At 38.0% G+C, this 57,671-nt stretch carries 51 protein-coding genes, 1 pseudogene, 1 riboswitch and 1 other annotated feature (1 of these 54 running past the window's edge); of the genes and pseudogenes, 34 read left to right on the forward strand and 18 right to left on the reverse strand.

What is annotated here, in order from left to right:
• Positions 1-1,338 precede the first annotated feature (1,338 nt).
• Complete coding sequence (locus PZE06_RS11665; protein WP_225315186.1) at positions 1,339-2,559, forward strand: D-alanyl-D-alanine carboxypeptidase family protein; 1,221 nt, start codon at positions 1,339-1,341, stop codon at positions 2,557-2,559.
• Between the two features lie 205 nt (positions 2,560-2,764).
• Here the strand turns inward: PZE06_RS11665 and PZE06_RS11670 are convergent, their stop codons facing one another.
• Positions 2,765-3,325, reverse strand: coding sequence for a VTT domain-containing protein (locus PZE06_RS11670; RefSeq protein ID WP_275791688.1), 561 nt, complete (start codon positions 3,323-3,325; stop codon positions 2,765-2,767).
• A 220-nt stretch (positions 3,326-3,545) separates the two neighbouring features.
• A complete protein-coding gene (locus tag PZE06_RS11675; protein WP_150915803.1) occupies positions 3,546-4,727 on the reverse strand; it encodes an MFS transporter in 1,182 nt (393 codons plus the stop codon).
• 307 nt (positions 4,728-5,034) lie between these two features.
• Here PZE06_RS11675 and PZE06_RS11680 point away from each other — a divergent pair, with 307 nt between their 5' ends.
• Positions 5,035-5,370: a hypothetical protein gene (locus PZE06_RS11680; protein ID WP_150915804.1), complete on the forward strand. Its 336-nt coding sequence runs from the start codon at positions 5,035-5,037 to the stop codon at positions 5,368-5,370.
• 199 nt (positions 5,371-5,569) lie between these two features.
• On the opposite strand, the gene PZE06_RS11685 is transcribed toward PZE06_RS11680, so the two are convergent.
• From PZE06_RS11685 to PZE06_RS11695, 3 genes are read right to left on the reverse strand one after another with little or no spacing between them, the layout of a single operon-like run.
• Entirely contained in the window at positions 5,570-6,220 is a 651-nt protein-coding gene (locus PZE06_RS11685; protein WP_150915805.1) for an ABC-2 transporter permease, read from the reverse strand.
• A gap of 2 nt (positions 6,221-6,222) precedes the next feature.
• On the reverse strand, positions 6,223-7,077 hold the full coding sequence (locus PZE06_RS11690) for an ABC transporter ATP-binding protein (RefSeq protein WP_150915806.1): 855 nt from the start codon (positions 7,075-7,077) through the stop codon (positions 6,223-6,225).
• On the reverse strand, positions 7,077-7,457 hold the full coding sequence (locus PZE06_RS11695; RefSeq protein ID WP_150915807.1) for a GntR family transcriptional regulator: 381 nt from the start codon (positions 7,455-7,457) through the stop codon (positions 7,077-7,079). The genes PZE06_RS11690 and PZE06_RS11695 overlap by 1 nt, the downstream gene beginning before the upstream one ends.
• Before the next feature lie 160 nt (positions 7,458-7,617).
• Here PZE06_RS11695 and PZE06_RS11700 point away from each other — a divergent pair.
• From PZE06_RS11700 to PZE06_RS11710, 3 genes and pseudogenes are all read left to right on the forward strand, one after another.
• Positions 7,618-8,107, forward strand: a pseudogene (locus PZE06_RS11700) (GNAT family N-acetyltransferase); the annotation flags it as partial.
• A gap of 36 nt (positions 8,108-8,143) precedes the next feature.
• Positions 8,144-9,433 (forward strand): collagenase, encoded by a 1,290-nt coding sequence (locus PZE06_RS11705; RefSeq protein ID WP_150915808.1) that lies wholly within the window; start codon positions 8,144-8,146, stop codon positions 9,431-9,433.
• Between the two features lie 470 nt (positions 9,434-9,903).
• Positions 9,904-10,437, forward strand: a complete 534-nt coding sequence (locus tag PZE06_RS11710) for a DUF4269 domain-containing protein (RefSeq protein WP_150915809.1) — start codon at positions 9,904-9,906, stop codon at positions 10,435-10,437.
• Positions 10,438-10,463: 26 nt separating this feature from the next.
• Here the strand turns inward: PZE06_RS11710 and PZE06_RS11715 are convergent, their stop codons facing one another.
• Entirely contained in the window at positions 10,464-11,273 is an 810-nt protein-coding gene (locus tag PZE06_RS11715; protein WP_150915810.1) for a sulfite exporter TauE/SafE family protein, read from the reverse strand.
• Positions 11,274-11,535: 262 nt separating this feature from the next.
• On the opposite strand from PZE06_RS11715, the gene PZE06_RS11720 reads away from it, so the two are divergent.
• Entirely contained in the window at positions 11,536-12,420 is an 885-nt protein-coding gene (locus PZE06_RS11720; protein WP_095310786.1) for a LysR family transcriptional regulator, read from the forward strand.
• Between the two features lie 325 nt (positions 12,421-12,745).
• Here the strand turns inward: PZE06_RS11720 and PZE06_RS11725 are convergent, their stop codons facing one another.
• Entirely contained in the window at positions 12,746-14,329 is a 1,584-nt protein-coding gene (locus PZE06_RS11725) for an alpha/beta hydrolase (protein ID WP_150915811.1), read from the reverse strand.
• A gap of 428 nt (positions 14,330-14,757) precedes the next feature.
• On the opposite strand from PZE06_RS11725, the gene PZE06_RS11730 reads away from it, so the two are divergent.
• The 4 genes from PZE06_RS11730 (at position 14,758) to PZE06_RS11745 (ending at position 20,955) form a co-directional block, all read left to right on the forward strand.
• Positions 14,758-18,444, forward strand: a complete 3,687-nt coding sequence (locus tag PZE06_RS11730) for an S-layer homology domain-containing protein (protein WP_150915812.1) — start codon at positions 14,758-14,760, stop codon at positions 18,442-18,444.
• A gap of 447 nt (positions 18,445-18,891) precedes the next feature.
• Positions 18,892-19,722 carry a glycerophosphodiester phosphodiesterase gene (locus PZE06_RS11735; protein ID WP_150915813.1) on the forward strand — a complete coding sequence of 277 codons (831 nt, stop codon included), beginning with the start codon at positions 18,892-18,894 and terminating at the stop codon, positions 19,720-19,722.
• Positions 19,723-19,883: 161 nt separating this feature from the next.
• Entirely contained in the window at positions 19,884-20,264 is a 381-nt protein-coding gene (locus tag PZE06_RS11740; protein ID WP_306421191.1) for an iron chaperone, read from the forward strand.
• Between the two features lie 43 nt (positions 20,265-20,307).
• Positions 20,308-20,955, forward strand: coding sequence for a YdeI/OmpD-associated family protein (locus tag PZE06_RS11745; RefSeq protein WP_150915814.1), 648 nt, complete (start codon positions 20,308-20,310; stop codon positions 20,953-20,955).
• Positions 20,956-21,083: 128 nt separating this feature from the next.
• On the opposite strand, the gene PZE06_RS11750 is transcribed toward PZE06_RS11745, so the two are convergent.
• Both PZE06_RS11750 and PZE06_RS11755 read right to left on the reverse strand, forming a co-directional pair.
• Complete coding sequence (locus tag PZE06_RS11750; RefSeq protein ID WP_150915815.1) at positions 21,084-22,406, reverse strand: TrkH family potassium uptake protein; 1,323 nt, start codon at positions 22,404-22,406, stop codon at positions 21,084-21,086.
• Between the two features lie 2 nt (positions 22,407-22,408).
• Positions 22,409-23,068, reverse strand: coding sequence for a potassium channel family protein (locus tag PZE06_RS11755; protein WP_150915816.1), 660 nt, complete (start codon positions 23,066-23,068; stop codon positions 22,409-22,411).
• Between the two features lie 88 nt (positions 23,069-23,156).
• Positions 23,157-23,299: riboswitch (cyclic di-AMP (ydaO/yuaA leader) on the reverse strand.
• A 520-nt stretch (positions 23,300-23,819) separates the two neighbouring features.
• Here PZE06_RS11755 and PZE06_RS11760 point away from each other — a divergent pair.
• The 6 genes from PZE06_RS11760 to PZE06_RS11785 all read left to right on the forward strand — a co-directional run bounded on the left by PZE06_RS11760 (position 23,820) and on the right by PZE06_RS11785 (position 29,347).
• Positions 23,820-24,356, forward strand: a complete 537-nt coding sequence (locus tag PZE06_RS11760; RefSeq protein WP_150915817.1) for a PadR family transcriptional regulator — start codon at positions 23,820-23,822, stop codon at positions 24,354-24,356.
• A 68-nt stretch (positions 24,357-24,424) separates the two neighbouring features.
• Positions 24,425-24,952, forward strand: a complete 528-nt coding sequence (locus tag PZE06_RS11765) for an ABC transporter ATP-binding protein (RefSeq protein ID WP_225315187.1) — start codon at positions 24,425-24,427, stop codon at positions 24,950-24,952.
• A gap of 175 nt (positions 24,953-25,127) precedes the next feature.
• Positions 25,128-25,838 carry an ABC transporter permease gene (locus PZE06_RS11770; protein ID WP_095310772.1) on the forward strand — a complete coding sequence of 237 codons (711 nt, stop codon included), beginning with the start codon at positions 25,128-25,130 and terminating at the stop codon, positions 25,836-25,838.
• Between the two features lie 96 nt (positions 25,839-25,934).
• Positions 25,935-26,144, forward strand: a binding site (T-box leader).
• Between the two features lie 53 nt (positions 26,145-26,197).
• A complete protein-coding gene (gene proS / locus PZE06_RS11775) occupies positions 26,198-27,634 on the forward strand; it encodes a proline--tRNA ligase (RefSeq protein ID WP_150915818.1) in 1,437 nt (478 codons plus the stop codon).
• Positions 27,635-27,929: 295 nt separating this feature from the next.
• Positions 27,930-28,820, forward strand: coding sequence for a putative RNA methyltransferase (locus PZE06_RS11780; RefSeq protein WP_225315188.1), 891 nt, complete (start codon positions 27,930-27,932; stop codon positions 28,818-28,820).
• Between the two features lie 92 nt (positions 28,821-28,912).
• On the forward strand, positions 28,913-29,347 hold the full coding sequence (locus PZE06_RS11785; RefSeq protein WP_150915819.1) for an SRPBCC family protein: 435 nt from the start codon (positions 28,913-28,915) through the stop codon (positions 29,345-29,347).
• 160 nt (positions 29,348-29,507) lie between these two features.
• Here PZE06_RS11785 and glpK read toward each other — a convergent pair whose 3' ends face one another.
• Genes glpK through PZE06_RS11805 form a run of 4 tightly spaced genes read right to left on the reverse strand, consistent with a single transcriptional unit; the run spans position 29,508 to position 34,235 of the window.
• The gene (gene glpK / locus PZE06_RS11790) at positions 29,508-31,010 is read right to left on the reverse strand and encodes a glycerol kinase GlpK (RefSeq protein ID WP_150915820.1); all 1,503 of its coding nucleotides are present in this window, start codon (positions 31,008-31,010) and stop codon (positions 29,508-29,510) included.
• 3 nt (positions 31,011-31,013) lie between these two features.
• Positions 31,014-31,955 (reverse strand): transketolase family protein, encoded by a 942-nt coding sequence (locus tag PZE06_RS11795; RefSeq protein ID WP_137743904.1) that lies wholly within the window; start codon positions 31,953-31,955, stop codon positions 31,014-31,016.
• Positions 31,948-32,799 carry a transketolase gene (locus tag PZE06_RS11800; protein WP_150915853.1) on the reverse strand — a complete coding sequence of 284 codons (852 nt, stop codon included), beginning with the start codon at positions 32,797-32,799 and terminating at the stop codon, positions 31,948-31,950. Before PZE06_RS11800 ends, PZE06_RS11795 begins: the two co-directional genes overlap by 8 nt.
• Complete coding sequence (locus PZE06_RS11805; RefSeq protein WP_150915821.1) at positions 32,799-34,235, reverse strand: L-fucose/L-arabinose isomerase family protein; 1,437 nt, start codon at positions 34,233-34,235, stop codon at positions 32,799-32,801. The genes PZE06_RS11800 and PZE06_RS11805 overlap by 1 nt, the downstream gene beginning before the upstream one ends.
• A 726-nt stretch (positions 34,236-34,961) precedes the next feature.
• On the opposite strand from PZE06_RS11805, the gene PZE06_RS11810 reads away from it, so the two are divergent.
• The 8 genes from PZE06_RS11810 to PZE06_RS11845 all read left to right on the forward strand — a co-directional run bounded on the left by PZE06_RS11810 (position 34,962) and on the right by PZE06_RS11845 (position 43,311).
• Complete coding sequence (locus tag PZE06_RS11810) at positions 34,962-36,008, forward strand: substrate-binding domain-containing protein (protein WP_095310758.1); 1,047 nt, start codon at positions 34,962-34,964, stop codon at positions 36,006-36,008.
• 336 nt (positions 36,009-36,344) lie between these two features.
• Positions 36,345-37,343: a LacI family DNA-binding transcriptional regulator gene (locus tag PZE06_RS11815; RefSeq protein WP_150915822.1), complete on the forward strand. Its 999-nt coding sequence runs from the start codon at positions 36,345-36,347 to the stop codon at positions 37,341-37,343.
• A gap of 2 nt (positions 37,344-37,345) precedes the next feature.
• Positions 37,346-38,830 carry a sugar ABC transporter ATP-binding protein gene (locus tag PZE06_RS11820; RefSeq protein ID WP_150915823.1) on the forward strand — a complete coding sequence of 495 codons (1,485 nt, stop codon included), beginning with the start codon at positions 37,346-37,348 and terminating at the stop codon, positions 38,828-38,830.
• A 2-nt stretch (positions 38,831-38,832) separates the two neighbouring features.
• Positions 38,833-39,771 carry an ABC transporter permease gene (locus PZE06_RS11825; protein ID WP_150915824.1) on the forward strand — a complete coding sequence of 313 codons (939 nt, stop codon included), beginning with the start codon at positions 38,833-38,835 and terminating at the stop codon, positions 39,769-39,771.
• A 29-nt stretch (positions 39,772-39,800) separates the two neighbouring features.
• On the forward strand, positions 39,801-40,757 hold the full coding sequence (locus PZE06_RS11830; RefSeq protein ID WP_095310750.1) for a sugar ABC transporter substrate-binding protein: 957 nt from the start codon (positions 39,801-39,803) through the stop codon (positions 40,755-40,757).
• An 86-nt stretch (positions 40,758-40,843) separates the two neighbouring features.
• Positions 40,844-41,725 (forward strand): ribokinase, encoded by an 882-nt coding sequence (rbsK, locus tag PZE06_RS11835; protein WP_150915825.1) that lies wholly within the window; start codon positions 40,844-40,846, stop codon positions 41,723-41,725.
• A gap of 211 nt (positions 41,726-41,936) precedes the next feature.
• Complete coding sequence (gene coaA / locus PZE06_RS11840) at positions 41,937-42,881, forward strand: type I pantothenate kinase (RefSeq protein WP_095310746.1); 945 nt, start codon at positions 41,937-41,939, stop codon at positions 42,879-42,881.
• 40 nt (positions 42,882-42,921) lie between these two features.
• A complete protein-coding gene (locus tag PZE06_RS11845) occupies positions 42,922-43,311 on the forward strand; it encodes an SLAP domain-containing protein (protein ID WP_095310745.1) in 390 nt (129 codons plus the stop codon).
• Between the two features lie 31 nt (positions 43,312-43,342).
• Here the strand turns inward: PZE06_RS11845 and PZE06_RS11850 are convergent, their stop codons facing one another.
• Positions 43,343-44,080 carry an SDR family oxidoreductase gene (locus PZE06_RS11850; protein ID WP_095310743.1) on the reverse strand — a complete coding sequence of 246 codons (738 nt, stop codon included), beginning with the start codon at positions 44,078-44,080 and terminating at the stop codon, positions 43,343-43,345.
• Between the two features lie 164 nt (positions 44,081-44,244).
• Here PZE06_RS11850 and PZE06_RS11855 point away from each other — a divergent pair, with 164 nt between their 5' ends.
• The 3 genes from PZE06_RS11855 (at position 44,245) to PZE06_RS11865 (ending at position 46,885) form a co-directional block, all read left to right on the forward strand.
• Positions 44,245-45,156 (forward strand): AraC family transcriptional regulator, encoded by a 912-nt coding sequence (locus PZE06_RS11855; RefSeq protein ID WP_150915826.1) that lies wholly within the window; start codon positions 44,245-44,247, stop codon positions 45,154-45,156.
• Positions 45,157-45,479: 323 nt separating this feature from the next.
• Complete coding sequence (locus PZE06_RS11860; RefSeq protein ID WP_150915827.1) at positions 45,480-46,301, forward strand: pentapeptide repeat-containing protein; 822 nt, start codon at positions 45,480-45,482, stop codon at positions 46,299-46,301.
• Between the two features lie 23 nt (positions 46,302-46,324).
• A complete protein-coding gene (locus PZE06_RS11865; RefSeq protein WP_095310738.1) occupies positions 46,325-46,885 on the forward strand; it encodes an MOSC domain-containing protein in 561 nt (186 codons plus the stop codon).
• Positions 46,886-47,049: 164 nt separating this feature from the next.
• On the opposite strand, the gene PZE06_RS11870 is transcribed toward PZE06_RS11865, so the two are convergent.
• Both PZE06_RS11870 and PZE06_RS11875 read right to left on the reverse strand, forming a co-directional pair.
• The gene (locus PZE06_RS11870; protein WP_225315189.1) at positions 47,050-47,208 is read right to left on the reverse strand and encodes a hypothetical protein; all 159 of its coding nucleotides are present in this window, start codon (positions 47,206-47,208) and stop codon (positions 47,050-47,052) included.
• Positions 47,209-47,306: 98 nt separating this feature from the next.
• Positions 47,307-47,528 carry a helix-turn-helix domain-containing protein gene (locus tag PZE06_RS11875; RefSeq protein WP_306421192.1) on the reverse strand — a complete coding sequence of 74 codons (222 nt, stop codon included), beginning with the start codon at positions 47,526-47,528 and terminating at the stop codon, positions 47,307-47,309.
• Between the two features lie 373 nt (positions 47,529-47,901).
• Here PZE06_RS11875 and PZE06_RS11880 point away from each other — a divergent pair, with 373 nt between their 5' ends.
• Positions 47,902-48,873: an MBL fold metallo-hydrolase gene (locus PZE06_RS11880; protein ID WP_150915828.1), complete on the forward strand. Its 972-nt coding sequence runs from the start codon at positions 47,902-47,904 to the stop codon at positions 48,871-48,873.
• A gap of 324 nt (positions 48,874-49,197) precedes the next feature.
• Here the strand turns inward: PZE06_RS11880 and PZE06_RS11885 are convergent, their stop codons facing one another.
• Together PZE06_RS11885 and PZE06_RS11890 are read right to left on the reverse strand one after the other, a co-directional pair.
• Positions 49,198-50,070: a DMT family transporter gene (locus PZE06_RS11885; protein WP_150915829.1), complete on the reverse strand. Its 873-nt coding sequence runs from the start codon at positions 50,068-50,070 to the stop codon at positions 49,198-49,200.
• Positions 50,071-50,558: 488 nt separating this feature from the next.
• Entirely contained in the window at positions 50,559-51,794 is a 1,236-nt protein-coding gene (locus PZE06_RS11890) for a SpoIID/LytB domain-containing protein (protein ID WP_225315191.1), read from the reverse strand.
• 142 nt (positions 51,795-51,936) lie between these two features.
• Between PZE06_RS11890 and PZE06_RS11895 the strand changes: the two genes are divergently transcribed.
• The 6 genes from PZE06_RS11895 to PZE06_RS11920 all read left to right on the forward strand — a co-directional run.
• Positions 51,937-52,452 carry a DUF3189 family protein gene (locus tag PZE06_RS11895; protein ID WP_095310732.1) on the forward strand — a complete coding sequence of 172 codons (516 nt, stop codon included), beginning with the start codon at positions 51,937-51,939 and terminating at the stop codon, positions 52,450-52,452.
• Positions 52,453-52,573: 121 nt separating this feature from the next.
• The gene (locus PZE06_RS11900; protein WP_150915831.1) at positions 52,574-53,539 is read left to right on the forward strand and encodes an XdhC family protein; all 966 of its coding nucleotides are present in this window, start codon (positions 52,574-52,576) and stop codon (positions 53,537-53,539) included.
• On the forward strand, positions 53,526-54,137 hold the full coding sequence (locus PZE06_RS11905; protein ID WP_150915832.1) for an NTP transferase domain-containing protein: 612 nt from the start codon (positions 53,526-53,528) through the stop codon (positions 54,135-54,137). The genes PZE06_RS11900 and PZE06_RS11905 overlap by 14 nt, the downstream gene beginning before the upstream one ends.
• Positions 54,138-54,151: 14 nt before the next feature.
• On the forward strand, positions 54,152-56,470 hold the full coding sequence (locus PZE06_RS11910) for a xanthine dehydrogenase family protein molybdopterin-binding subunit (protein ID WP_150915833.1): 2,319 nt from the start codon (positions 54,152-54,154) through the stop codon (positions 56,468-56,470).
• A gap of 2 nt (positions 56,471-56,472) precedes the next feature.
• Positions 56,473-57,309, forward strand: a complete 837-nt coding sequence (locus PZE06_RS11915; RefSeq protein ID WP_095310882.1) for an FAD binding domain-containing protein — start codon at positions 56,473-56,475, stop codon at positions 57,307-57,309.
• On the forward strand, positions 57,306-57,671 hold the 5' portion of the coding sequence (locus PZE06_RS11920) for a (2Fe-2S)-binding protein (RefSeq protein ID WP_095310724.1). Its footprint extends 111 nt past the window's final position; the window shows 366 of its 477 coding nt (coding positions 1-366); the start codon lies at positions 57,306-57,308; its stop codon lies off the right edge, out of view. Before PZE06_RS11915 ends, PZE06_RS11920 begins: the two co-directional genes overlap by 4 nt.

Raw genomic sequence — 57,671 nt, forward strand, 5'->3', positions numbered from 1 at the left:
AAATCAATCGCTGCCTCCATTTTTCGGACTAAATGATTTTCAGGCACCAACTGGTCTAAAGCGACCATTTCTACTTGATCACGTTGAATGGAATTATGTTTCGAAAGCATCTTCATCACTCCAAGTAAGTATTGTTTCTACCTTTATTCTAAAACAAAAAAGACTGTAGGAAAACTCGATTTTCATCGAGTTTGTCTACAGTCTGAGCTGAGGTAGATACCTCAGCTTTTACGATTACAAGGGAAAAGTAAAATACATAAAATAAAACTATCAATTGGATAGTTCAAATTATGAAATTACGCGCTTGTTTTTAAAGTAGGGTAGGTATCTTCATAGGCGGAAATAAGGCCAAAACAAAATAAGGGCAGATCCCCCGTTATTAAAACTTCCTTATTTCCTTTAATTTTTTATCCTATTTAGAAACTACCGCACTCACAAAACGCACCTCTTATAATATGAATGATATGCTCATTGAAATCGAGTTTATAGAATTGATTATAATCTGTGGAGCTGGAAATGTAAAGGCTGACATGTATTTAGTTCACCCTGAAACGCAAGAAGGTCTCATGAAGACAAAGACCACCAAAAAGGAGTAACTCGTGTCCACAAGAAGGTCTCATGAGGACAAAGAGCGTGCAAAAAGAGCCCCCCATGTCCGCAAGAAGGTCTTATGAGCTTGTTTTGCAATTCTTTAAAGTGGAGTATTAACAATGGAATTTGTCTTTAGAGCCAACGGGGAGCGTTTTGGTCAAACTTCCCTTGGGCTAAGAGGCAAACTTTCACATCATTTCCGGATTACTAAATAATAGGCTTTTTTATTATCTGCTTTTTCAATAGTTATATTGTTATAAAAATATCATGAAAATTTAATATCTTTGAAATCGCTATTAAGGGTACAATGTGAATAGAGCGTTTTATTTAAAGACTTGTTAAATGCGGTGTTGATTTTTGGCTCATTTTCTTTCTGAATTTCATGAAGTGATAGGGAAGACTTGTTTTTTCATATCGTAACCCTTCATGGAAACAGAAAATCTTAAAGGCTTGTGGTTTCAAACGAAATGAGCCAAGAATCGTTTAATCAACAATATTGTTTAACAAAGCTTAGCTAAAAGAAAGTTACATGGAAGTGTTAAAGTTAATATAATGGAAGCGATTAGTAAATCGTATTGGTTTCGAATTTAATGAGTCTTTTATCATATGAAATATGATAATATAGGTCATAGGTAATGATCGTAGAAAAATGAATTCTTCTAATTCTGGATAAAATAAGATTTGTGTCTGATGATTTTGCACAAATTTCTTTGTGCTGATTTAAATTACTACATGGGGAATGGAAGTATGAATAAAAAACTAAAACATTTAAAAAAATTTAATCAGTTTAGTAAAATAACGTTAATGATTTTAACCATTGTTTTATGTGTAAATCTGCTTTCAAATTCTACTGCTTTTGCAAATGAATCACTGGATGAGCCAACAATTGCAAGCGAAGCGGCAATTTTAATAGAAGAGGGCAGCGGTAGAGTCTTATATGCCAAAAATCCGGATGCACTTATGTATCCTGCTAGTTTAACAAAGGTGGCAACTGCCATATATGCGATAGAAAACGGGGACTTAGAGGCCATTGCTACAACTAGTGAAAAGGCTAGACAAGTTGATGGTACTAGAGTGTACTTAGAGGTAGGAGAAAGAGTCTCATTAAAAAAGCTTATTCAAGGTTTGCTGATCAATTCTGGCAATGATGCTGGTGTAGCGATTGCGGAGCATTTGCATGGGTCTGAGGAGAAATTTGCCCGCGAATTAAATGCCTACTTAAAAGAGATTGGTTTAACGGATACGAATTTTATCAATTCCCATGGCTTATTTGATCCTGAACATACGACTACAGCTAGGGACTTGGCATTACTTACCCAGTATGCTATGAAAAATGAAGTGTTTCGCGAAGTTTTTGGAACGAGAGAATTAAAGTGGGATGGTGAAGGCTGGGATACGACGATCTACACGCATCACCGCTTGTTGTTAGGGCGACCATATGAAGGAGTTACTGGCGGAAAAAATGGTTATGTGAATCAATCAGGACAAACGTTAATAACGACGGCAAAAAGAGGGGATATGTCTGTAATTGCTGTCGTATTAAAGGGAGCCACGCAAACCGAAATTTATAATGATACAGTAGAATTACTTGATTATGCTTTTGCCAACTATCACTTTGCTTCTATCCCTAAAGGGGAAGAATTTACTTTAGGTGAGCGAATCTTTGTCACAAGAGAAGAATATAAATTTCCACTTGTACAAAATGAAGAGTTTAAAGAAGAAATGACAACGGAAGGTCTTTTAAGAATTAAGAATCAATATGGAGATGAAATTGCAGTATATCCGATTCATGAAATAGAAATACCTGAAATACAAACAACAACAGTGGATGAATCAGAGCTAGTTGAAAAAAAGGACGATTCCAAGAAATTAAATGCTTTTATGGTTATTTCGATTATGATGATTTTAGCTGGTATTGCAGTCCTAAAAAATCGAAATCGCAAACGTCACCACTTGAAGAAGCTTTGAGCTTAAATATCGAGAAAGGATTGGTATTAAGGGACCAATCCTTTCATGTTTTAAAGGGATGTGAATAAGAGCCATAGCATCCACTTGCCTTATTTAAACTAAAGCTTTTATTAGTTTGAAATCAAACGTCTCTTTTTTTAATGGAGAGCTTATGGAACATGCGCTTTCTATACTAGTGAAGATTGAATAATGCTCCCATTCGCAGTCAGCAGCTTTTTCTAAATGATTTTTTAAAGGTTAAATAGATGAGATAGATTAATAAGATAATAACCCCGATCAAAATTTGCCATTCTATCCCGAGGGTTAAAAAATAGACAATGGAGTATGCTTCTATCATAATAGCGGGAATTTTGCCAGCTGTACTGGCGATAGAGAAAGGCAATACCTTCAATTTACTTATGGCTGCAGTAAGTGTGACAATGCCAGAAGGTACGAAGGGAAGCACTCTTAGGAAGATAACAATAAAGAAAGCTTGAGCTCCATCTGACTCCTTTAATTTGCTTAAATAGCGATTTTCTAGTTTGTTGAAGCGAGGAAATGCAGATAATTTTTGCAGTCCTTTTCTGTATAGAGTGAAGCTAATAATGGCACCAGCTGCTTCACCAATGATTAATATGATGATAGCGAGATTTAAGTTTAAAGCACTAACTGTTCCAAGCGTTACGAAAGTGCTAGGCAGTATCCCTGCTATCGCAATAATGATATTAAGAAGGATGCTTATTATACTTATTATAATTGGATATGGTGTAAACAGATCAAACATCATGTTTTCTCCCAAGCTAAGTGTCTAGTTCATGATCACTAAGAGTGCTGAGCAGTCATGCTCAAGCGAAAATGAATTTTTTCGTTTACTTTATGTAGAAGTGCAGTTCGGCATGCTAGTTTTCGTGACCTTCGTTGAGTTCTTATAATAAATGCCACTAAACTTTCGGGGAAAGGGTAGCCCAGGCTACTTCTCTTGCCTGGGCTCCTTAAAGGTTGTTCTTCTAAGTCACTTTTCTCAGTGACCATAAAAAATACAATGTGGGAATAATCAAGAGCGTGGAAGAAGCCATTCCAACTTGCACAGATGTATAAAGGGCAACGATTCCCACTAAGGGCCCTCCAGCTACTTGCCCTAGTGCATCAAGTTGACCAAACATTGATAGTGCCGTAGCTCTTCCTTGAGACGGTAATCGTTTATTAATCATCACGCTCATTAATGGTGAGTTAACATTCCGTAGCGACGCAATTGCCCAGTATAATAATACAGCTATAAAAAAGTTGTTCGTAAAGGCGAAAAGGAGGATGGCCATCGTTAATACACTGTTAAAGAGAAATAACACAAGCGCGTAGCTTCCTTTTACGTAGAACTCGACTATTTTTAACATAGCTAAATTTAATAAAAATGCAATGGCATAAAAAGCGCCAAACCAGTAAATAGAGTCTTCCTCTGTGAGATGAAAACCTGCAATAAAATGGGCTCCCCATAAACGGTCGAAACCTTCGCTTGCAAGTCCCCATAATAGTGTGATGAAAGCAATACCGACTAGAACCTTATTTCCCTTAATATGTGATACGCCACCTTTTAGCGCAAGCGTCATCTGGCCTAGGCCCGTAAAACCATTGTCGGCAGCAGAAATAAATTTAGTTTCTGGAACCAGCATTGAGAGCAGAGACAATAGAAGTAATAAGCCTCCAGCAGTCAAAATAGTTGCTTGAACTGAAAATAAAGCGGCAAGCAGAACGCTGGCAATGATGCCACTAAACCTTCCAATCGAACTGTATTGTGCCCCTTTTAGGAAAACCCGCTCCAATTCCTTGCTTTCCAATTCGTCAGAAATCCATGCCTCTTCTGCTCCGCTAATAAACGTCCAAACTAGTCCCCATAAAATAGCCCCAATAGCAATTGCCCAAAATTCTGGAAAACTCCCTTCAAGTAGATGGGCAGCTCCTAAAATGAACGTCCCGACGACTAAGGATTTTTTTCTTCCGAAAAAGTCAGCCACTAGTCCCGTGGGCATTTCAAATAGTAAAATGGATAATTCCATAATAGTTCCGACTAGCACTAGCTGAAGTGGATTTAACTCAGCCTGAGTTACATAGTAAATAGCATTCAATGTAAATACCATTTGGATCATAAATGCACGTGAACTAGTAACTAAATAATAGATATTTTTGATATTCAATGTTTTCCTCCGATTTATGAGATATGGATACTCAAATCGGAGAATAAGTTTTCAAAAATAGATTTTAAGCTAACATACTCTCCGATTTGCTTGTGAAAGTAAGTGTTATGCTTTTCATATTCATCGCTCCTTTATAAAGTTATATTAAGTATAATGAATGTTATTTGAATTGTCATTGCAAAAAGGGAGTATCGTATAAGTAGAAGAAGGTTGCTCTTTTTAGAAAGCCTGAAACAAAATGTTCAAAAACACTTTGGATTATTATGGTAATATGGAGGGGTGCTATTTAAAAAGGAGGGAAGCTGTAATGGAAATTCCAATTGGAAATGGAGCTCTTATGCTACCACCGTTACATATTACGATTGTCGGACTTATTATCTTATTTTTCTTAATACGGTGGAGTAAGCAATTAGAGACTGGACGTTATAAAGTTTTCTTATATTTTCTAATTGGTACTTATGCTGCGCCTATTTATTCTCAAAGTACGGAAAAAGGTCAATTTCAACTATGGATTCCGCTAGGATTTATCATTCTTTTTTTGTATTTGTATCGCAGTAAAAGCAATCATCCTTCAAAAATGAAAGCAAGTCTACTAGGACTTTCTATCGCAATCTATCAGATTATTCAATTTTATAGTAGTTGAATATTATGGAAAAACAGGAATTTAAGAATTTTGAGATGAACATATTTGGTACCCATGAAGTACACTTACCAACAATAATTTCAAAACTCTCCCAATGATAAAAGGTTGGTTGATACGTTTGTGAGTATCTTTACTTCATAAGGAACATAAACCTTAGAAAAGCCTAGAATGCTTTTAATTTGTTACACTAGTACTAGGATTATAAGTTTTGTTTAGCGAAAATTCGAATGGAGATTAGCATTGAAGCACCTCCTATTAAAAACGCGATTACAAAAGGTATCCAAGCTTTCATTGCCTGAGATACTGGTAGTTCGAAATGAACCTGAATGCCTGTAGATAGAACCAATTCTATAATTGCTGGTAGGGTAAAAGGCGTCAAAAAAATGAGTATAAAAAAGATATATTTTGTTTTTTCATATCCAAATCTTGTTTGAATAGGGATTAATATGCCAAAAAAAACAGCAATAATTAGAAGTGAAATCCCGATATTGTAAATACTTAACTTCGACATTCCGGAAGTTGTACCAATGGCAACTGCAAGATTATATAAAAGAAAGCTAGCAATAAAAATAACCAATATAAATAAGTACTTTGCTTGAATTACACTGTTTCTTGTATGTGGTGTAGTACAGAGCAACGCTGAACCTTTATATTTGTCTTCATGCATGGAAACCATATTAAATAAAATATATTCAATAAACAAAACCGTAATAAGAAAACTAGCAAAGCTACCGCTAGCAAATCCTAATCTATTATATATAAATAGTGGACCTAAAACAGCAAAAATAAGCATAAATAATAGGTATCTTTTAGCGAGAATTAAATCTTTTTTGACAAGATGAAGTAACAAGATTATCTCTCCTTTACATATGCTAACATAACTTGTTCAATAGAAGGCTTTTCAACGATGATATCGTTCATTTGTTCATAAAGAATGTCGGCCTTATCTGTAATACCTTCAAAGCCATAATCAGTTTGATGTAAACTTAAAAATAGTTTTTTTGTATGTTCATTAATCGCATGGTTAGCTCCTTTAACTAAAGCATGCTTCTCTAATAGTTCATCCTTATTTTTATTAAAAATAATTTTACCCTTGTTAATTAATAGAAGCATATCAGCAACTTTATCTAAATCAGAGGTAATGTGTGTTGAAAAAAATACACTTTTACCTTCATCTTTGACAAAATCTAATAGTATTTCCATCAATTCATCCCGAATAAGTGGATCAAGACCGCTTGTTGGTTCGTCCATGATAAGTAAGTCTGCATGGTGGGAGAGGGCGATTGCAATTGAAAATTTCATCCGCATTCCTTTAGATAATGTAGAAATTTTTTGATTCGCATTTAGATCGAACTGCCGGAGATAGTTTGAAAATTTGGATTCATCCCAGTTGGAATATGCTGGGGCAATGATACTTTTCATCTCTCTTAAAGTCATTTCTTCATAAAAATAACCTTCATCTAAGACTACACCGAGTCGATTTTTGATCGCATATTCATTTCTTTCGATGTCTCTTCCAAAAAATGAAATAGCTCCTTCGTCTTTTGGATAAAGTCCAAGTAGTGTTTTAATAGTGGTCGTCTTTCCAGAACCATTCACGCCAATAAATCCGGTAATACACCCTTCGTTAAGTGAAAAATTTAATCTGTCTAAGCTGAAATTATGTAATTTCTTTTTTAAGTTTTTCACTTCGATAACCGCTTTCACTATTCATCATCCTCTTCGAAAATGATATCCATCATCATATAGAGTTCTTCTTTGCTTATTCCAAGATTTTTCACCATGATCCATATTTCTATAAGCTTTTGCTCTATCAAATATCTTTTAGATTCTGATAATATTTCCATGTTTTCAGAGGCAACAAAGGAGCCCTTGCCCACGATCGAAATAATAAATCCTTCTTTTTCTAGTTCCTCATATACTCTTTTCGTTGTTAGAACACTGACATGTAAATCACTTGCTAAGGAACGAATAGAGGGGAGTTTTTCGCCTCCTTTTACTTCTTGTCGTAATATTGCTTCTTTAATTTGTTCCTTAATTTGTTGATATAACGGTTGTTCAGAACGATTTTTAATAGTTATTTTCATAGAAATACCTCTAAAAGTGTATATGTATTTGATACACACTATTTACATAATATACACTCGAATCATACTGTAAAATATTTCAAACAACAAGATTCTTCACGAAATTGTCAAAAAACATTATAGTAAACATAGATAATCATCAGGCTCAGATGCAACTTCTCGAAATTTAAAGTCCTGGAATCAAAAGGTATACACGTTATCAAAAACTACTGATAAGGAAAAATCGTATTCAATCGAACCAGGCTATACCGTGACAAAAATCAGCTCTTAACTTTTAAAGGATTCTTCCATAAAAAATATGGATTTTTTACGTTTGAAAATTTCTGAATTTTGGACTTCTTCTGATTATTTTTTTGAATAATGGTAAAGGTTACTGTGTGTTATTCAATAATATAATTGTTAGTATTTGTCTTTCAGGATTTGTCGTTGAAAACATTCACTGCATCGCAATTGAAACCCTCCAAGGGCATAGAGGCAGAAAACTAGCGCAAGTGATTGCCCATTATTTTGTAAAAGATTGCTTAGAGAATGGTAATATTCCTTATTGGGATTGCATGGAAGAGAACTGGCCGTCTGTAGCGATTGCGGAGAATTTGGGATTTGAGAATGTGTTTAATTATAAGGGATACTATTTCAAACTAAGAGATTAGGAAACCATTATTTTTTAAAAAAGGAGAAAGTTGAAATTGAAAAATGTTCTTAAAATCCTAACGGTTGTGTTTATTTTTCTTGTCCTGTTTAGTGTATATGCTATACATGAGGTGAAAACTGTATTTAATGAATTCGTTCACAATTTAGTTAACGAAAGAACATTAAATCCCATAAATATGGAACTATTTACTGAGAATATAGAAGGTCTGGAGATTAAGTTTGAAAAAGAAGACAGGACATCGGTGGAAATGATAAAAGCGATATATCCAAAAGCAAAAGCGGAGTTAAATAAATTATATGGCAGTCATTCTGATGCACTGACTGTTATCGTGTATGCTAATGAAGAGGCTTTTCATGCTGCCTCTTCCTCTGAAAAATCAGGTGGATATTACCTTCCATTAAATGAATCTATCCACCTTAAGAGTGAAATTATGGTATCAGGCTCTCAATTCGAGAATTTATTTCATCATGAGTATGCCCATTACAGAACGGATCGATTTTTAGAGGAGCATGGGATCTCTGGTGAAAGCATACCTACTTGGTTTAACGAAGGAATAGCCGAATTAATGAGATACAGGAATACTGAGGTTGATATCAACCAGATAGAAAAAGTGGATTTTGAAGAATTAATGACGAACACATCCTTTTATAAGGAAAGAGATGGGAATGCTGATCCATATCTCCAAAGCTACTTTGCTGTAAAAGAGCTCGTCGATCAATTTGGAATGGCGGCTATCCCTGAGATTTTAATAGCTTTAAAGGATATGGATTTAGAACAAGCTCTTAGTAAAATAGTAGGGATGAATAGTGAACAATTATTGAGTAGCTATTTAGAAAGGAGAGAAAGTATTAACAAATTAATCGCTCAAGCCGAGGAGTACCAAGTTAAGGGAGATTATAGGTTGACTCAGAATATTTATGAAGAGGTGCTTCGATTAGAGCCAAATAACTTTTTTGTAAGTAGATCTATGCCTCATGTATTGGTTAAGCAATCGCAGTTTTTCGAGGCAAAAGCGATGTTAAAGAAGAGAGAAGATTTAGAAGGATATGAGCTTGAATTGTTGGCTGAACTTTCGCTACTGAGTGATTTGAATGAGTCTCTAAAATATGCGGAAATGTTTGAAGAGAAGATCGGAACGAATATCGATGATCATCAGTTTACATCCCCTTTTGGAAATGCCATTCGGCAAAATATTGCTGAGCCGGTGAATGTTTATCTAAGATTAATAAACGGAAACCTAATAACTTACCAAGAAATTGCTGATCAATTAAAGATAAACATAAAGGAAATGTATCCAGATGATCCGCGTGTTCAAAGCTTGTAAATAAGAATGGGCAAAGCGTTTGGGAAATTTGGGATTAGAAACAAAACTGGCAAATCTTATGTTAGTGGGAACCCGTTGGCAGTAGGTGAATATATACTGTGGTTCATGTTTGGCTCATAAATCATAAAGGTGAACTCCTTTTAATGAATGGACATTCTATCCCAACTGGATCGATCTTAGAAGGTGAAAATAGTCTCGAGGGCGCATTAAGAGAAGGAAAGAAGGAATTGAAATCGGGATCACATTGATATCTTCCACTGGGGGGATCGCTATTGCGATTTTGATGATGTGTGGGTTTTTCGAAAGAATTTCGAAAAGATTGAAACGATCCTTCGAGCAGAGAAGGTTGTTGATATGAAGTGGGCAACAAGAGCTGAATTAGATAGGATGTTTCAAGCAGACTGCATTGTACCAATTTTAAGCTATATTTAAAAAAGGAGAGAAGAATTTTGCTATCTAGGAGAGTGATGATGTTCAACAACATAAACTATTTGAAAAAAGGGAATGAAAAACAAAAGAGAGCTTATGAGGCAATTGAAGTTTTAGGAGTTATGGAACAACTCTCTGAGTATGATCCTACTCTTTGTGGGACGTTGCCGATTGAAATTGATATTGCAGATTCGGATTTAGATATCATTATGGAAGTTCATGATTTACAACAATTCGAGAAGGCGATAACGGAACTTTACCATGATAAAGAAAATTTTCAAATAAAAAGACGTATCATGAGAGGCATTCCGGTTGTGAAGGCTAATTTCCTTTTTTCCGGGTTCGAATTTGAATTATTTGGCCAACCGCAGCCAGTAGAAAAACAGAATGCCTACCTCCATATGCTAATAGAACATGCGCTTATAATGGAGTCCCCCCACGTAAAAGCAGATGTGATTACTCTTAAACAACAAGGCTTTAAGACAGAGGCTGCGTTTTGTAAAGTTCTTGGATTAGACTTTGAAGATCCTTATGAGAGTCTTTTAACGTACGGCAAAAAAAGAGGGTTCATTTAAAGGGATCTGTCCATACTTTACAGTCGTTATGCGAAAAACATTCGTAGACCAATAATAATCAATAGAATAGAGAGCATTTGCATAATCATTTTACTAGGAATTCGCTCGGATAACCGTATTCCAATCTGGGAACCGATCATCACCCCAATTCCTCCCCAAAGAACGGTCATCCACTCGATGTTGTTATAAACGAATTGTGCAGCAACACCAATTATGGAATAAAGAGCAAGCGCAAAAATGGAAGTAGCTGTTGCGTAATGTGTTGGAACTTTAAAAAAGTAGATTAAAACTGGCACAAGAAGCCAGCCTCCTCCGATCCCGAGGTAGCTAGACAATACTCCCATGATAAAACCAAGTGGCAGCAATCCCTTTAGTGGAAGGGGCCGTGCTTCTATCTCCAATGCACTATCGGCAGTGTCTGCCTCCATCTTAATACTAGTATCTCTTTGTTTCTGAAGAATTTTAAAAGGGGAATTTTTTGCAAACAAAAAAATCCCTAGCGCCACTAGAATGGTGGCGAAAATAATATAAAAGTAACTGGATGAATATAGCTGCAGCAACCAAACTCCAAGTATGGAGCCAGGAAATGCCCCGATGCCGATGAACATTCCCGTTCGATAGTTAATTTTATTTTGCTTGGCGTAGCCAACCACTGCGGATAGAGAGTTTATAAAAACAATGACAATGCCTGACGCAGATGCACTTACAGGATCGATATGCAATAAAAGAAGCAGTGCCGGTACAAATATAAATCCTCCGCCTGCGCCAACAATTGTTCCGTAGCCGCCAGCAATCATGCCTACTGCGAGAATTAGCAGTCCAGTTGCTATTTCCATGTTTTGTTCTCCTTTACCTCGGTTATCTTTAAATTATCAGATAGGAGAAGTGCTGCATATTGACAATATTTTATAGCCCATAAATAAATGTAATACCTGTTGAATCGAAGGACATACTTAGTGAAAAATGAAGTAATTGGCAAGGCTTCGACGATAGATAGAGTAGAGAAAAAAAGACAAAGCTTTCGTTTTAAATTAGTGGTACATTTTATTCATAGAAAACAAATAGTTTAGGGTAAAAAGCAAAGGTGGAATTTATACCATGAACCTTGATAGTTTAAAAATGTTCTGCGCTGTAGTTGAGGAAGGAAGTATCAGTAAAGCGGCGCGACTCAGCTTTGTTACACAGCCAGCGGTGACAAGACAAATACATCAATTGGAAGAACTCTATGGAACATTATTATTTGAACGAACAGATGGAAAGCTTGTACTCACTGAAGCGGGAAAAGCACTGTATCCTTTTGCAAAGGAAATGGTCGAATATATTAAAAGGTCACATGAAGCGATAAATGAGATCGTTGGAAATCAAGAAACCTCTCTACATGTAGGAGCCAGTCAAACGATTGGAGAATATTTATTACCTGGCATACTAGGAAGCTTTAGAAAACAACACCCAGCAATCAAATTAAATTTAACGATTGCCAACACACCGACGGTTTTAGAGAAATTAGACAATAATGAAATAGATATTGCTCTTGTAGAGGGAACAGTGAAGAATGGCCGTTTTAACATCGAGAAGTTTGCGGAAGATGAACTAATTTTAATCGTTCCTATTAATCATCACTGGAAAAATCGAAACATGATTGAAATTCATGAACTGCTCAACGAGAGAATGATTTTGAGAGAAGAAAATTCAGGCACGCGATTAATTGTTGAAGAGGCGCTAAGGGAAATGGGAATTCTAGAGGAAATTGAAATTTCACTGGAGCTTGGCAGTATGCAATCTATTAAAAGCGCTGTAGAAGCAGAACTTGGTATCACGATTCTTCCAAAGCTAACCGTTTTAAAAGAGTTGAAATATGGTACACTTCGTGAAGTGAAAATCGCTGATTACCAAATTACAAGGGAATTGTGGTTAGTGCAGAAAGAACATCGTTTTCAAAAAACAGGATTAAGGTATTTTATTGAATATATCCGAAAGAAGTAAGATTGGCCAACCGATTAAAATGACGATAGCAAAAAGAGGAACAGCTATTTAGAACCTTTTGCACAAAATTTGTGAATTATTTTATGAATATCATTTAATTTACCTTCTGCCAATTTCGTTTTGCTATGATTGAAGGCAATAAACTAAGAATAAGAGATATCAGCTAAATTATTTGATATCTCTTAAACTGTGGAGAAAGCATTAGAAAACGAGAAGTATAAAAATATCGACCACATATAAAATCTAATTTTTCAATACAGCGGCAAAAATTCATATACAAAGTATATGTTTTGTTAAATTCGTGAATAGATCATAATTTATGGAATTATAGTGATGCCCCAGAATCGGGATCTGATTCTACATCCCACCAATCTGCCATCTGCTTCCTCCATTCGTTTGCTTTTTGCTGGTTTCCTACTTTTTCATAGAGTGTTATGAGTGGTTGATATAGCTCGATGGCACCGATAGCAGAAATGGTTTTACTTAGTTGGTGAATAGCAATAGCGTACTCCCCTTTGCGTACAAGTTGTTCAGCATTCCAAAGAACAAGGTCCGCGATTCTTCCCTCAGTTTGTGTACGTAATTGAATAAACCATTCATCGTGATGTGTTTCGAGGAAATTTGTTGGTAATTGCTGAATAAGCTGATTTACTTTTTGTTCTTTTCGATCTGGAGATAATTCCTCTAAAGCATTTTCAACTTCCTTTAAAAAAGTTTTCGCATCGCATACTAGATTTCCTTTAATCATGACACGCTCTCGATCAACCACTAAGTATTCCTCACTCGCCAGCTGTTTGCGCAAATATGATAAGCATACACGTAGATTTGTTTTAGCTTTAGCAAGTGGTATTTCTGGCCAAAGGGTTTCACAAATTTGCTCTCTTGATACGGAACCGTTAAAAACAAGAAATAGTAGAAGGGACTTCGCAAAGCGCCTATTCCATCCAGTTGTAATCTCTTCCCCATTTATGAACACTTGAAACTGTTGTAATAAGTTCACTTTCAACTCATTTGAACGTTCAGAATTTTTCAGACTCTCTTCTTGAATTTTGGCAACATAGTCTAAAATTTGGTTGTCCATTGATTGAATAAAGGGGTCTTCTATCTGATTTTCGCTGCGAGACTCTTCAATAAAATCGAGAATCATTTCAGCTATTACGAGTGGCTGGTCCAACACAATTAAACTGGAAGCATTCAGAACGGTGATAAAACGGCAATGTCGCAAATGCAAGGTTTGGTGCTGTAAATAGTGGGATGGGAACAATGCGTCTTTCACACCAGATAGAATAAGAATAGGACAGCTTACTTTTTCAATATCTGAGATAGGATCAGCACTAACTGTTAAATCCATCACCTTTTTATAAAGATCAAAGGAAATGGTCTCGGCGTAGTTTCGAAGTTTTATCAACTCCGAATGTCCTTTTGGTAACGTGGTAGCATGGGTGTCTAAGTATTCATGTGGAATTTGCCTCTTTCCCGTTCCTAATTTACTTCGGTGTTCTCTTATTTGTTCTATCGTGTGCGGAGGATGGCAAGGCATAGCCATAAGGGTCAGTGAAAGAACATGGTCAGGATATTTTGAGGTGTAGCGAGCTCCTATAAGCGCCCCCATCTGCCAGCCAATAAGATGTACTTTCGTTAATTTTAAGTGCTGCAGAAGTGCTTCTAGATCGGTGACGAAGTGGGAAATAGCTAATTCTTCAATAGGGGTGTCATTGTCACTCATACCATAACCTCTTAAGTCATAGGTTAAGATATTAAACGAATTTCCTAAATAAGGAAGTATACAATCAAATGCGCGCAGATCAACAGCATTTGCATGAATTAGTACTAGTGTTTCTGAATTTCTTTCATAAGCTGGATGAAATACATAGTGTATCTTTCGATCATTAATGTTAAGAAATGCCATAGTATCTTCCCTTTCTCTCTATTTGTGGAGCCTGTTGCGTTTGTGTAACGCTTTATTTGGTATACTCTATTTTGATTTTGCGATAGGTCATAAGTCCTTAGAAGAAGAGATTTGTAGATGGTCTTTCCAGTTCAATGAAAGGAGTGTTAGAAGAAGGTAGAAAAAGGGTAAGTGGAAGGTTTCAACACTCATATAAATGGGCACAGCTATGATATTAATCTACTATATGTACCGTATTAAACTGAATTTCGAAGTCGGTAATCGTGAGCACAGTTTTTATTATAACAAAAGATTTTATTAAACAATATTGTCTCTTGTGAAATCCTGTTTCACAAGCCATTCACTTATATTGAAAGATCCCAGAGGGAAATGAGACAAAAATCATAAACAAAAATTAATCATAGAAAGTGAGGAATCATTGATCAAGTATGGGACAAACACAACATAAACTCATCACTGCTTTTGTTGTATCGTCATTGGCTGTTTCAACTATATCCCCCATGCAGGGACTAGCTAGTAGTTTTACTGATGTGTCAGATCTTCACTGGGCAAAAAAAGCGATAGATTACATGAAAGAAAAAGGAATTGTCCGTGGGTATACAGATGGCACATACAAGCCAGAAGCATTTATTACTCGTGGAGAACTGGCAGTAATGTTGGCTAACTCCCTTCAACTAAATCTGGATGGTATAGAAAAGCAATCATTTATAGATATACCTGAAAACTCATTTGCCTTTTTGCATGTGGCTGCTTTACAAAAACACTTTCCCCATATATTTAAGAGTAATGGTGGATATTTTCATCCTAATCAAGTAATAGATCGGCAAACATTGGCACATTTAATTGCCAAAACTTATGAAGTGGAGATGAACCGGGAAAATCAAATGATATTTACTGATGTGGATGATTCACATCCTTATTCTGAGGACATTCAAGTTTTGGCTAGTAATGGAATTGTTGTGGGGGATGGAAATGGCCGTTTTAAACCTCGAAATCCTGTTACACGTGCTCAAGCAGCACAGTTTATTTATAATGTCCATCATTATGAAGGACCAGAAAAAATTGAGCAGATTAAAGCAATTAGTAATACTTCTGTTGAGATAACGTATAAAACGGATGTTGATATTGAAAAACTAAATTTCTTAATAACAGATTTACAAATTGTTCATATTGAAAAAACAGATAATCATACGGTTGTTTTGACCACTTCTTCTCAAACTGAAGGCAAGAAATATGTTTTAAAAGAGAGTGGGCGAACAATTGGTGATTTTATCGGCTATCCAAAAAAGGAAGAGAAGCCACCTTCTCACGGTGGTGGGTCTACACCTCTAACTCCCCAGCAGCAAGTAGATGCTGCAATTCGAAATGCTGTGGCGAGAGGAAATGACTTTGTCGTTGTCAAGGCGAGAGGTGGCGGAGATATAACCGTTACCACTGATTCGAAGTTGGATATTTATGTAGAAGTAGATACAGTAAGAGATTTAACAATTAAGGGATCGAATATAGAAAATGTCAAGATTCGCAAAGTGGGTTCAGAGCAAGGATTAATAACTGGGGACTTAGTTGTTGATACTCCTAAAGCAGATGTCGAGTATGAAAACCCTGTAAAATTGTTAGGCACATTGTATATAAAAGATGTTTCAGGAAATTCTTTCGTAAATTATGGAGAACTAAATAACGTGGATATCTCCGACTCAAATATTTCTCACTTTGTGAACCATGGGAGAATGGGAATTTTAACAATCAGCAATAATGGTAATATCGCAATTGATGGTTCTAGTTTAATTGACCTTGTCTATGTTCAAGATGCTGCAGAAGTTTCAATCCCGAATAATGCTAAAGTAAAAAAAGTAGTTGTCATGCACAGAAATGCCAAAGTTTCTGCTCACTCGGAAGTTGAGGTTGTATATGCTTATGAAGTAAAGCCAATAGAGAATGTAAGATTCAATGATTTAGATCCAGGTGTAGACATAAGAGGAGAAATTATATTTACTGCTACTGGGGCCATTAACTCAGGTGCTACTTCTCTTCAAATTGATGTGAATAACATTCATGTCATATCCATTCCATTAAAAGGATTAGAAAATGAAGAGATTACATACTCTATGGCAGATATTGATTTACAAGAGGACGATACTATTACATTATCCACAATAAATGAGTATGGTGTTGTTTCAGCTCCGATTGAAGTAAAAGTTGTCAATAATATTAGGGGAAAGTCCCCTGCTTTGACAGGGAAATTATTGAATGGACAACTATTCGAAGTCACTTTTGAGGAACACCGTGACTGGAGAGAAAGCATTATTGCCATTGTTAATGAAACAAATGGTTCATCCATTCCACTTTCATATGTCGATACAAGTAATCCCGGAATCATCATCATGGATCTTTCGAAAGTAGATTTTACGCCGGGTAACTATACAATCCGTATAGATGCTGAGGGATATGAACCTGCAAAGTTTATAATAGAAATACTAGAGTCGGTATTAATTCCACCAAATTTAACAGGCGAAGTACTTAGCCCGCAACAGTTTCAAGCATCTTTTGCTGATGACCCAAAATGGAGAGAAAGTATAACAGATGTTTGGGATGTAGCTAATGAGAGATGGATTAGAAAAACAAAGCTTACCACAACAGAAGAAGGCAAATTGACTTTGAATGTGGAAGGCAGGACCTATCAACCGGGCACCTACGAATTTTTAATTAAAGCAGAAGGTTATGAGGATGCAGTCCTTACTGTAAACGTGCCAAAACTAAAGGATGCACCTGTAGTGAGAGGCTATGTCACAGGTACAAATCAATTTGTTATTGAGTTTGAAGATGATCCGGCTTGGCGTGAAAACGTGAGGTATGTATACAATGAGACCCAAAATCGATCGATATATATGGGTGAAATTGATACAAGCCAGGATGGTAAAATTACGATAAAACAAACTGGATATGTTTATGATACTGGTATCCATATATTTCGAATAGAAGCAGAAGGCTATGAACCTGTGAGAATAGCGATTGAAAAGCCAGAACCTTTCAAACCACCAACACTCATGGGTGAGGCAATTGGTCCAGAGCTCTTTCAAGCCACTTTTCCTGACGATCCAGAATGGAGAGAGAGTATAACAGATATTTGGGATATCACAAATGAAAAGTGGATTGGAAAATCAAAGCTAACAACGGAAAAAGGCAAATTGATTTTAAATGTGGAAGGTAAATCTTATGGGCCAGGAAGGCATGGGTTCTCTGTTGACGCTAGTGGGTATGAACGGGCAGAATTTTTTGTGGAAATACCAGAGTATGACTTGCCACCTAATGTAGTATCTGCCTATGTGACAGAAAACAATGAAATGGTCTTTGAATTTTATGATAATCCGGATTGGAGAAATAGAATAGATCTAGTGTACGATAACACAAACCGTCAATACTATCTTCGTGAAAAAATAGATGTGAGTCAGCCGGGGAAAGTGATTGTAAATCTTGGTTCGACATCTCTTTCAGGAAAGGTAAGTTTCTTTCTTCAAGCTCAAGGATACGATAATGTATCAGTTGAGGTAGAGATACCAGAGCCCGAAATACCAGAGCCTAAATCGCCTGAATTAACTGTGGAAATCGTTGAACCAAATATATTCGATTTCATTTTCCTAGATAATGCAGAATGGAGAAATAACATCACTAATGTATATAATGAAACGACTGGGACCCCCATTCATCTGAGTGAGGTAGATAGAAGTATACCAGGGAAATTACGCATAAACTTAAAATCCTACTATTATGTTCCAGGTACTTACACTCTTTCTTTTCATGCAACTGGATACCCACCGGCAATGGTATTATTGGAAGTTCCAATGCCCCCTCAACCTCCAGTTTTAACAGGAGAAGTTATCGGCGTGAATATATTCCAAGCTACTTTTGTAGATGACCCAAAATGGCGTGAAAGTATTACGGATATTTGGGATATGACACATAAAAGATGGCTTGGGAAATACAAGCTCAATACGATAGAAGCAGGCAAGATCATATTGGATGTTGAAGGACGTGATTATCCACCTGGAATTTACGAATTCTCCATTGCAGCAAACGGATATGTTAGGGGAACACTTTTTGTAACAGTGACGCAGTGAGTTCTGTTTTAGTGAGCAAGGAATCGCTTCCTTGCCTCATTTTGAAATGATTCAATGAAGATTCCTTTTAAACAGTCTTTGTAATAAGCAAGAGTCAATGTGACATTAACTATTTTTTTTGCATTCCAATTGATTTCTGCAGAGGATATTCTTTTAGGTTACGGAGTAAGCTAAAAGCAGTTAATAGATTTCAAGTATACCTAATAATATATATTTTCAATTTTTGCTGTACAAATATCAATTGAATGCCGGGTTATATAAGGAATAAGCAGCAGTAAAGTGTACCCATTCTAGCAATTTTACGCAAAGTTTGTAAAAAAACGTAAGAAAGAAGGCGGAGTTTTGTTCATATAGTCTTTATGAAGCCATAAATATATCTCTATACTAGTTTAACATCCCTTTTCTAGAATACAGTTGAATACAATTTCTAGATAGGAGATGGTTCACTTGAGTAAAAAATGGTTGATAGGGACAGGGGTTGCGTTGACATTGTTTTTGACCCCATTTAGTCAGGCTTTTGCGGATGGCATAACAGAAGGGGAGAGAAAAAAGGTCGATAATGTTGCACATCGTGGTGCATCAGGCTATGCCCCTGAAAATACGATTGCTGCTTTCGATTTAGCAGTTGATATGAAGGCGGACTATATCGAAATCGATGTGCAAAGAAGTAAAGATGGTGAACTGGTATTGATTCATGATACAACTGTGAACCGCACAACAAATGGAACGGGAAGAGTTGGAGAATTAACTTTGGAGCAGCTTCGCAAACTTGATGCAGGAAGCTGGTTTGGGTCAGAATTTGCGGGAGAGTTAATCCCGACTTTCGATGAAATCCTCGATCGTTATCGTGGGAAAATTGGAATTTTAGTAGAATTGAAGGCACCTGAGCTTTACCCAGGAATTGAAGAACAAGTAGCCGAGGCATTAAAAAAGCGTAACATGGATAAACCGAAAAATAATAAAATCATCATTCAATCTTTTAATTTTGAATCGGTAAAGAAGGTGAATGAGCTTCTCCCACGAATTCCGATTGGTGTCTTAACATCTAATCGTGCAGATACGACGGTCGAAGCTTTGCAGGAGTTTTCAACCTATGCAGACTGGTTTAACCCAAGCTACGGCATTGTAACAAAAGAAATGGTAGAGCAAGTGCACGCCCTTGGAATGAAAATTGGTTCATGGACAGTACGGACGCCAGAAGCGGCAGATTTCTTATTTGAAATGGGCGTTGATGCGATCATAACGGATTATCCAGATTATGTTGATCCGCGTAATTAATGGGGCTGATGCTTGAGAAGACCTCTCGCTTTAAGCGAGAGGCTTCTTTTTGTTAGAAAGCCGTTTTGACTGGTAAGGCAGTAAAATATATAGTAGGAAATAGATAAGCATATAGTGCATTTTTTCAGCTAATTTATAATGACAAAGGGGCTAGCTTTTTTATGAGGGAAAGTATCAAGATATTTGAAAAGTATTTAGCAGGTATTGATCATCCTGAGCATCGAGAACGAACTGAAGCTATTTTAACATGGATAGCAGAAAGATATCCTAATTTAAAACCGGAATTCAAGTGGAATACACCGATGTTCTCTGACCATGGCACTTACATCATCGGTTTATCGATAGCAAAGAAGCACCTGAGCATATCACCTGAAGAAGCTGGTATAGAGCAATTTGCAGATGATATTGCGCAGGCTGGATATAGTGCAACGAAAGGGTTGTTTCGAATTCAATGGACTGAGCCTGTTCACTACGAGCTATTGGAGAAAATGATTGAATTTAATATAGAAGATAAGGCTGATTATCCTAAATTTTGGCGATAAATCATCTGAGTCTCTTAACTAGAAAGAAGAGTGGTGTCTCGACATGACAACGCGTAATCCAAAGGTTGATGAGTTTTTGAGTAAAGCTATGCAGTGGAAAGAGGAATTCATGAAGTTGCGGGAGATTGCTCTCGCAAGCGGATTGAGAGAGGATTTTAAGTGGATGCACCCTTGTTACACGCTCAATGGAAAGAATATCTTTTTATTCCATGGATTCAAGGAATATTGTGCGATTCTCTTTCATAAAGGGGCTTTATTAAAAGATAAGCACGGCATTCTGATTCAACAAACGGAGAATGTGCAAGCTGCACGCCAGCTTCGTTTTACGAATCTTCCAGAAATCGTTGAATCAGCGCTTATCATAAAAGAGTATATAAACGAGGCGATTGAAGTTGAAAAGGCTGGATTGGAAGTAGCCTTAAAGGAGAAAAACGAATTTAGCGTCCCTGAAGAATTGGAGAAAAAATTCGCTGAATTGCCTGACTTGAAAGTGGCTTTTGCATCTTTAACGCCAGGAAGACAAAAGGGGTATCTCCAGTATTTCTCTCAAGCAAAGCAATCGAAAACTCGTGAGACAAGAATTGAAAAATCAATCGAACGTATTCTTATGGGAAAAGGCTTAAAAGATTGTATTTGTGGATTATCCAAAAAAATGCCTAATTGTGATGGCTCCCATAAAAATGTTAGATAAAAAAGCAAGAAGGGCTGACATCCAATTAATATGCTTTCCCTTAGATAGACAAATAAAAACCTGTTTTATCTTAAGGGGAGCATATCATATCTATCGAGTCAGCCCATTTTTACTTTTAAAAAATGAGGTTAACCAGTTAGAACATCCTCACTAGGGTATTTTATTTTTTCAATTTCCGGTCGCGCTAAAGAAAATGCTAGAGTAAGTGGACCTAGCTTACCAAAAAACATAACAAAAATAATAATCAATTTTCCAATCGTTGATAATTCCGCTGTGATTCCCATCGATAGGCCTACAGTCCCGAAGGCGGAAATGACTTCAAACAGTAATTTCAAAAAAGGCAGCGGTTCAGTTATATTTAAGGTAAAGATGGCTAAAAAAATAAAGGAAGCACTGATGGTTAAAATAGCCAAAGAGCGAAAAACCACCTTTTCTTTAATGGATCTTCTTCCGACCGTTATCCTTTGCTTTTCTCTTAAAAAAGTAATAACAGAGAATACGATAACTAAGAAGGTTGTAAGTTTAATTCCACCTCCGGTCGATGCACTCCCGGCTCCTATAAACATTAAAAGAAGCATAAGTGTTATCGTACCTTCATGTAAGCTACCTATATCTAACGAATTGAATCCTGCTGTACGCGGCGTTACCGCTTGAAAATAGGCTGCCCAAATTTTATCTCCTAATGAAGACAACGCCCCAAGTGTGCTTGGATTATTGTATTCGAGAGAGAAGATAATCATCATGGCTATTAAGTTTACTACCAGTGTTCCGATGATCATCAGCTTGGAATGGAGGTGTAAATTTTTAAATCTCCGCTTATCCCATATGTCTGCTAATACGGTAAAACCAATCCCGCCAATGATAAAAAGAAAAGTGATGACTAGATTTACGATAGGATCTCCGACATATCCTGTTAAACTATCAGTCCATATTGAAAATCCAGCATTGTTAAAAGCTGAGATAGAGTGAAAAAAACTGTAATACAATCCGTGTTTCCAGCCGAATTCAGGAACCCATCTAATCGCAAGAAATAACATTGCTATTATTTCAATCGTAATCGAATAGATAAATAGTCTTTTTACTAATTTTATAATTCCCCCTAAAGTAGTTTGGTTAAGGGCTTGTTGAACAACCATTCTTTGTTTAAATCCAATTTTTTTTCCTAAGGCCATATAGATTAGAACAGCAAAAGACATAATCCCTAATCCACCCACTTGAATGAGCGCTAGTATGACTAGCTGCCCAAAGATCGTGTACATCGAGCCCGTATCAACCACTGCGAGTCCAGTCACTGTCATCGCGGAAGTTGCTGTAAAAAGTGCATCGATAAGGTTAATAGATTCAGTTGTCGCAAAAGGCAATTTAAGCAGCGCTGTACCGATAATGATAAAAAATAAAAAAACTAGTACGAGTAGTTGAGACGGATTGAAGTGAATATTTTTATACTTCATAATTAGACACCTTTTTCTTCAAATACGGCAATATCTTGATTATGTCCAATCACAATTAACACATCTCCTTCTGCAATCACTTCATCTGCCGATGGAGAGATAATAAATGTGGCTTGACGTTGAATCGCAACAATTGTGCATCCGTATTTAGAACGAACATTAATCTCGCTTAAGTTGCGGCCGGCAATTTTTTTAGTGGCAATCATTTCAACCATGCTATGCTCTTTAGATAACTCAATAAAATCAATCATTTTTTCAGATACAATATGATGAGCAATTCTTCGGGCAACATCACGTTCCGGATGAATTACCCGATCTACTCCGATCTTTTTAAGAACCTTCGAATGATAGTCATTTTGCGCCTTAACCCAAACAACCGGGATCCCGATTTCTTTCAATATTAAAGATGTTAATATACTTGTTTGCAAATTGTCTCCAAAGGAAACAAAGGCATGATCAACATTCCGAATGCCTAGACTATTTATCGTTGTTTCATCTATCACATCTAAACAAACTGCATATGTTGCATATTTAGAGAATTCGTTAACTTTAGCCTCATCTTTATCAATCGCAATTACTTCCACGCCCATTTTGTAAAATTCCTTTACAATCGTTCCACCAAAGCGCCCAAGGCCGAAGACTGCAAATGATTTTTTTCTCATTTTTCAATTCTCCTCGATTGTTATTTTTTTCCATCAGAAAAACCACAGGGGGAAACCCTGTGGTCAGTTTGCTAGGCTCACAAGTTTAATCACCCTTCCTCAACGCTTACGAAGTTAGCTGTCGGATTCGGGTCAAGAAGTAACCCTACCTTTAAAAGGATTCACCCCAAGTAGCATTTAACTGCTACAAATTGGTTCCCCCGTTCCTTTCGGATTCAGCGATTAAGATGATAAAAATTAAATTATATGAGTAATATACTCCTCGAAATATGAATTGTAAATACTGTTTAGGGCAATTTTTTTTTAAGAGCATTTAGGGAATCTTTGTGTGCGTTTTTAAAAATGGAAGAATGACAGGCGTTCTCAGATTTGATATAGAAAAGGGGGATAATTGTAAATAAAGCAACAAAAGAAAACATGTGCCTCTAAAGAATATCCTTTTGACTTTCTACCGATAGACAGCCTCATATTTTTAGCTTGAACTTTGTTTCTCATAAGAAATTAGTTCACTTTTAACTACCCACCCGTTATTCATTTATATCCCCTCTATTATTTTCAGAGATGTTTGCTCTGTTCTTTCCGGTTTTGGCACCCTTACATTGGGACTACGTTCAGGATACCGAGTGTTGTTAGTTTAGTTTGAAGCCTGCATTGAAAAGAGATAAAACAATCCTCAGTTGTTGACAATCATGGAATAGTTGTTTATACTTCTTTATATATTCAACGTTGAATAAACAAAGGAGTAATTTTAGTGACGAAACTATTAGTATTAGCAATGCTCAGTATACAGCGAATGTCAGGTTATGAAATTAAATCGATGCTTGAATTGAATGATGCACAAAGATGGGCTGGGGTATTGCCGGGCTCGATATACAATGCTCTCAAAAAGCTTGAGAAAGAGGGGTATATTGAAGTGGCCAGTATTGAAAGTAGCGGTCACCGACAAAAAGCTATTTATAAAATTACACCTAGTGGAGAGGCCTATCAAAAAGAATTAGCCTTAGAGTGTCTTGGCAGTTCAAAGGTGAATTATCCCACTGATTTATATTCTGGGATTTCTCTTGCTTATCAACTTCCTAAGGATGAAGCGATTGAACAACTAACGAAAAATAAGGAAAAATTAATCCTTGAATCTCAAGCTGTCAAGAGTGGCCTAACAGAGAAAGAAAAAGCATTGCAAGGAGAAATTCCACAATTAACCAATGTGGTGTTTAATCATATGTTTGAAATGATTGAATCGCAGATTAAGCTTATTGAGGCTACTATTGCCATTATTGAACAAAAATAACAAAGCCATTTTAAATGGCTTTGATTTTGATAAAATAGTCAAAGTTGATTATACAAAGGAGAGTATGTATGAGGCTAATTGAATTTACAAATGTTGAGAAAAGCTTTAAAGGTAGAAAGGTGATCGATGGATTGAATTTTTCGATTTATTCTAATGAAATTATTGCATTAATTGGTTCTAACGGTTGCGGAAAAACAACTACGATTCGAATGCTCTTAGGGATCACTGAACCTGATAAAGGAATGATTAAGAGATGGTCAGTAGATTTTAATAAAAAAGTCGGTGCACAGCTGCAAACAACTCCTTTTTTTGAAGGCCTTAGTGTGGAAAACAATTTAAAGCTGTTCAGTATTTTTTATCAGTCAAAGCTGACAAATGAAAAGATCGCAGAAATATTGAGAAATTATAATCTATTGTCTGTAAAAAATACGTTAGCTTCCAAGTTATCATTAGGTCAACAAAAGAGGCTAGCCATTAGTATCACAACGCTGCACAACCCAGACTTGGTAATTCTAGATGAGCCTACAGCAGGTCTTGACCCAAGCGGACAGCGAGAGGTTCAAAATATGATTCGGCGCTTAAAGGAACAAGGGTAAAGTGTTTTATTCTCCTCCCATGATATGTTAGAAGTCCGTAATACAGCTGATCGAATCTTAATAATGGATCGAGGGAAGTTGTTAGAAGATGGGGGACTGGAAACCATCCTTAAGAAACATGGTGTATCAGGTTTTGAAGAACTATATTATCAATTAATCAAAAAGGAGAATCAAAATGGCTAATATTATTCGGATTTCACTTGAAAAGGATATAAAGGATTTCTATCTCTTATTCTGGTCCATTTTTTTACCATTTGCTACACTTGTGTCCTTGGCTATCTTTGAAGTAAATGTAAATGAAAATATATTAGTTGGTCTCATAACGATGAGCATCTTTTTCTATTGTTGTACAACGAACTCATTTTCCATTTTTGCGCAAAGGAAGCGTGGTGTTTTTGATTTATTGACGATCACTCCTTTTTCTTTATGGAAATACCTTAGTAGTATTACCATTAGCCAGACTGTCATTGCTTGCACGGTTTCGACTCTGTTGTTGTATAGTGAAAATAGCATATTTGATTTGAAAATATCAGCATTACAGTTTGTATTGTTTATACCCTTTTTCTTTATCGGCTCCGCCATATTTACCTTAATGGGTTTCATACTTTCAAGCTTTCCTAAAAATGAAGGACAATTAAGCATTAGTTCGAATCTCGTGATGATTCCTCTTTTTCTCTGCAGCAGCATCTTTTTTAAGCTTGGCAATTCTCCTATGGTGGTTCAATGGCTTAGCTGGATTAACCCTGTTGAGTGGCTACAAAACGGTTATCGTTCTATCTTAGCGACTAACTATGCTGATTATTTAGTTTCCGTTGCGGTTCTTTTCGTATTTTTAGTCATCACTCTTATAATCTCGATCAAAACTTTTCGAATGAAGGAGACTTGAGTTTGCCATTTAGGAGGAGTTCAAAGTAGCTTATAAAAATGTATTTTACAACAAAGATTGAATTCCGCTCCGCAAATTGATATAGTAATTTCAAATATGTATTCAATGATGTGATCAAGTAAATAAGGATTGTGAACCAGAAAATATAGCCTTGGCTGAAAGCTATATCACCTCTCCTTATTGAAACCTACCACGGAGAAGTTAGTAAACCTAACCGAGTCGTTTCGTTAAAAACGTTAGAGGGCATAAAATTTTTATGTCGAACTAAGGTGGTACCACGTCTATAAGCGTAAAGACGTCCTTATATAGGACTCTTTATGCTTTTTTTAGGTCATATTATTTTTTCAGGAGGAAAGAACATGTCTCAAAAAACAAAAGATTTTTCAAAATGGTATATTGACACTATCCAAAAAGCGGATTTAATGGATTATACACCTGTTCGTGGCTGTATCGCATTTAAGCCAGATGGCTATGAATTATGGGAACATATCCAAGCTGAAATGGATAGACGTTTCAAAGAAACTGGTCATCGCAATGCCTACTTCCCAATGTTAATTCCTGAATCGTTTTTCCAAAAGGAGAAGGATCATATCGAGGGCTTTTCACCAGAATTACCTTGGGTAACGGAAGCGGCAGGAGAGAAATTAGAAGAGCGTTTAGCACTTCGTCCAACTTCTGAAACGATGATTGGTCACCTTTATTCTGACTGGATTAAAAGTTATCGCGATCTACCAGTTTTAATCAACCAATGGGCAAATGTGTTTCGTTGGGAGAAAAAAACATTGCCATTCATTCGTACGTCTGAGTTTTTATGGCAGGAAGGTCATACGGCACATGTCGATGAAGAAGATGCTCGTAAAGAAACAATGCAAATGCTAAATATCTATAAGGAAGTCGTAGAAGGACTGTTGGCCATCCCTGTTTATGATGGTCAAAAAACACCATCAGAGCGTTTTGCTGGTGCTGTTGACACCTATTCCATCGAAGCGATGATGCAAGATGGAAAAGCTGTACAAGCTGGTACTTCCCATTACTTAGGGACAAAGTTTGCAGAAGCATTCGATATTAAATATTTAACGAAAGAAAATAAACACACATATGTTCATACAACGTCTTGGGGAACATCGACTCGTTTAATTGGCTCAGTTATTATGGTTCATGGCGATGAGCAAGGACTTGTATTACCACCAAGAATTGCTCCAACGCAAGTAGTGCTTATTCCTGTAGGCCCTTGGAAAAAGAATCCTGCTATTATGGAGAAATTAGATGAGATTTTTGCAGCTCTAAAAGCAAAAGGAATTCGTGTCCGTCTTGATGACAGCGATCAATCACCAGGGTTTAAGTTTAATGAGTGGGAATTAAAAGGAGTTCCAGTACGAATTGAGCTCGGCCCTCGTGATTTAGAAAATAATCAAGCCTTAATGAAAGCACGTGATGAAGGGGATAAAGTTTCTGTCGCGTTAGAATCTGTCATTGAGGCGGTTGAAAAAGAATTGGAGACGATGCAAACGCGCCTATTCGAAAAAGCAAAAGCCTTCCGTGCGGCGAACTCGCATACACATATCGATACGCTTGAGCAGTTAGAGCAGCATTTAGCCGAATCTGAGCAAAATGAAACAATTCCTGGTTGGATCTTAGCTGGTTGGTGTGGGGATGATGCTTGTGAAGAAAAGGTGAAGGAACAAACGAAATTCACAACTCGTAACATTCCATTTAACCCACCGACAACAAAAACCACTTGTATCTGCTGTGGACAAGAAGCGAAACATACCGTCTGGTTTGCCCGTGCGTATTAATCGGAAAATGAAAAGCCAACTTCTTTCGTAAAGAGGTTGGTTTTTTGTCGTCCAATTATGGAATAATTAAATTTACATATATCTCCGTCCCTTGGTATGATAATGATGTGGGGTGAAGCCCTATAATTGTATGTAACAGGGTGTTATCACTATGATTATTCAGTTCATTCGTTATAGATAAGAAGAGGTATAGATAGTTTATGGACCCAAATTTTGTTTTTTTTGAAAACGAAAAGAGGGTTTATTTGTCTATGCCTTTTTCATTTATTGAATACGAATGAATGAGGTGAATTCTTTGTTACCAAAAAATAAAAGAATGATGAGTGCGGAGTTTGTAAGCAAGCATCTATTTCTGTTTGCTTGTCCCTTATGTCATGCTTCGATGAAGGTTTTCGAATTAAAAAGTTTAGTTTGTTCCAATCAGCATACTTTCGATTTTGCAAAGCAAGGGTATATTAATTTAACGACGGGTCAAATAAAAACGAAATATAGTAAGGAACTTTTTGAAGCGCGAAGAACACTAATGACAGAATCAACATTTTTCAAACCGGTAGTCGAGACGATAGCAAAACTAATCAATAAAGAGGGAATTCAAGCAAAAAAAGAGCTGTCCATTATTGATATGGGCTGTGGAGAAGGTTCCCATCTTGCTAGTATTTGTGATTTAGTATCAGCCAAGGGTAATAAAAAAGTGGTAGGAGTAGGTATTGACTTAGCGAAAGAAGGAGTTGTGGTTGCTGCTAAAAATTATTCTGAAAATAAGTTATGGGCTGTGGCGGATTTAGCACGTACTCCTTTTATTAACAAGCAATTCGATGTGATTCTCAACATCTTATCTCCCTCTAATTATGCTGAATTTAATAGATTGTTGAAGGAGGACGGACTTGTCATAAAAGTGATCCCTCAAACTGATTATTTAAAAGAGTTAAGGGATTATTTCTTTCATGAAACAGAAAAGCAAACCTATTCAAACGAAGAGACTGTGGAAAGATTTCAAGATAGTTTTCGTTTTGTGGACAGCTCAAGGCTGCGTTATCGTGATCATTTAAATGGACCGTTAATCTGGCCATTAGTTCAAATGACGCCTTTAACATGGGGGATAACAGATAAGCAAGCTGCATCTTTTTTAGAAAAGGAAAGTATAGAAGTGACCATTGATCTAGAAATTATGATTGGCAGAAAGTAATTGAATTTAAAAAACTTTTAAGGAGGGAATATTGCCTTAAAGTTTTTTATGTACGATGGTGTAATAGAAAGAAGTAAATGGAGGAATAAATAATGACTGCAGAACTGATTGTAAGAGATGAAGTACTTATTGATGCACCCCCTGCAAAGGTCTGGAAGGTCCTGATTACCCCAAAATATGTGGCACAGTGGGATGAACTTCCTGAAGATTATCCGAGTGGGGATATGTCGAAAGGAAGTGAGGTTGTTTGGGAACATAACGGTGAGAAGACAATAACGACGATTATAAAAGCAGAGGAAATGAAGGAGCTACAAATTGCTTTATACCAATCTAATTGGGAAGTGCAGCCGGATGAAGGGGACGTAGCGTATCGCTATAAATTAGAAGAACGAAATGGCAGTACCCTTTTAAAAATCGAAATAGGTGATTTTTCACTTATCGAGAACGGCCAAATGTATTATGATGCCTCCGTTGAATTTGCATCGAACTCAAAACATGTGATCAAAGGACTAGCAGAAAGTCTATAACTGTCATTGCACTCAAAAAAACTTGGAATCATGACATGCTCCCTTAAGGGTAGAGATTTAAAAATAAACATCTGCTTACTTTAAGGGGGTAAGATTTTTAAGAAATAGTACGAAGCGAAAGACCGCCATTCAAAGATGGTCTTTCGCTTCGACCGTATTCTTATTTAGAAGCAGGCATCTTGTAATCCATAATCGACGCTACCGCTGTTTTCCAGCCTTCATACTTGCTTTCTCGTTCTGTGTCTTTCCAGTTAGGGAAATATTCGTCTTCCATTTGGTAAATTTGGTCGAGGTTTGCTTCTGTCCAGAAGCCTATCCCTAAACCACCGGCGTATGAGGCACCGAGAGCTGACAGTTCTGCGGCCTTTGTCGTAACAACGGTTTTCCCTAGAAACTCCGATTGAAGCTGCATCAGCATTTTATTTTTTGAGGCACCGCCGTCTGCTCGTAATTCATATAATTTGATTCCTGTTTCATGACTCATCAGGTCAACCACATCACGAATTTGATAAGCGATGCTTTCTAAGCAGGCCCGGAGTATGTGAGAGCGGGTTGTGGAACGGTTCATTCCCAAGATGGCTGCTCTGGCATTCGGTCTCCAGTAAGGAGCGCCAAGACCAACGAAGGCAGGGATCACATAGACTCCTTCTGTATCTGGAATAGAAGAGGTTAACTCTTCCAGCTCTTCGAAGGTCTGAAACAGGTTCATATTATCTCGTGCCCATTTAATTGTATCCCCACTTGTATGAATAATTCCTTCTAGTGCATATCGGGTTTCGTTTTTCAGTTTCCATGCCAGTGCTGACACCAGTCCGTGTGTGCCTGTAACTGGTTCCGAGCCAACGTTCATGAGAACGGAGGAACCTGTACCATATGTCGCTTTCCCCATACCGGTCTCTGTGCAGCGCTGGGCAAATAGGGCGGCCTGAGAATCTCCCATGACCCCGCAAATAGGTAGTGAAATCCCTGCTTCAACTAAATCGGGATCTGTGACATAGCCGAAAAGGTCATCAGATGCTCGTACTTCTGGTAAAAGCAATTCCTCTAATTCAAACAGCTGAATAAGCTCTGGGTCCCATTGAAGGGAATGGATATTAAACAATAAGGTTCTGCTGGCATTTGTGTAATCAGTTGCATGAACAGTTCCGCCAGTTAATTTCCAAATGAGCCAGCTATCAATGGTACCTGCTCTCCACTGACCGATGATTTCTTGGTTCTTAATAAGGTTTAAGAGCCATTTCCACTTGGTTGCTGAAAAATAAGGATCTAAAAGCAACCCTGTTTTAGAAGTAATAAGAGGTTCTTGGCCGGATGATTTATATTCTTCGCAGATATCCGCAGTTCTGCGGCATTGCCAAACAATGGCTCGGTGTATAGGCTGCCCTGTTTCAGCATCCCAAATTAAAGCTGTTTCTCTTTGATTGGTAATAGTCAAGGCTGAAATCTCTCCGAAGGATACGCTAGCTTCAGCTAGGACCTTTTTTATAAGCTCTTTCACATTCTCGTAAATTTCGTTAGGGTCATGTTCTACCCAACCAGCTTGTGGGTAAAACTGTTTATGAGGCTTGGACCTCTTTTTTACAATTTGTCCTTCTTTATTAATAAGAAGAGCCTTTGTTCCAGATGTACTTTGATCGAGTGCTAGTAAATAGGTTTGCTTCAATGCTTATCCCTCTTTTCTGAGGCCTTCTTCAATGATTGTTGCAACATTCCCAGCACTAATTCCGTAATGGTTGAATACTTCAGCCGTTTTTCCAGCAATTGGCGGTTCATCTGGAATTCCGAGAATTTTCAATGGAACTGGGCAATGCTGGGAAGTAGTCTCTGCTACCGCTGCTCCAAGCCCGCCATAAATACTATGCTCTTCTAAAGTGACGATAAAGCCAGTTTCTTTAGCAGCTTTAATGATTTCTTCAGTATCAAGTGGTTTAATGGTGTGCATATTGACAAGACGGGTACGAATTCCCCTTTGGGCAAGAAGAGCACATGCATCTAGTCCGACCTTTACGGTTTCACCACATGCGATAATCGTGGCATCAGTTCCTTCATGTAACCGTACTGCCTTGCCGATTTGAAAATCATAGTCATCTGATTCATATACATCCTCTACAGGATTGCGACCAATTCGCATATACACTCCACCATCATAATGCACGAGTGCTTCGGTCATTTTTTTTGTTTCATGGCGGTCAGCAGGGAGCATAACGGCAAGACCTGGGATCGCCCGTGTTACGGCGATATCCTGTAAGGAGTGGTGAGACATCCCTAAAGCTCCGTAACTAACTCCGCCACTGATACCTACAAGTTTGACATTCGTACCAGAGTAGGCTACATCCACTTTTATTTGCTCGATACTTCTCATGCTCAGGAAACAAGCTGGTGAAGTGATGAACGGCTTTTTCCCGCTATGGGCTAACCCTGCAGCCACTCCCACTAGATTCTGCTCTGCTATTCCCATTTCAACAAATTGATTTGGGTATTTTTCGGCAAATGGACCCATCGCTGCAGAACCACGCGAATCACTTGCAAGAACGATAATATCTTGGTTATCCTTAGCTAAATGCATGAGTGTATCACATATAACTTGGCGATTTGCAATTTTATTCATGTGATTGCCCCTCCTTAGAGACCAAGCTCTCGATCTGCTTTGTTAGTTCTTTTACGGCAAGAGCTAATTCTTCATCACTTGGAACGCGATGGTGCCAACCAATCGCATTCTCTGCAAAAGAAACTCCTTTTCCTTTTACTGTATTAGCAATAATAAGGGTTGGTTTTCCTTCTGTATATGGAATAGAGTTGAAGGTTTCCATCAAGGAAACAATATCATTTCCATCAATGGACACGACATGCCAGCCGAAGGCCTCCCACTTTTTATCAAGAGGGTCCAGTCCCATCACATTTTCTGTGTTTCCGCTAATTTGCAGGCTGTTACGGTCGATGATCCCTACTAAATTATCAAGCTTGTAATGGGAAGCGGACATGGCAGCTTCCCAGATGGAGCCTTCCGCCTGTTCTCCATCTCCCATTAAGCAAAACACGCGATAATCTTTATGATCTCTTTTGCCAGCTAGAGCCATACCCACTGAAATTGGAAGCCCGTGTCCAAGAGCACCTGTATTCATTTCAATTCCAGGAACTTTATTATTCGGATGTCCGATTAATCTAGTTCCAAATTGAGAGAACGTTTCTAATTCACTTTTTGGAAAGTATCCAAGGTCGGCTAAAATACACCATAAAGATTCAACAGAGTGCCCTTTACTAGCGATAAATCGGTCGCGCTCATCCCATTTTGGCTCTTGTGGGTTATGGCGCATCGTGTGGTAGTAAAGAACCGTTAATATATCGGTGTTACTAAGGGATCCGCCAGTATGGCCAGCTTTAGCATTATGAATCATTTGAAATAGGCGTATGCGAATTTCGGCAGCCTTTTTCTTTAAGTCAATGATATCCATCACTTTAAATCACTCCCTCTTAACCATGCTTTAATTTCTTCCTCGGTCGGGTCAACTGGGTCAGGATTCAAACCGGGAATATAGTTACATGCTTCGTATAGAGCTGGAATCACATTTGCGTGTATTCCAACAGAATGGTGGACGTATGGTCCTTTTACCAACTTTTCTTCCCAAAGAGGCCAATCGTTTACTTCTACCCAAACGTAGGAACCTCTTGTGTAAGGGCCTTCGATTCCTTTCGCTTTGCCTAAGAAAATAGAGTATTCACCGTGATCACCATCAAAGCGGGCGAGAGTCATCGAACCACCGCGGATTTCCCCCTCATGTGTACCAGGTGAATGGTCATCAAATAAGAAATGTCTTCTTAATTGCGGCTTATCTTCCACGCTCAACGATACAGGGAAGTTACCACAATGGAAGAGCAGCTCACCGTTATCGTTTTCTGGATGTCTAATCGTTAAATCAGCGAAGAAAGTTGGACATGTATTGAGTGTTGCTGCTTGAACCATGACAGAAGTTATCGCCCCATGAATATCCGTTTCACAAGTAACTGGAATCTGTTCATCTGTTAAAATAGCATTTGCTAAGCAAGGCATGATTCCCATTGAATCCTGGAGGGAAGACCAGCATTGGATGGCGATTGCTGTACATTTGTTTTCTGTTGCGATGGTTTTCATCGCTACCTTTAAGGATGCGATCCTTCTAATATCTTCATCACTTACATCAATGGCATCCAAATTTGTTCGAATATATTCAATGGCTTCAGCTAGTTCTGGAGTATCTTTCTTTTCGACCTTCTGAGAAGCTCTTTTTATGTCTTCTAATGTAATGGGGTGGAGCTCGATTCCGAAACGCTCCAATAGTTCACCTTCATTGCACATCATCGTCCAGAAAGAAGTAGGGCGTGGTCCGATTTGCAAGATTCGTAGAGAATTGAAAGTCTTTACAACATTAGCTGCAGCAATGAAGTTTTTAAATCCGCGCTCAAAGACGGGATCGTCAACACGACAATTTGTAATATATGTGAACGGAACATTGAATCTTCTGAGAACTTTACCGGTAGCAAACAAACCGCATTGTGTATCTCTCAGCCGCATTCCATCTTCAAGTGGTGCTTCGTCCCGCGGTCCCCATAAAAGCACAGGTTTACCTAATTCTTTAGCCACGCGAGCAACCGTATCTTCAGTTCCAAAGTTGCAATGAGGGAAGAAAACGGCATCTACATTCTCTTCTTTGAAACGTTTAAGGATTTCTTCCGATCCAATTAAATCGTTATACAATAAGCCTTCGGAGTTTATCCCCTCTAAATCAACAATGTCGATATCTAAACCAAAAGACTCCATTTTTTCACGAATTTGCACTTTATAACGATAAGCATCCTCTGCACTAAACGTAAAACGTCTAGTTGGGGCATAACCTAATTTTAATTTAGCCACCTCTATTTCCTCCTTGTGTGTTGATTTAATCAAATCGTAACATCGTAAAAATTCGACGTCAATAAAATAATTTAGTGTTTTTACTAAATTATTTTATAATCAACTTAATTTTTGCATATTGAAATAGGTAGGTAGACCTTGATTTAACTGGGTAAGCTTCCAATTTAGCATTTTAACTGATATGGAATGACCTTTGAATCCTTTTGTCCTTGTTTTTTAGACTTCTTGAAGGAAGTAGAATTAACTGTTCGCAGCGTGACCGCTCAATCGTCACAAATCTCATCGTAAAGATCATATAATCGAAACCTCATGTCTATTGGGCTATACTTTGAATTTCTACATTAGCATTTTGAACCTCTGAGCCACCGCTTTGTATCGTTTTGTGAGCAACTCTACTAAACGGAAGGCTGTTTTTAAGTGCGTTTTTGGACAACATCGACAACTGTGCTGATAGAATTTATTGCACATTTGTCGATGCGAAAGTTGAGTAATGGATTAGTAAAGATGGTATATTCAATTTACTATAAACTTGGTTATGACTTGTACATATCAAAAAATGTGAGTAAACTAAAATTGTTTATGAAAACAGTTAATATTGTTCACGGCTGGCATACCGTAGAAATTTGTTCTTTTGGAGAGGACTTAATCATATATCTTTGGGAATTGCAAATATTGTACGGGTGGAAGTAATAATCAAAAAATGATGTAACGGACGGTGGCAAAGAAATGAAATTAGATGATATAGCAAAAAAAGCTAATGTATCAAAGTCGGCGGTGTCCCTTGCTCTTAGCGGGAAACCAGGAATAAGCTCAGAAACTAGGGATAAGATCTTGCGAATTGTAAAGGAGACGGGATATATACCTCGTTCAATGGTTAAAGCGGAGCAAGTTTATGGAAGCAGCAAAAAAATACTTCGTTTTTTAGTATTTTCAGATGCGCGGTTTATAGGCTTGCAATATCATAAACAGCCATTTTTTATGGAGCTTATTCATTATATTGAGGAGCATTGTAGGAAAATGGGGTATTCCTTGATGTTTTCGACAGTAGATATAACTCAGTTTGATAAAGATATTGCTAAACTAAATGATGAAGTTGAGCATAGTGGCATTATTTTACTAGGAACGAATTTAGAAAAAAAACAAATAGAAGAGATAGGGGAAAACAACCCCAATTTAGTCGTATTAGATACTTATGTACATGAGTTAAATGTCGATTTTGTCGTGATGAATAATATCATGGGTGCCTATCAGGCAAGTGCTTATTTAGTTGAGCAGGGTCATAAACATATAGGGTATGTACAATCAGAATACAGAATGCATAATTTTGAAAATAGAAAGCGGGGATTTCAAAAGGCCAAGGAGGAATATGGCTTTGTTTCAATGGAGGAGGATGTGTTTCTAATGTCGCCAACCGTATTATCCTCTCAAGAAAGATTCCAAAAAGAAATACAAAAGAAAATGGACAAAAATGAAACATTGCCAACTGCCTTGTTCTGTGAAAATGATTACCTAGCTATTAGTGTTATTAAATCGTTGCATGAAATCGGTTTGCGCGTTCCGGATGATATATCGGTGATTGGATTTGATAATATCAAGGAGTCTGTAGTTATCTCTCCGGAGTTAACGACTGTTCATGTAGATAAAGAAACTTTGGCAGCGAAAGCAGTAGAACAGCTGATTCGGCTTATCGAAGAAAAAGATAAAATGGGAATCAAAACAGTTGTTGATACGAAAATAATTGAGAGGAAATCAGTAAAAAAATTTAGTGTATAATAGTTTTCAGGAGGATGGGATATCCTCCTTTTTTATGCGCATTTCCCCTTGTATCTATTGATAACTTGTATTGGTTAGAAATAGTTTGAAAAAACTTAAAACTATCCATTGACACCTAAACTAAAATATTTTAGAATCTACTCATGGAACATGTTTCATAGTTCATTAAACCTGTTTATTCGTGAAATTTATACTAAAATAATTTAGTGTGGCGTTCTAGCCTTTAATTAAGTAACGTCATTGCAAATTTTTTAAAAAGATTCTGACCATTTTGGATACATATGAAAACGCTTACCCTTGTAGTGAACTTTGCCAACTTTAAAGGGGTGAGGGATTATGACAAACATGCGGAGAATTGCCAAAGAGGCTGGTGTAGGGATCGCTACGGTCTCTCGTTATATCAACAATACAGGGTATGTAAGTGATGAGCTAAAGAAGAAAATTGAAGAAGCGATTGAAAGAACGAATTATCGACCTAATGAATTAGCGAGGGCTATCTTTAACAGAAACTCTAAAATCATTGGTCTTATCGTTCCGAATATATCAAATCCATATTTCAACGAGCTTGCCCTCATTATTGAAGAAGTTGTAAGTGAGGCGGGGTACTCCATTTTTCTTTGTAATACGAACGACGAGCTGGAAAAAGAAAGGCATTATATTAATGTCTTGCAAGGACATCGGGTGGCCGGAATTATTACGGTGAGAAGTCGATGTAAGGAAGAATATACATTTCTAGGTGTTCCAGTTGTTTCTTTTGAAAGCGTTATCTCTAACGAGATTGTTACTGTAGCGACTGATAATGTTAAGGGCGGAAATCTTGCTTTTAACCATCTTTATGAATGCGGTTGCCGGAAAATTGTTCACGTATCCGGTCCGAATTATTCCAGTGCTATTACAGACCGATGCAGTGGCTTTTTGAAAGAAGCCGAAAAGAAGCAGATAACAATCGACCTTCTCCAATTTGATACAGATTTTCAGCGGAAAATGCTAGAGTCCAATATTCGGGCACTTGAAGATATAGAGAAGTATGATGGAATTTTTGTTTTTAATGATATCGCTGCGGCAACAGTCATCCGATATTGTCAATTTAAAAAGGTGAAAATTCCTGAGGAAGTTCAAGTGATTGGATACGACAATAGCTATATTGGTGAATTTTTATATCCATCACTCACGACGATAGAGCAATCTATACAAGAAGTAGGTATAACATTGGCAGATGTGGTTATTCGTCTAATAAGAGGAGAAGAAATTAAAGAACGGCGTATATCGATAGAACCGAAGTTAATAAAGAGAGAAACTACCAAATTACAAAGTAACTCTGTTCAGGGGGTGTGATTATGGAAATAAGAATGACGGACATTAATAAAAGCTTTGGGGATGTCCAGGTTTTAAAAAATGCTGGAGTCCATGTTAAAGAAAGAGAAATTCATGCCCTTATGGGGGAAAATGGTGCTGGTAAATCCACCTTGATGAAAATTTTAACAGGGGTCTACACGAAGGATTCCGGCAAGATCGAAATCAATGGCGAGGTTCAAGAAATCGAAAGTATTCGAGATGGTGAAAATAAGGGAATTGCTTTTATCCATCAAGAATTAAATGTTCTGAATGAAATGAGCATCGTCGATAATATGTTTTTGGGGAAAGAAATCAAGAATAAATTCGGACTAGTAGATAAGAAAACTATGGCGAAGCTTGCGAAGGAAAAGCTTTTATTACTTGGTCTAGATGTTGATCCGAACACGTTAATAAAGGATATCTCCGTAGGAAAACGCCAGCTTGTGGAAATTGCGAAAGCGCTTTTAATGGAAGCAGAGTTAATTATCATGGATGAACCGACGGCTGCATTAACAGACAAAGAAATTGACCTGCTTTTTAAAATTATTAGAGATTTAAAGGGAAAAGGCGTGTCATTTGTATATATATCTCACCGTATGGAAGAAATATTTGAATTATGTGATGAAATCACAATTATGCGTGATGGGGCTTTCATTGGTCAGAAGACAATTACAGAAACAAATTTTGATGAAATTGTCAGCATGATGGTTGGATATGACCTAGATGACCGATTTCCGAGAGTTGATGTGAAACCAGGAGAAGTGGTGTTATCGGTTAAAGATTTAACACATAAAGGCAAATTTGAAAATATCAATTTTGAGGTATGTAAAGGTGAAGTTCTTGGTTTCTCAGGATTAATGGGCTCAGGCCGTACCGAAATCATGCATGCCATATTTGGAAGTATTCCTTTTGATTCTGGAACAGTGTATATCAACCAGAAGGAAGCTAAAATTAACTCCCCTATTGTTGCACAAAGATTAGGAATCGGTTTCATTACCGAGGATCGAAAAAATGAAGGGTTAGTGCTCAGTTTTTCCGTAGCTGAAAACACGGTGATGCCATCTTTAAAAACTTTTACGAAAAATAAACTCATTCAAAAAGGGCAGATTTCAGAAGTTGTTGCGGAATATATAAGGAAGTTGAATGTACGAACCCCTAATCAGACAATAAATGTCGGAAACCTTAGTGGAGGAAATCAACAAAAGGTCGTGATTGCGAAATGGCTCATCACAAAACCTAGAATTCTTATCCTTGATGAACCAACAAGAGGTGTCGATGTTGGAGCCAAAAAAGAAATCTATGAAATTATTAATGAGCTAAAAAAAGAAGGAGTTGCTCTTATCGTTGTATCGAGTGAACTTCCGGAAGTGCTGGGAATCTCAGACCGTATAGCGGTTATGCATGAAGGGAAGCTTAAGAAAATCCTTGATATTAACGAGGCGACTCAAGAAAAAATCATGGAATATGCAACAGGTGGGGGGGAATAAGCATGGAAAAATTAGGAAGTATATACAATAGGTTTGGTACAATTATTGTTTTGCTTGCACTGATGTTAATTGTAACCATTATTAATCCTCAATTTTTAACTATGTACAATATCTTAAATATCTTTAAACAAGTTTCGATTAATGGGCTGATTGCACTTGGAATGACCTTCGTTATCTTAACAGGCGGAATTGATTTATCAGTTGGGGCGATATTGGGTTTTTCAGGGATGATTCTTGGCTTGATGATCACTGGGGGAACACCGGATTTACTGGCAATCCCAGCAGTATTAGCGATCGGTGCCTTACTCGGATATTTTAATGGATTCTTTATTTCGAAGATGAAGCTACAGGCATTCATCGTCACATTAGCAACGATGACAATGTTTAATGGACTTACATTGATTGTTTCGAATGGGATTCCGGCCTCCGGTGTAACGAAGGATGCGCCTATACTAGATTTCTTTAGCCAAGGAAGTATATTGGGGATTCCGTTTCCGATGATTATTTTCGTAGTAGCTTTTCTTATTCTATTAATTTTATTGCAAAATACAGTTTTCGGTCGCGGTGTTTATGCGATAGGAGGAAATGAGGAAGTTGCAAGACTTTCCTCTATACCGACCAACAGAATTAAGACATGGGTTTACGTCATAAGTGGCATGATGTCAGCGTTAGCAGGTGTGGTATTAACATCTCGCTTAAGCTCAGCGCAGCCCACTGCAGGAGCGGGCTTTGAACTAGATGCGATTGCGGCAGTTGTTATTGGTGGCACAAGCTTAGCAGGTGGTAGAGGCCGACTGTTTGGAACCTTTATTGGCGTTCTCATCATTGGAGTCTTAAATAATGGTCTTAACATTATCGGAGTTTCAGCTTTCTTCCAGCAATTTATTAAAGGGCTAGTTATTCTTCTTGCGGTCATTTTAGATCGTAAGAGTGCTAGATAAGTAAGTAAAGATATTAGGAGGGGCAAACAATGAAAAAATTTTCCTTAGTCTTACTAGCTGTATTCCTGATCATTTTAGGAGGATGCAGCAGCAATGAAAGCGGTGGAGAGTCGAATGGAGGAGATGGTGGAGAAAAGAGTGAAGGTTCAGGTAAAATTGCCTTACTGATGGCTGATTTAGGTAATCCTTTCTTCCACGTTCTAAGTGATTCAGTAGTAGCGCAAGGTGAAGAATTAGGATATGAAGTGCTAGTTTATGATGGTCAAAATGATGCTTCTAATCAGCCATCGCAGGTTGAAGATGCCATCCAAAAGGGTGTAGATGCTATTATCATCAACCCTGCTGATGAATCATCAACTGCTAATGCATTAAAAGAAGCTATTGCTCAAGATATTCCAGTTGTAACAGTTGATAGAGCAGTAGATGTGGATGGCGTATTATCTTATTTAGTAACAGATAATCTTAAAGGTGGAAAGCTTGTTGGTGAATGGTTACAAGAGAAGTTGCCTGAAGGTGGCAAAGTTATTCATATCGAAGGTGTTATGGGTACAGCTCCACAACGTGAACGTGGGGGTGGATTCTTAAGTGTTATTGATCCGAAGGAAAATGCTGAGAGCAAATTTGAAATTATAGATACAGCGGTAGGTGACTTTTCTATGGCACCAGCTGAAGCTGCAATGTCAGATTTATTAGCTAAGCATGATGATATTGATGTCGTTTTTGCTCAAAATGATACAATGGCTGTTGGGGTAGTACGCGCTATTGAAACAGCGGGCAGACAAGATGATGGTATCATCGTGATCGGTTTTGACGGAGCTCAGGAAGCTTATGATTTAATTGATGAAGGGAAAATGGCGGTAACGGCAGTACAGGATTTCAAATTTATCGGAGCAGAAGCTGTCAACTACGTTGATGCATATCTTAAAGATGGTACTAAGCCAGAGCCAGAAGTTTTGGTTGACGTTTATATGTCAGATTCAAAATAATCATTAACTAATAGGAAAAGGTGCCCCTTTATGTATGATAAATAAAGGGGTATTTTTTTACATGTTCTATAAGGAGATGCTGATGTATGTCGCGTATAGCAGTTGTTGGTAGTATCAACATGGATCTTGTCGTAGAAACGGACATTATTCCGAAGAAGGGTGAAACCGTACTGGGAAACCATTTTTTTATAGCACCAGGCGGAAAAGGAGCCAACCAAGCAGTTGCTGCTGCAAGGTTAGGCGGGAATGTTACGATGTTTGGCTCGGTGGGCATTGATCAAAATGGAGAGACTCTGAGAGCAATCTTAAAAGAGGAAGGAGTAGAGACTGCTTTTATTAATATTGTGGAAGGCGTAGCAACAGGTGTCGCGATCATCGAAATTTGTGAAAATGATAATCGAATTATTGTGGCGCAAGGTGCAAATCAATATACCAATTTAGAGTATTTAACAAAAGTTTCGCAGGAATTGTTAAATTATGATGTCATCTTGTTACAACATGAAATCCCAATGGAAAGTATTGAATACATTACGAATTATTTATCAATCTATAATAAAACAATCATCTTAAATCCTGCTCCAGCATTTACGTTATCTGAAGAAACATTAAAATGCATCACTTATATTACACCTAATGAACATGAATATAAAATGGTTTTGAACACGTCAGATGACATGGATGAAGTATTAAAAAGGTTTCCAAATCAATTATTAATTACACGTGGTGAAGAAGGAGTGACCTATTATGATGGAAAAAATATTATAACGGTTCCTTCGATAAATGTGGATATTGTTGATACAACAGGAGCAGGTGATACATTTACTGGTGCGTTTGGTGTTGCTATTTCCCAGGGACAGGATTTACAAAGGGCCATTCATTTCGCGAACTGTGCCGCTGGGCTTTCAATCACAAAAATGGGAGCACAAAAAGGAATGCCTACGCTTGATGAAGTGTTGAAAATAATGTAGTGGGGATGTCTATTATCTCTCTTTTCTTCTCATTGAATGGGTTGAAACGGTTTTGAGCATGTTTGTATCAAAGCCTTTCATGAGCTCATTGCCAAAGAAGCTACGAAAAGCAAGAGTGTTCATTATGGGGGATCAGTGATACACTAACGAGGTGTTTCTAAATAGAAGTTGTGGAATCATTTTATTAAGAAATGATGTTAGGAGTTTAATAATGGCAACCGAACATGATTCAACCTATATTTCTTTTTCGAGAGAAGAGTGGGCTAGCTTACATCCTAGTTCACAAATTAATTTATCCCAATCAGAAATTAATCATCTGCAAGGGATCGTTGGAAATTTAACAAATGAGGAAATTTCAAAAATTTATTTGCCGCTCATTGAGTATTTATCTGTCAACAAGGAGGCAGCAGAATTCTCACATCATGTAAAGAATCAATTTTTAAAAAAGGTAACAAAAAATCCACCATTTATTATCGGGATTGCTGGAAGTGTTGCCGTTGGGAAAAGTACTACCTCGCGAATTCTTCAATCTCTACTTTTGGATTTACCAGCCCGACCAAAGGTGGATTTGATTACGACGGATGGATTTTTATTTTCGAATAATGTTCTTAAAGCAAAAGGCCTTTCTGAGCGAAAAGGATTTCCTGAAAGTTATAATATAAGAGCGTTAATTGATTTTTTGTCAGCGGTTAAATCAGGAAAGCCCTGTGTTCAGGCACCTGTCTATTCTCATTTATATTATGATGTAATTCCTGGACAATACCACCAAGTTTGTCAGCCTGATATTGTCATTATTGAAGGAATCAATGTACTGCAAACACCAAAGCAGTTAGGAAGCAGTATTCCGAGTAGAGTAGTATCTGACTTTTTTGATATTTCCATTTATGTGGATGCCGATGAAAGCCATATTTTAAAATGGTATGTAGAAAGGTTTAAACTGTTGAAAAAAACAGCATTCACGAAGCCGGAATCTTACTTTAAGCGTTTTGCCGAGCTTTCGGATGTGGAAGCAGAAGGTGTCGCTACAGATATTTGGAATCGAATTAATAAAGTTAATTTAGAGGAGAATATTTTGCCGACTAAGTATCGGGCCGATCTCATCATTGAAAAATGCTCCAATCATCAAGTTGAGAATATTAGAGTGAGAAAGAATTAGCTGAAGATATAGTTCCAATTTATGATTGGAGGTTATTTTGTTGAAGCAGCAGTTACAATTTGAAGCCTCTTGGGATAGAGCGCTAGCTGAGAAGGATCGAAAGTTGATTGAAAAAATTTTTAATGCTACATATCCAAGCGATCATCGTGAAGTTATTTGTTCTTTTATAAGAGTAGCCATTAATCATAAAGAGGAATTGCTTGTTACAGCACTAGTTCATAATTATATGGATTGTCCACTTGTTTTTGAGAATGTAAGAGTGCTATACAGGATCAAAGGGCAAGTTTTAGCAGATAACCTATTTACTTTATCTGCTCTTGTGATTCCACCGTATGTGAGTATGCCTTGGACCTTTATCTTTCCGCAGGATCGTTACATCCTAAAGTCTTCAATGAAGAATGGACGATTAGAAATATATCGTCCATTCTAAATTTTTTCATAAACGGCTTTAACTACATCATTTAATTAAATCCACCGTTTACACGAATGGTTTGTCCTGTTATCCATCGTGCTTTGTCGCTAACAAGTAATTCAATGGCATTTGCAATATCTTCAGGTTCACCGAGGCGGCCGAAAGCGTTCAATGTTCGAAATGAATCTATCAACTCCTGAGATTTTCCTTGTAAGAATAGCTCGGTTGCTACTTGACCTGGTGCGATACAATTAATAATAATTTCCTTCGGACCGAATTCTTTTGCTAATTGCCGAGTTAGTTGTTCAATAGCGCCTTTTGTGGCAGCATAGACGCTGTAGGTCGGCAGCATGGCTCCTGACACTGAAGTCGAGAAGTTGATGATTGTTCCACCTCGTGACATATGTTTCATTGCCTGCTGACATGCAAAATAGGTGCCTTTTACATTAATGGCAAAATGGCGATCAAATAGTTCTTCAGATACATCAGCAATGGCTTTACATTCCATAATTCCTGCATTATTAACAAGAATATCTATTTGTCCAAATTGTTTAAGTGTTTCCGAGAATAACAAGTCAACCTCACTCACTTTACTTACGTCGGCACGTATGGCTACAGCTTCCCCGCCTGCTTGTTTAATCTCCTGTACAACTTCATTTGCTTTTCGTTCACTTGCGGAGTAATTGACCACGACTTTTATACCTAGGCTCGCTAATTGGAGGGAGACTTGTCGGCCGATCCCCCGTGATGCCCCTGTAATTATCGCTACTTTTCCATATGAACTCATAAAGAACTCGCTCCTTTTTGTAACTAATTGGTTAAGCCTTGTATAATCATTATATTGAAGCATTGTTTGCAGACGTTAGAATATATCTGTTCAATTCTTGCCTATTTCTCTTTAGCCGCGCTGTCATCAAAATCAATCTAGTATGAATTGAAAGGAAGGTTAACATGGATAAATCTCATCGTATTAGACAATGTTTGCAACAATTGGCACAGTTAATTTTTCGCCATGCTCCCACAAATGGTACTCATGCTACGGCCATTCCCACTTTATCCTTCATGCACGCCACCGAGTTAACTGAGCCGTTGGAATCTGTATATAAGCCATCTATTTGTGTAGTGGCTCAAGGAGCAAAGACAGCTACGTTAGCTGACAAAACCTATATATATAATCCATCTGCTTACCTAGTAACATCTGTAGAGTTGCCGATTATCGGAGAAATCATTGATGCTTCACCTGAAGTTCCATATTTAAGCTTGAAACTAAGTTTTGAAGCTGACATAATTCTAGATATCGTGAAAGAAATGAATGCGCCTGTTCCTTCACTCTCATTAGAATCTAGCCAAGCGATAACAGTGAATCGTACATCGCCTGAGTTACTAGATGCGATCATCCGGCTTTTAAGTCTATTAGATCATCCCGGTGACATTCCAGTTTTAGCACCACTTTTTATTCGAGAAATTTTGTATCGGGTACTTCAAAGTGAGCAAGGTGCAGCTATTCAACAATTTGCAAATGTCGGTAGTTATGCATACAACATTGCCAAGGCTATTCAGTTGATTAATCGCAAATACGATCGCCCGCTTGCGATTGATCAACTTGCGAGCTCAGTCAATATGAGTACATCTGCATTTCATAAACATTTCAAACGTGTCACAACGATGAGTCCTTTGCAATATCAAAAAACGGTTCGTTTGCAGGAGGCGCGGCGTTTAATGTTAACAGAAACATTACAAGCTGCTGATGCTGCCTTTCGAGTCGGCTATGAGAGTCCTTCCCAGTTCAGCAGAGAATATGCTCGAAAGTACGGTCGGCCACCGAAATTGGATATAAAAGAGCTACGAGGTTCGCTTAAGTAAAACTTTTAGTGAAGTGTCCCACTTTAATACGCAGTAAGTTTGCTACCTTTGTCGGGGCGCAACCACTTGCTGAATAAAGTTAAAGCCCCAGATTTATCAAGTCTCGCTTGATAAAACCTGGTCAGAAATACGTCTAGATGTATTTGATTTTAATACGGATCATGTGTGCAAGCTCTTACCTGGGAAAAAACGCTGATTTCGCGTTGTTAAGAAAATGAATTGATTCTCTTAGGCCAAAATTTTGCAGATGTGAGATAATTTTTAAGAAATATCATTTGCTTCAAATGCAATGAATCTATTAAGAAAGTGGAAGTGTTTTCATTATGAATGAGACTTTAACGTCAGATTGTGAACATTGTTTTGGGTTATGCTGTGTCGCTTTGCCTTATGCCAAGTCGGCTGATTTTCCGTTTCATAAAGATGGAGGAGAGCCTTGCCGCAATTTATTATCAGATAATCGGTGTAAAGTACATCATGAGTTAAGGGAAAAGGGGTTCCACGGGTGTGTCTCGTATGAATGCTTTGGGGCTGGACAGCATGTGTCGCAAAAAATGTATGGGGGGCGTGACTGGCGCGGTCAGTCGGAGCTTAGAAAGGAAATGTTTGCTGTCTTTCCATTAATTCAGCAGTTGTATGAAATGTTATGGTATCTTACGCAAGCGTTAAGCTTGAACGAAACTAAACCGATTCATGCTGAGCTTAAGCAGCTATATGAGCGAACGGTTGAACTCACTTTAAATGCTCCCAATGAAATAATTCAATTAGGGATCGACATGCATAGAAGCAAGGTGAATAAATTATTAATAGAAACAAGTGAATTATACCGCCGTAACCAAGCAAATAAGCACGAAAAGAAGAGTAAGAGAAGCTTTGATTATATGGGTGCGGATTTAAGAGGAAGGAATTTTCACGGCAGCAACTTTCGAGGAGTATTATTGATAGCTGCTAATTTAAGCTATGCAGATTTAAGAAAAGTGGATTTCATCGGTGCGGACTTAAGAGATGCAAATCTAGAGTTTGCAGATTTATCAGATGCACTTTTTCTCACGCAAGCGCAGATAAATTCAGCTAAAGGAAATATCGCTACAAAAATACCAGACTTTTTAGTAAGACCACACCATTGGTTAGCACAATCAGACAAGTAAGATGATGCAAAGGAGGGGAAGGAATGCTAGATAAAGCAAGGCAAGGAATTGCTCGAGTCGAAGCGGTTAGTTTAAGTGATAAGCATACTTTTAGCAAAGAGAGTAAAGACAGCATTCACTTAGTTGCTGGATTAGGAGTGAAAGGCGACGCCCACTTTGGGGCTACAGTTAAGCATCGTTCGAGAGTCGCAAAAGATCCAAACCAGCCTAATTTACGGCAAGTACACTTGCTTCATAAAGAACTGTTTGCAGAATTAAAGGAAGATTTCACCATAAAGCCCGGTCAAATGGGGGAAAATATAACGACTTCAGGAATAGAATTGCTTAAGCTACCTACGGACACAGTGTTACATATAGGGGAGACTGCCATTGTAAAAGTGACTGGTTTACGTAATCCCTGCGCGCAAATTGATCATTTTCAACCGGGCCTATTGAAGGCAGTTTTGGGCAAGGATGCAGCTGGAAATGTGGTAAGAAAGGCTGGAATTATGGGGGTTGTTCTACAAAGTGGAGTAGTGAAACGCGGTGATGCTATCAGAGTGGTTCTGCCCAAAGGGCCATTTAAAAAATTGGAGCGTGTATGAGACACTTCTATCCTAATGGAGCAACCCACACTTTTGCAGAGTGTGGGATGAAATTAAAGATGCTGATAATTTAGATCATGCTTTGTATCTTACCATAAGAGCATGGCCTCGTTTCGTTTCGGCAGCTGTGTTTGTAAACTCCATTCTGGATACTGTTTAATCAGTTATACTTGCTCACCTGTAGCAAAAGCAATAAAGGAATATAATGTTCTTTTTCCATCGGGTGCTGAAATAAACCATTCTTGTTCGACTTCCGAAATGGTGAGCTTATCTCTGTCTGCCGCTTTTTTCGCTTTTAACGGTTCTAATCTTTTCCACAGCATGAGATGCTCATCCTTCCTGTTGTGAATACAATATTATGACAAACTGGACATACAAAATTATGGACCTTCTGAAAATTTCCTGCTGATAATTCGCCGTTTCATATACTCTCAATATTTACGTCAAGCAAAGTGGACAAGCTTGGTAACAGTGAGATATCCGGGCAACCGTAGCCATGTTCACTTTTAGAAATCGTTCGATTAGATATCTTTATTTGCTCGGCTAATTGTTTTTGTGTTAGCTTTTTCCCTACGTAACTGAAAAATGAACTCTCCAACTTTTTGATTGTCGATATTTTCTCCTCCCAATCTACTGTCATCATAAGTGATTCATAATGAGTGGGTAACAAACTGAGTAGTGTTGGAGGAAAGGGGTTAAAAATAAAACGAAGTGTGATAAAGGTGTTATGAGCGTTAACATAACTTGTTGATCTTAAGGTCAAAAAACGAAAGAGCTTCTAATGATTGGCTTGATGATGATAAGGATAGAGAAGGACTTAATAAAGGTGAGGGATTGAAGTTTTAATCTTGAAGAAATGAACATAAGTCGATCGTATGACGCATGGAAATCATGCGTTTTTAAAATGATTTTTTGGGGAAGAGGGAAAGAAATGTAACTATAATGCGAAAAATGGTATCTTAATGTTATATTCACCCTAATATTTATTTAAATCTATTAAACAGGAGTCCATCTCTATGAAAAAATTCGAAAACCAGATTACAACGACGATGAATATGGGCTTGAAATCGATGCTCAGCATGTTGAAAGATGCTGTAAAAGGTAGAGAGAGTCGCAAGCCTGCTGTTCCCATTGAGATAGAGGAGTTTAAAGCAGATGAAGTGATTTCCCATGCAACTGTTCCACGGATTACATGGTTTGGTCACTCCGCTTTTTATTTAGAAATAGAAGGAAAGAAGCTATTATTTGATCCGATGTTTAGTTTACGACCGTCGCCAGTTTCATGGGTTGGGACGAAACGATACACGGGGAGTCTGTTACAGCAGTTGGATGATTTTCCAATGCTTGATGCCGTTATTATTTCGCATGACCATTATGACCATTTGGACTATCCATCTATTGTACGGTTAAAGGATAAAACAGTCCGTTTTATTGTTCCATTAGGCGTACGTAAACGATTAATAAAATGGGGAATTTCTGCCGAAAAGATTACAGAACATTCTTGGTGGGAGGAGCTTCAATATCATAATCTTACACTAGCTTGTACTCCATCAAGGCATTTTTCTGGAAGAGGATTACATGATCGCAATGCAACCTTGTGGTGTTCATGGGTGATTAAAGGTCAGGAATGGCAGATTTTTTACAGTGGAGACAGTGGGTATGGCCCCCATTTTAAAGAGATTGGAGAAAAGTATGGTCCGTTTCATTTAACGATATTAGAATGTGGGCAATACGATGAACGGTGGGCAGCGATTCATATGAAACCGGAAGAAACGGTGCAAGCGCATCTTGATTTGCAAGGAGAAATGTTACTTCCTGTCCATTGGGCAGGTTTCACGTTAGCCTATCACAGTTGGACCGACCCAGTTGAAAGAGCGATTGCTACAGCATTAAAAAATGAAGTGAGGATAATAACGCCTAAAATCGGTGAAACCGTAACTGTTACTGCAGAGAACATGCCTGCGCAACCATGGTGGAGAACGATCTAGGTGAGGGTGACAAGAGGTTGGGCATTCCGGCGCCATAGCCTCTTTTTTTACAATTAATATCAGGGGAGGGTGGCAGCATCCGTACAACAAGAACTTATAACTGCGATTGTCGGTATCTTATCTCCGTTTTATATGTTGTTCAGTAAGCTGGGAGGAACTATTTTTTAGTGGAAGGTAAGGGAGTAGCATGTCGAGAACTCACTGATAGCGATTGCCTAGAGGGAATCGACATATTAATGCGAAATTAATTCATATAACAAAGACATCAAGAGGGAGGACCTCTTGATGTCTTTTGCCGGCACTACTCAAGGCATAAATGGTTCATTAAATACTTTTATACTTATGGAACCTCATTTCACTAACAAAAGTTGAGCTTAGCAAGAGTATCCCACCTATCATTTGTAGTAATGTAAACGGCTCCCGCAAAATGAATCCAGAAATTAAAATAGCCACAAAAGGATCAATATAACTCAACATCGCAATGCTTTGCCCTTTTAGATTCTCCATGCTAGAGAAATACAACCAAAATCCTACTCCAGTATTGATAATCCCTAATAAAAGAATAAAGGGAAGAGAGGAAACCGATACATTTAAAATGGTAATCCCTTCTGTAAAAAGGACGTAGGGCAGAAGAATAGAAGCAGTCGTACCAAGTTGAATAATCGTTACTTCTAATCGATTGATTCCTTTGATAAATTTATTTAACAGCATTAATGAAGCGTAAAATGCTGCTGCAGCTATGCCCCAAATTAATCCGAGGACATCGTTTTTTCCTGCTGCAGTTATTCCATTGCCCACAATGAATGTCATGCCAATGATGGCGATAATCATGCACAGTATTTTTTTGAGTGGCAGTGGCTCCTTTAAAATTATGGGAGAAAGCAGCATCACAAAAACAGGTGCAAAATAATAACCTAATGTTGCATTTGCAAGGGATGTATATTCATAGGAACGATAGAGAAAAATCCAGTTTCCACTTAAGGCTACTCCGGATGCGACAAGAATAATTGCATTTTTCCGTATCGTTCTCCATATAAATGTTCTTCTTTGCTTGTAGAAGACAAGGCTTAAAAAGAGAAAACCTATTAAACTGCTTAAAAATGCTGTTTCACTCGCAGATAAGTCAATGTATCTTACAACTAAACCAATCGTTCCAAAGATAATCATTGAGACTATAAATTGTATATTCGAATTCATTTTCTACTCCTTCGAATCTGCGAAAAACAGCTTATATTTCGCAGATTCTTAATCTGTTTTAAATATAAGCGTGCTTATGAGTAGAAATGGTGGTGGCGGTGAAGTCGCCAATCTAATATTTGGATTGTTAATTGATTTTGCTAAGGGCATGAACGGGCACCTCCTTATCGGAATTTTTATAAAAGTTTAAATGAAAATAAATATTTATCGTTCATCACAAAAAATCCACGATAGCATGTTCCGTGGCAGCGTCGTATGTAAGAAGTTGTGCAACGATGAAATTGATTTAATTATACATGAAGCAGGATAATTTGTATTAAATAAATTTGAAGCTTCGCGCAAACAATCAAACTCATAGTAAGTATTATCATATTTGCGACCTCAAGCGGAGGAAAGTTAAATGGAAATAAAGAAAAACGCCTTTATTAGTAGCTTGGAAAAAACCACTAACTAGGCATTTTTTGTTTTTGAATGAGTGATAATAATCATTAAGAGTCTTTATAGACTTTAATTTCTGTCCCAGGATAGTAATGCTCGAGAATTTCTTTGTATGTTTTTCCTTGTTCAGCCATTTTGCTTGCTCCCCACTGGCTCATTCCAACCCCATGGCCGTTTCCTTTACCGCTAATCGTATAAGAAGTAGGGTGCACTTCAAAGGAACTAATTAAATAGCTTTTGAAATGAGCTCCACCAATGATCGGCCTAATTTTTTTCAATTCGACATCATGGTAGGAGAGCTTTTCGAATAAAATCGTCCCATCAAACAATCTTCTCATAAATTCAATCTGAAGCGAACCCTTAACCGAACGCGATGATTCGTTTTTGCCATTTTCGATTGCAAAATGAGGGATGCTCAAAATTTTAATATCTCCTGTATACCCATTACGTTGAAGCCAATTTTTCATGGAAGATGTAAGGTCCATATCCTTTTCCTCTAATTGGTCCCACCAATTTGGTTCATTCCAGTTGATTCTGTCGATATCAATTTGTGTTTTATGAATTGTGAATGTCCATGGCTGTACCGGATCATACGGATCGCGCTTAACTGGGAAATAAGGAGTTGGCGCACCGCCCCAAACATTTTTATTGCTTTCTGTTATTCCGCCATTGCTTGCAGAGTAAAATGTGCTTATCGGTTTATTTTTAAATGTAATGATTTCACCCTTTGTCTCATTGACAGCTTTTTTTGTTTTAGTAAATTGATTGTAGCCACCATAGACTTGATAATGGATTGTATCGTCAAGTTCAGCATCCTTATGGAGAAGGGTATACGTACGAGCTGCTAATGTTTGCGCCTTCAAGGCTTCAATATCCCACTCAGGGAAAACTTCAAAAGGTACAACACCTTTTAGATAATCTTCTAAAAGTAATTGATTGACAGGCCTAATGTAGTTTTCTTTATCAATTTGGAACTCAAATGCCCCCATATAAGGTCGATCGTCAATATAGAGCAAGTGCTCTTCATCATATCCTTTTGGAGTTAAAATAAAAGGCTTGGTTACTGTCATTTTTTCTTTCCCATGCTGTAGAATCAGCTTTTTCCCTTGTATGAAAAGTGTATAGTCCACCCCTTCTGTTAAATTCAGCGTTGGATCGAGCGTAAAATACTCCCCTTTTAAACGCAATCTAATTTGGGAGGTGTCGCCAAGGTAGTTTTTCAATTTTACGGTGATTAATTCTTCGGCGACAGCATCATTGGCACAAGTTAACAACAGGATTATCAAAATAAAAGGCTTTAGAATTTTCATATCATTTATTATTGATGATGTCGTTTTTGATTATGCATCCACAAAAATCACTGAGGATAAAATGAACGAACAGAGGAACAATCGTGCTAAAAATAGCACAACTTAATGGGGGCAATTAATGATATACATATATTATGACTTTGGTGGCACTCATTCCACATCATTGGCGGCAGCTTATCATCTTAAAATGATTAACGAACCATCAGAAGTCCTTAACAAAGAAGAAGTATTGTCGGTCCCTTTTTTTAATAAATTAAAAAAACAAGATGCAGGAAAATTTATTTATCATGGAGAGGATGATGAAGGTAATCCAGTTTATACGCTTGGAAAGCGTTCTTCAAAATTAGTCATTCCTTCCCTTTATCAATATAGTCTCCTTTTGAGTGAACAGGTTGGGTTGCAAGAAAAGATCATTTTCTCCAATACATCTCCTGTTGTGCCGCTCGCTATGACATTAGGAGGCTTTTTTTCACGGGGCTTGGGCTTGAATGCTGTTGGCGTACCGCTGCTTATAAAAGGGGCGCAGAAGTGCTGTAAAAATGTTTATCAACTCGTCGAAGAGACTAAACGTATAGCGAAGGAAAAGGAGAATGAACTCATTATTACGATTGAAAACAAAAAATACCAGGCTTAAAAAAGCTGCTCAACCACTTGCGTATCTTTCGGTTTAGCAGTTTTTGTATTTTTGAGGGATTTTTCGGCGTCATCCGTCATAAATTCTAAAATATGAGGTGGGAAATGGGTGGTGAAAACTTATGTTATCCACGCTGAAAGTTTTGGAATCCATTCCAGAGGCAACTGAGAAATGTATTTTGGCAACGATCATCGAAATAGAAGGCTCCGCATATTTAAGGGAAGGCACCTTCATGATCATAAAGGAAAATGGAGATAAGGCAGGACTCCTTTCCCCGGGATGCTTGGAAGAGGATTTGATTTTAAGAAGTAAAGAAATATTTAAAACAGAATTACCACAAACGGTGATGTATGATACGAGTGCCATAGATGATGCAGGGTGGGGGCAAGGAATGGGCTGCAATGGAATGATGCGAATTCTATTGGAGCCCATCACCGAAACGTTGCATGCTAGCCTATTGAGTGTGAAAGAAGTACTTGTACAAGGTTATGCCGTTTACCATGAAAAAGAATTATTCGCTGATTATACATTAAAAAAAAGCTCCTTCGAAATTGTAGATGAGGATCTCTTATCGAACATCTCCTGTAATCTTTACAGAACGGAAGAAGGGCATCGCTTTACGTATTACTTCACGCCACCGCCAATTATGGTTGTGTTTGGTGCCGGAGAGGATGCGAAACCATTAGTTGAGCTCGCTGTGAAAATTGGATTTGTTGTCAAACTTTGTGATTGGAGACCAGCGCTTTGCAACGAAGAAATCTTTCCGAATGTCCACGAATATTATATTGGCTCACCTAGTCAAATCGCCGATTTCCTCCGTATTTCCGATGGCAGCTTCATCGTCGTAATGAGCCACAATTTTTCTAAAGATCAAGAGTTTTTAACGGCCTTGGAGAAATACAGTCCTGCTTATATTGGTGTTTTGGGATCGAAGGAGAGAACGAGACGTCTGCTCCGCAATATGGTAAATCAAGAGCAAGTGACCTTTCCGATTGGTCTTCCGATTGGAGCACAAGGTCCTGAAGAAATTGCGGTCAGTATTATGGCTGAAATCATTCAGAAGTATAGACAGTATGATGGCAACTGACTTACATATCGTTGGGGTCTATCTTGCAGCGGGCAGCAGTAAAAGAATGGGGTGCAATAAATTGGCACTTCCATTAGGTAATTCCATTTTAGGAGCACATGCACTGCACACAGCTCTACAAACAACTATTTCCCACATCATTGTTGTCACGAGTGAGAATGCTTCGATTGATTGGGGAGCCTATGCTCGAGAAAAACTCACTGTCGTAATATGTAAAGAATCGAAGCAAGGCATGTCTTCCTCTATAAAAACAGGTATTCGAGAAGTTCAAAAAATGAATGCAGACGCAGCCATGCTTCTTTTAGCTGATCAACCATTTATTCAAGTCTCGATGTTAGCAGAGTTAATCGCTATGTTTTCTAAAGGGGAGGCTGACTATGTGGCAGCTTGTTATCAGAATATCATCAGACCTCCTTTGTTGATGGGTAAAACGATTTTTCCCGTAGCTGAAGAGTTAAGTGGTGACAAAGGAATCAAACATTTATTGCTGAAGCGCCCGTATATAAAGGGTAGGATTATGCCGTTTGAAGATAAAAGTTTATTTATCGATATAGATACGAGGGAAGAGTATCGAGAAATAAATCATAAATTAAGATGAAAGAGGGTTACTCCATGCATATTATCGGAAAAGGCATTATGCGTAAGGATTCCCTTGAAAAAGTAACCGGTCATGCAAAGTATACTGCTGATTTTGAGTCAAAAGAAATGCTTTATGGGCGATTGGTGACAAGCCCGTATGCACACGCGACGATTAAACGGATTGATACATCTGGCGCAGAAAACATCAATGGTATTCATGCGATTATTACGGGCGAAAATTTGCCGCTTACAGGAGAGGAAATGAAGGATCGATACCCGATTGCAAATGAGAGAGTCCGCTATCATGGAGAAGTGGTGGCCGTTGTTGTTGCGGATACTCCCTTTCTAGCAATGCAAGGAGCGGAAGCAATCAATGTCGAGTATGGATTGCTTCCGATCGTCAACTCACCATCCGAGGCTTTAAAGGCAGATGCTCCATTATTGCACCCTCATCTCGAAAATTACGAAAAAATAAACATGGTCTACCCTGTTCCAGGCACAAACATCGCCTGTAAAACGAAAATTCGCAAAGGCAACTTGGAAAAGGGCTGGCATGAAAGTGAGGTGTTCGTAGAAGAGACGTTTGCTTTTAGACCCTCTGATCATGCTGCGATGGAAACCCGTGCTGTTTTTGCACAAATTCATCCTGATGGAATGATAGAGTTAACTGCTTCCTCTCAAGCCCCTTTTATGATTAAAAGATTAATAGCTGATTATTTTGATGTTGAATTAGGGCGTATTGTTGTGAATACGCCTTTAGTCGGGGGCGCCTTTGGAGGAAAAGCGTCGGTTCAGCTTGAACTGTTAGCTTACCTTGCCACAAAAGCGGTAAATGGAAGATTGGTGAAAATCGTCAATGAGCGTGAAGAAGATCTGGTCACCTCGCCTGGTCATATCGGTTTGGAGGCGCAGGTAAAGTTAGGTTGTACAAAAGAAGGAATTCTTAAAGCGGCGGAAATTCTTTTTTTATGGGATGGGGGAGCGTATTCAGATAAAGCGATTGATTTAAGCAGAGCAGGGGCTGTTGATTGCACAGGCCCTTATCATATTGACAATATTTGGTGCGATTCTTTGTGTATGTATACAAATCATCCATATCCTGCTCCTTTTCGGGGATTTAGCCATTCAGAGGTTCATTTTGCCTTTGAACGGACGATGGATGTATTGGCGCAGAAATTGAATATGGACCCGCTTGAATTGAGAGCGCGCAATGCCATTTTGCCAGGACACACTACCCCCACACAAGTAGTGTTAAACTCCAGTACGGTTGGTAACTTGCCAGAATGTATTCGGAAATTGAAAACGTTGCTCAATTGGGAGGAAGGCCAGGTTATTGATGTTGGTCCAAACAAGCTGAGGGCAAAAGGAGTTAGCTGTGTATGGAAAACTTCAACAATTGACCCAGATGCTAGCTCAGGAGTTATTTTAACTTTTAATAAAGATGGCAGCATTAATCTCATATCTGGTGTTGTTGAGATTGGAACTGCAACCAAAACAGTTCTTGCCCAAATTCTTGCGGAAAAGTTAAAAATGGATATAAACGAAATTCATGTGCAAATGGGTGTGAATACGCAAAGCACCCCAGAGCATTGGAAAACCGTTGCAAGTCGAGGAACATTTATGGCAGGGAGAGCGGTGTTAACAGCAGCGGAGGATGTCATTAAACAATTGAAAAGTTTGGCTTCCTTTTTGTTAAGAGCATCGACGGAGGATTTAGAAGTAGGTTATGGAAGAGTGTATATCAGGGATGAACCTACGCGATACATTCCGATAAAAGAAATCGCCTATGGATATTCCTTTCCAGAAGGACCGTCGATCGGAGGGCAAATAATTGGTCGAGGAACCTATATTCTTCGAGGCATGACCCATTTAGATAAAGAAACGGGTGCAGGAAGGCCCGGACCGGAATGGACGGTAGGTGCTCAAGGAGTAGAAATCGAGTTGAATACAAGAGACTATACGTATCAAGTTCTTAAAGCGGTCGCAGTAATCGATGTAGGCAAAGTATTGAATGAAAAAACGGCGTTCGGTCAGGTAAAAGGTTCAATGAGTATGGGCTTATCTTTTGCTGCGAGAGAAACCTTTCGTTTTGATGAGGAAGGAAGGGTTCTGAATCCACAACTTCGAAGCTATCGCCCTCTTAGATTTGGAGAACATCCAAAATATGAAGTGGCTTTTGTAGAAACTCCGCAGCTAGACGCCCCATATGGAGCGAGAGGAGTCGGTGAGCATGCTCTTATTGGTATCCCGGCTGCACTTGGAAATAGTCTTTCAACAGCACTCTCAGTAAAGATTAATTATTTGCCAATGATTCCTGAAGTGCTGTGGAAGATGAAAGAAAGAGGGAAATGAATGTGCTGGCATTTGATCTTGAGTATTTTAAACCAAAAACGATTGAAGAGGCAATAGAGTGTTTCTTTTTGCTAAAAAAAGAAAATAAACGCGTCATCTATTATTCGGGAGGCACTGAAATATTAACACTTGGCCGTCTGAATCTTCTTCAAATGGATGCTGTCATTGATATAAAAGCAATCTCTGAATGTCTAGAATTTAATTTTAAACACAATCAATTAGCTGCAGGTGCGGCGCTTTCATTAACCCGCATTGAAGAGGGAAATTATTTTCCACTATTAAGTACGGTTGCTAAGGAAGTTGCTGATCATACGGCACGCAATAAAATTACTCTTGGTGGTAACATCTGCGGACAAATTTTTTATCGAGAAGCAGTGCTGCCTTTTCTTCTCTGTGATAGCGATGTCGTTATTGCTGGCGAGGACGGGAAAGAGACTGTTTCGATTCACCAAATTTTTAATGGAGCGTTCCGATTGGAAGAAGGACAGTTTCTTATTCAACTCTTAACGGATCAAAAATATATAACAATGCCGTTTGTCAGTCTGAAAAAAAGGCAGCAGTGGGAAACGGGTTATCCCTTAATAACGGTTTCCTCCATAAAAGCAGATAATCGCCTACGTTTTGCTTTTAGTGGTCTATGTTCATTTCCGTTTCGCTCGACAGAGATGGAGGACGCATTAAATCAAGCGAATAAGCCATTACACATCCGAATTCAACAAGCGATTGATCATATTCCAGCTCAAGTTTTGGATGATATTGAAGGCTCTCGGGAGTATCGTTTGTTTGTGCTACGGAATACGCTCGAAGAAATAGTTGCTGAATTGGAGGGGGAAGGATGACGGAAAAAATAGCGATCCCATTAAACGTAAATGGCGAGATTAGGGAGGTCGTCATTCGTCCAGCCGATACTCTGCTCGATGTCCTGCGAAATGAACTTTCATTAACTGGCGCAAAGCCGGGCTGCTTAAATGGGGACTGCGGAGCATGCTCTGTGATTGTTGGTGGAACCGTTTATAAATCATGCATTATGTTAGCAGTTGAGGCAATCGATTCCAAAATCACGACAATTGAAGGTTTGAAAAATTCACCAATACAAGAAGCCTTTATAAAGCATTTTGCTTTTCAATGTGGGTATTGCACCCCAGGTTTTATTATCAATATTCAAGCATTGCTTGAGAAGCATCCCAATCCCACTTACGAA

The organism is Robertmurraya sp. DFI.2.37, assembly GCF_029211245.1.
In the GTDB taxonomy this organism is placed as follows: Bacteria; Bacillota; Bacilli; order Bacillales; family Cytobacillaceae; genus Robertmurraya; species Robertmurraya methanolica_A.

Excerpts from the sequence above, each read along its gene's own strand:
- PZE06_RS11820 (WP_150915823.1), top strand. The coding sequence starts at position 37,346 with ATGGAAATAAGAATGACGGACATTAATAAAAGCTTTGGGGATGTCCAG.
- PZE06_RS11895 (WP_095310732.1), top strand. The coding sequence starts at position 51,937 with ATGATATACATATATTATGACTTTGGTGGCACTCATTCCACATCATTG.
- PZE06_RS11850 (WP_095310743.1), bottom strand. The coding sequence starts at position 44,080 with ATGAGTTCATATGGAAAAGTAGCGATAATTACAGGGGCATCACGGGGG.
- PZE06_RS11795 (WP_137743904.1), bottom strand. The coding sequence starts at position 31,955 with ATGAATAAAATTGCAAATCGCCAAGTTATATGTGATACACTCATGCAT.
- PZE06_RS11785 (WP_150915819.1), top strand. The coding sequence starts at position 28,913 with ATGACTGCAGAACTGATTGTAAGAGATGAAGTACTTATTGATGCACCC.
- PZE06_RS11875 (WP_306421192.1), bottom strand. The coding sequence starts at position 47,528 with ATGATGACAGTAGATTGGGAGGAGAAAATATCGACAATCAAAAAGTTG.
- PZE06_RS11870 (WP_225315189.1), bottom strand. The coding sequence starts at position 47,208 with ATGCTGTGGAAAAGATTAGAACCGTTAAAAGCGAAAAAAGCGGCAGAC.
- PZE06_RS11755 (WP_150915816.1), bottom strand. The coding sequence starts at position 23,068 with ATGAGAAAAAAATCATTTGCAGTCTTCGGCCTTGGGCGCTTTGGTGGA.
- PZE06_RS11815 (WP_150915822.1), top strand. The coding sequence starts at position 36,345 with ATGACAAACATGCGGAGAATTGCCAAAGAGGCTGGTGTAGGGATCGCT.
- PZE06_RS11715 (WP_150915810.1), bottom strand. The coding sequence starts at position 11,273 with ATGGAAATAGCAACTGGACTGCTAATTCTCGCAGTAGGCATGATTGCT.
- PZE06_RS11670 (WP_275791688.1), bottom strand. The coding sequence starts at position 3,325 with ATGATGTTTGATCTGTTTACACCATATCCAATTATAATAAGTATAATA.
- PZE06_RS11830 (WP_095310750.1), top strand. The coding sequence starts at position 39,801 with ATGAAAAAATTTTCCTTAGTCTTACTAGCTGTATTCCTGATCATTTTA.
- PZE06_RS11900 (WP_150915831.1), top strand. The coding sequence starts at position 52,574 with ATGTTATCCACGCTGAAAGTTTTGGAATCCATTCCAGAGGCAACTGAG.
- PZE06_RS11855 (WP_150915826.1), top strand. The coding sequence starts at position 44,245 with ATGGATAAATCTCATCGTATTAGACAATGTTTGCAACAATTGGCACAG.
- PZE06_RS11680 (WP_150915804.1), top strand. The coding sequence starts at position 5,035 with ATGGAAATTCCAATTGGAAATGGAGCTCTTATGCTACCACCGTTACAT.
- PZE06_RS11880 (WP_150915828.1), top strand. The coding sequence starts at position 47,902 with ATGAAAAAATTCGAAAACCAGATTACAACGACGATGAATATGGGCTTG.
- PZE06_RS11865 (WP_095310738.1), top strand. The coding sequence starts at position 46,325 with ATGCTAGATAAAGCAAGGCAAGGAATTGCTCGAGTCGAAGCGGTTAGT.
- PZE06_RS11800 (WP_150915853.1), bottom strand. The coding sequence starts at position 32,799 with ATGGATATCATTGACTTAAAGAAAAAGGCTGCCGAAATTCGCATACGC.
- proS (WP_150915818.1), top strand. The coding sequence starts at position 26,198 with ATGTCTCAAAAAACAAAAGATTTTTCAAAATGGTATATTGACACTATC.
- PZE06_RS11860 (WP_150915827.1), top strand. The coding sequence starts at position 45,480 with ATGAATGAGACTTTAACGTCAGATTGTGAACATTGTTTTGGGTTATGC.
- PZE06_RS11730 (WP_150915812.1), top strand. The coding sequence starts at position 14,758 with ATGGGACAAACACAACATAAACTCATCACTGCTTTTGTTGTATCGTCA.
- PZE06_RS11710 (WP_150915809.1), top strand. The coding sequence starts at position 9,904 with ATGTTCAACAACATAAACTATTTGAAAAAAGGGAATGAAAAACAAAAG.
- PZE06_RS11765 (WP_225315187.1), top strand. The coding sequence starts at position 24,425 with ATGAGGCTAATTGAATTTACAAATGTTGAGAAAAGCTTTAAAGGTAGA.
- PZE06_RS11740 (WP_306421191.1), top strand. The coding sequence starts at position 19,884 with ATGAGGGAAAGTATCAAGATATTTGAAAAGTATTTAGCAGGTATTGAT.
- PZE06_RS11825 (WP_150915824.1), top strand. The coding sequence starts at position 38,833 with ATGGAAAAATTAGGAAGTATATACAATAGGTTTGGTACAATTATTGTT.
- PZE06_RS11665 (WP_225315186.1), top strand. The coding sequence starts at position 1,339 with ATGAATAAAAAACTAAAACATTTAAAAAAATTTAATCAGTTTAGTAAA.
- rbsK (WP_150915825.1), top strand. The coding sequence starts at position 40,844 with ATGTCGCGTATAGCAGTTGTTGGTAGTATCAACATGGATCTTGTCGTA.
- PZE06_RS11810 (WP_095310758.1), top strand. The coding sequence starts at position 34,962 with ATGAAATTAGATGATATAGCAAAAAAAGCTAATGTATCAAAGTCGGCG.
- PZE06_RS11885 (WP_150915829.1), bottom strand. The coding sequence starts at position 50,070 with ATGAATTCGAATATACAATTTATAGTCTCAATGATTATCTTTGGAACG.
- PZE06_RS11720 (WP_095310786.1), top strand. The coding sequence starts at position 11,536 with ATGAACCTTGATAGTTTAAAAATGTTCTGCGCTGTAGTTGAGGAAGGA.
- PZE06_RS11745 (WP_150915814.1), top strand. The coding sequence starts at position 20,308 with ATGACAACGCGTAATCCAAAGGTTGATGAGTTTTTGAGTAAAGCTATG.
- coaA (WP_095310746.1), top strand. The coding sequence starts at position 41,937 with ATGGCAACCGAACATGATTCAACCTATATTTCTTTTTCGAGAGAAGAG.
- PZE06_RS11770 (WP_095310772.1), top strand. The coding sequence starts at position 25,128 with ATGGCTAATATTATTCGGATTTCACTTGAAAAGGATATAAAGGATTTC.
- PZE06_RS11750 (WP_150915815.1), bottom strand. The coding sequence starts at position 22,406 with ATGAAGTATAAAAATATTCACTTCAATCCGTCTCAACTACTCGTACTA.
- PZE06_RS11910 (WP_150915833.1), top strand. The coding sequence starts at position 54,152 with ATGCATATTATCGGAAAAGGCATTATGCGTAAGGATTCCCTTGAAAAA.
- PZE06_RS11905 (WP_150915832.1), top strand. The coding sequence starts at position 53,526 with ATGATGGCAACTGACTTACATATCGTTGGGGTCTATCTTGCAGCGGGC.
- PZE06_RS11695 (WP_150915807.1), bottom strand. The coding sequence starts at position 7,457 with ATGAAAATAACTATTAAAAATCGTTCTGAACAACCGTTATATCAACAA.
- PZE06_RS11725 (WP_150915811.1), bottom strand. The coding sequence starts at position 14,329 with ATGGCATTTCTTAACATTAATGATCGAAAGATACACTATGTATTTCAT.